Annotated in this window: 40 protein-coding genes and 2 tRNA genes; 25 read left to right on the top strand and 17 right to left on the bottom strand. The window is 31.9% G+C overall.

Annotated features, from left to right (window positions below; translation table 11 throughout):
* The coding region (locus RH81_RS03345) for a T9SS type B sorting domain-containing protein (protein WP_033957760.1) at positions 1-586 on the top strand (586 nt) is incomplete at its 5' end.
* A gap of 8 nt (positions 587-594) precedes the next feature.
* Positions 595-1,602, top strand: coding sequence for a PorP/SprF family type IX secretion system membrane protein (locus tag RH81_RS03350; RefSeq protein ID WP_033957762.1), 1,008 nt, complete (start codon positions 595-597; stop codon positions 1,600-1,602).
* Between the two features lie 152 nt (positions 1,603-1,754).
* On the opposite strand, the gene RH81_RS03355 is transcribed toward RH81_RS03350, so the two are convergent.
* Complete coding sequence (locus RH81_RS03355; RefSeq protein ID WP_033957766.1) at positions 1,755-2,909, bottom strand: vWA domain-containing protein; 1,155 nt, start codon at positions 2,907-2,909, stop codon at positions 1,755-1,757.
* Between the two features lie 209 nt (positions 2,910-3,118).
* Here RH81_RS03355 and RH81_RS03360 point away from each other — a divergent pair, with 209 nt between their 5' ends.
* Genes RH81_RS03360 through RH81_RS03370 form a run of 3 tightly spaced genes read left to right on the top strand, consistent with a single transcriptional unit; the run spans position 3,119 to position 6,512 of the window.
* A complete protein-coding gene (locus tag RH81_RS03360; RefSeq protein ID WP_033957769.1) occupies positions 3,119-5,257 on the top strand; it encodes a histidine kinase in 2,139 nt (712 codons plus the stop codon).
* On the top strand, positions 5,258-5,992 hold the full coding sequence (locus RH81_RS03365) for a LytR/AlgR family response regulator transcription factor (RefSeq protein ID WP_033957773.1): 735 nt from the start codon (positions 5,258-5,260) through the stop codon (positions 5,990-5,992).
* A 7-nt stretch (positions 5,993-5,999) separates the two neighbouring features.
* Positions 6,000-6,512 carry a gamma carbonic anhydrase family protein gene (locus RH81_RS03370; protein ID WP_033957777.1) on the top strand — a complete coding sequence of 171 codons (513 nt, stop codon included), beginning with the start codon at positions 6,000-6,002 and terminating at the stop codon, positions 6,510-6,512.
* A gap of 1 nt (position 6,513) precedes the next feature.
* Here the strand turns inward: RH81_RS03370 and murI are convergent, their stop codons facing one another.
* From murI to RH81_RS03410, 8 genes are all read right to left on the bottom strand, one after another.
* The gene (gene murI, locus RH81_RS03375; RefSeq protein WP_033957780.1) at positions 6,514-7,293 is read right to left on the bottom strand and encodes a glutamate racemase; all 780 of its coding nucleotides are present in this window, start codon (positions 7,291-7,293) and stop codon (positions 6,514-6,516) included.
* Positions 7,294-7,363: 70 nt separating this feature from the next.
* The gene (locus tag RH81_RS03380; RefSeq protein ID WP_033957784.1) at positions 7,364-7,873 is read right to left on the bottom strand and encodes an OmpH/Skp family outer membrane protein; all 510 of its coding nucleotides are present in this window, start codon (positions 7,871-7,873) and stop codon (positions 7,364-7,366) included.
* Between the two features lie 33 nt (positions 7,874-7,906).
* Positions 7,907-8,956, bottom strand: a complete 1,050-nt coding sequence (locus tag RH81_RS03385; RefSeq protein WP_033957787.1) for an OmpH/Skp family outer membrane protein — start codon at positions 8,954-8,956, stop codon at positions 7,907-7,909.
* A gap of 166 nt (positions 8,957-9,122) precedes the next feature.
* On the bottom strand, positions 9,123-11,708 hold the full coding sequence (locus RH81_RS03390) for a BamA/OMP85 family outer membrane protein (RefSeq protein ID WP_033957791.1): 2,586 nt from the start codon (positions 11,706-11,708) through the stop codon (positions 9,123-9,125).
* A complete protein-coding gene (locus tag RH81_RS03395; protein WP_033957794.1) occupies positions 11,680-12,420 on the bottom strand; it encodes an isoprenyl transferase in 741 nt (246 codons plus the stop codon). Before RH81_RS03395 ends, RH81_RS03390 begins: the two co-directional genes overlap by 29 nt.
* Positions 12,421-13,110, bottom strand: coding sequence for a type IX secretion system protein PorG (porG, locus tag RH81_RS03400; protein ID WP_033957796.1), 690 nt, complete (start codon positions 13,108-13,110; stop codon positions 12,421-12,423).
* 99 nt (positions 13,111-13,209) lie between these two features.
* Complete coding sequence (locus tag RH81_RS03405) at positions 13,210-14,094, bottom strand: NAD kinase (RefSeq protein ID WP_033957797.1); 885 nt, start codon at positions 14,092-14,094, stop codon at positions 13,210-13,212.
* On the bottom strand, positions 14,094-14,750 hold the full coding sequence (locus RH81_RS03410) for a CBS domain-containing protein (protein WP_033957798.1): 657 nt from the start codon (positions 14,748-14,750) through the stop codon (positions 14,094-14,096). Before RH81_RS03410 ends, RH81_RS03405 begins: the two co-directional genes overlap by 1 nt.
* An 89-nt stretch (positions 14,751-14,839) precedes the next feature.
* Here RH81_RS03410 and RH81_RS03415 point away from each other — a divergent pair, with 89 nt between their 5' ends.
* From RH81_RS03415 to clpX, 7 genes are all read left to right on the top strand, one after another.
* Positions 14,840-15,553, top strand: a complete 714-nt coding sequence (locus RH81_RS03415; protein ID WP_033957799.1) for a pyridoxine 5'-phosphate synthase — start codon at positions 14,840-14,842, stop codon at positions 15,551-15,553.
* On the top strand, positions 15,554-16,327 hold the full coding sequence (locus RH81_RS03420; protein WP_033957801.1) for an alpha/beta fold hydrolase: 774 nt from the start codon (positions 15,554-15,556) through the stop codon (positions 16,325-16,327).
* Positions 16,328-16,338: 11 nt separating this feature from the next.
* A complete protein-coding gene (locus tag RH81_RS03425) occupies positions 16,339-16,689 on the top strand; it encodes a phage holin family protein (protein WP_033957804.1) in 351 nt (116 codons plus the stop codon).
* A gap of 57 nt (positions 16,690-16,746) precedes the next feature.
* Entirely contained in the window at positions 16,747-17,226 is a 480-nt protein-coding gene (locus tag RH81_RS03430; RefSeq protein WP_033957807.1) for a hypothetical protein, read from the top strand.
* Positions 17,227-17,382: 156 nt separating this feature from the next.
* The gene (gene tig / locus RH81_RS03435) at positions 17,383-18,705 is read left to right on the top strand and encodes a trigger factor (RefSeq protein WP_033957808.1); all 1,323 of its coding nucleotides are present in this window, start codon (positions 17,383-17,385) and stop codon (positions 18,703-18,705) included.
* An 89-nt stretch (positions 18,706-18,794) separates the two neighbouring features.
* Entirely contained in the window at positions 18,795-19,469 is a 675-nt protein-coding gene (clpP, locus tag RH81_RS03440) for an ATP-dependent Clp endopeptidase proteolytic subunit ClpP (RefSeq protein ID WP_033957809.1), read from the top strand.
* A gap of 76 nt (positions 19,470-19,545) precedes the next feature.
* Positions 19,546-20,778 carry an ATP-dependent Clp protease ATP-binding subunit ClpX gene (gene clpX, locus RH81_RS03445; RefSeq protein ID WP_033957810.1) on the top strand — a complete coding sequence of 411 codons (1,233 nt, stop codon included), beginning with the start codon at positions 19,546-19,548 and terminating at the stop codon, positions 20,776-20,778.
* Between the two features lie 315 nt (positions 20,779-21,093).
* Here clpX and RH81_RS03450 read toward each other — a convergent pair whose 3' ends face one another.
* Entirely contained in the window at positions 21,094-22,626 is a 1,533-nt protein-coding gene (locus tag RH81_RS03450) for a GH3 auxin-responsive promoter family protein (protein ID WP_033957811.1), read from the bottom strand.
* A 43-nt stretch (positions 22,627-22,669) separates the two neighbouring features.
* Here RH81_RS03450 and RH81_RS03455 point away from each other — a divergent pair, with 43 nt between their 5' ends.
* On the top strand, positions 22,670-23,464 hold the full coding sequence (locus RH81_RS03455) for a DUF2797 domain-containing protein (protein ID WP_033957814.1): 795 nt from the start codon (positions 22,670-22,672) through the stop codon (positions 23,462-23,464).
* A 60-nt stretch (positions 23,465-23,524) separates the two neighbouring features.
* Here the strand turns inward: RH81_RS03455 and RH81_RS03460 are convergent, their stop codons facing one another.
* From RH81_RS03460 to RH81_RS03480, 5 genes are all read right to left on the bottom strand, one after another.
* A complete protein-coding gene (locus RH81_RS03460; RefSeq protein WP_033957815.1) occupies positions 23,525-24,145 on the bottom strand; it encodes a LysE family transporter in 621 nt (206 codons plus the stop codon).
* Positions 24,146-24,243: 98 nt separating this feature from the next.
* Positions 24,244-24,438 (bottom strand): 30S ribosomal protein S21, encoded by a 195-nt coding sequence (gene rpsU / locus RH81_RS03465; protein ID WP_033957818.1) that lies wholly within the window; start codon positions 24,436-24,438, stop codon positions 24,244-24,246.
* Positions 24,439-24,461: 23 nt separating this feature from the next.
* Positions 24,462-25,325 carry a sigma-70 family RNA polymerase sigma factor gene (locus tag RH81_RS03470; RefSeq protein ID WP_033957821.1) on the bottom strand — a complete coding sequence of 288 codons (864 nt, stop codon included), beginning with the start codon at positions 25,323-25,325 and terminating at the stop codon, positions 24,462-24,464.
* Positions 25,326-25,465: 140 nt separating this feature from the next.
* Entirely contained in the window at positions 25,466-28,111 is a 2,646-nt protein-coding gene (locus RH81_RS03475) for an AsmA family protein (protein WP_033957823.1), read from the bottom strand.
* A 115-nt stretch (positions 28,112-28,226) separates the two neighbouring features.
* Positions 28,227-28,931 carry a queuosine precursor transporter gene (locus tag RH81_RS03480; RefSeq protein ID WP_033957830.1) on the bottom strand — a complete coding sequence of 235 codons (705 nt, stop codon included), beginning with the start codon at positions 28,929-28,931 and terminating at the stop codon, positions 28,227-28,229.
* 70 nt (positions 28,932-29,001) lie between these two features.
* Here RH81_RS03480 and folK point away from each other — a divergent pair, with 70 nt between their 5' ends.
* Entirely contained in the window at positions 29,002-30,132 is a 1,131-nt protein-coding gene (gene folK / locus RH81_RS03485; RefSeq protein ID WP_033957832.1) for a 2-amino-4-hydroxy-6-hydroxymethyldihydropteridine diphosphokinase, read from the top strand.
* Positions 30,132-30,614: a GyrI-like domain-containing protein gene (locus RH81_RS03490; protein ID WP_033957834.1), complete on the top strand. Its 483-nt coding sequence runs from the start codon at positions 30,132-30,134 to the stop codon at positions 30,612-30,614. Before folK ends, RH81_RS03490 begins: the two co-directional genes overlap by 1 nt.
* Here the strand turns inward: RH81_RS03490 and RH81_RS03495 are convergent.
* A complete protein-coding gene (locus tag RH81_RS03495; protein WP_033957836.1) occupies positions 30,601-31,140 on the bottom strand; it encodes an RNA methyltransferase in 540 nt (179 codons plus the stop codon). The two genes, RH81_RS03490 and RH81_RS03495, sit on opposite strands and share 14 nt — an antisense overlap.
* A 110-nt stretch (positions 31,141-31,250) precedes the next feature.
* On the opposite strand from RH81_RS03495, the gene mutS reads away from it, so the two are divergent.
* From mutS to RH81_RS03525, 6 genes are all read left to right on the top strand, one after another.
* Positions 31,251-33,863, top strand: coding sequence for a DNA mismatch repair protein MutS (gene mutS / locus RH81_RS03500; RefSeq protein WP_033957862.1), 2,613 nt, complete (start codon positions 31,251-31,253; stop codon positions 33,861-33,863).
* Positions 33,864-33,966: 103 nt separating this feature from the next.
* Positions 33,967-34,038 (top strand) — tRNA-Gly (locus tag RH81_RS03505).
* Between the two features lie 43 nt (positions 34,039-34,081).
* Positions 34,082-34,165: transfer RNA gene (locus RH81_RS03510), tRNA-Leu, on the top strand.
* A gap of 1,267 nt (positions 34,166-35,432) precedes the next feature.
* Complete coding sequence (locus RH81_RS03515; RefSeq protein ID WP_033957840.1) at positions 35,433-36,227, top strand: hypothetical protein; 795 nt, start codon at positions 35,433-35,435, stop codon at positions 36,225-36,227.
* A gap of 234 nt (positions 36,228-36,461) precedes the next feature.
* Positions 36,462-37,502, top strand: a complete 1,041-nt coding sequence (locus RH81_RS16325; protein WP_161791970.1) for an adenylate/guanylate cyclase domain-containing protein — start codon at positions 36,462-36,464, stop codon at positions 37,500-37,502.
* A 57-nt stretch (positions 37,503-37,559) separates the two neighbouring features.
* The gene (locus RH81_RS03525; protein WP_033957843.1) at positions 37,560-38,447 is read left to right on the top strand and encodes a bestrophin family protein; all 888 of its coding nucleotides are present in this window, start codon (positions 37,560-37,562) and stop codon (positions 38,445-38,447) included.
* 200 nt (positions 38,448-38,647) lie between these two features.
* On the opposite strand, the gene RH81_RS03530 is transcribed toward RH81_RS03525, so the two are convergent.
* Positions 38,648-40,282: a hypothetical protein gene (locus tag RH81_RS03530; RefSeq protein ID WP_033957844.1), complete on the bottom strand. Its 1,635-nt coding sequence runs from the start codon at positions 40,280-40,282 to the stop codon at positions 38,648-38,650.
* 113 nt (positions 40,283-40,395) lie between these two features.
* Between RH81_RS03530 and RH81_RS03535 the strand changes: the two genes are divergently transcribed.
* From RH81_RS03535 to RH81_RS03550, 4 genes are all read left to right on the top strand, one after another.
* Positions 40,396-41,124, top strand: a complete 729-nt coding sequence (locus RH81_RS03535) for a DUF4397 domain-containing protein (RefSeq protein ID WP_033957845.1) — start codon at positions 40,396-40,398, stop codon at positions 41,122-41,124.
* Between the two features lie 149 nt (positions 41,125-41,273).
* Positions 41,274-41,972, top strand: coding sequence for a T9SS type A sorting domain-containing protein (locus RH81_RS03540; protein WP_033957846.1), 699 nt, complete (start codon positions 41,274-41,276; stop codon positions 41,970-41,972).
* Positions 41,973-42,058: 86 nt separating this feature from the next.
* Positions 42,059-42,964 (top strand): hypothetical protein, encoded by a 906-nt coding sequence (locus RH81_RS03545; protein WP_033957856.1) that lies wholly within the window; start codon positions 42,059-42,061, stop codon positions 42,962-42,964.
* Positions 42,965-43,448: 484 nt separating this feature from the next.
* Positions 43,449-44,369, top strand: a complete 921-nt coding sequence (locus RH81_RS03550) for an EVE domain-containing protein (protein WP_033957859.1) — start codon at positions 43,449-43,451, stop codon at positions 44,367-44,369.
* Positions 44,370-44,530 lie beyond the last annotated feature (161 nt).

Raw genomic sequence — 44,530 nt, forward strand, 5'->3', positions numbered from 1 at the left:
TTATGCGCCAAGTGAAGGTGGGATTTATAGTGTTATAGTAACGGATGCATTGACAGGTTGTACAAGTAGTGTTACAACAGAAGTTATAGAGAGTTCACCACCAACAATAGTGTTAGTAGATGTAACAACAGATGCCTTTTCAGAGTTGCATATTATAGTTGTTACAGTTACAGGATCTGGCGATTATGAGTATCGATTAGATGATGGAGCATGGCAGGATAGTAATACCTTTACAGATGTATCAGCAGGCGAGCATGATATAGATGTACGAGATAAGATAGGCTGTGGATTTGTGAGTGATAAGGTAACGGTAATGGATTACCCGAAGTTTTTCACACCAAATGGAGATAGTTATAATGACACATGGAACATTAAAGGTATTGCGGACCAACCAAGCGCAAAAATTTATATATTTGACAGGTACGGAAAACTAATAAAACAGATAAGTCCCTCGAGTGAAGGTTGGAATGGTACCTATAATGGAAACCCAATGCCAACGAGTGACTACTGGTTTGTAGTAGAGTACAATGAACCAAATACCGGAGAACGTAAAGAATTTAAAGCCCATTTCACCCTGAAAAGATAAAATTAGATATGAATTTTAAGAAATATTGTTTAATAGCAAGTTTAGCCTTATTTACCCAAATTGGTACTGCTCAAGAAGGGTTACCGATTTATTCAGATTATTTAACTGATAACTATTATTTAATCCACCCGTCTATGGCTGGTGTTGCAAATTGTGCTAAAGTAAGATTAACAGCACGTCAACAATGGTTTGGACAAGAGGAAGCGCCTAATCTACAAACGCTTAGTATCAATGGTAGAATTGGAGATTCTCAGTCTGCAGTTGGTGCAATCTTTTACAATGATAAAAACGGATACCATTCTCAAACTGGTGGATATTTGACTTATGCGCATCATTTAATGTTTTCTCGTAATGAAATTGACTTGAATATGCTGTCGTTTGGTTTAAGTGCTGGTTTAATTCAATATAAACTTGATGAAACAGAGTTTTTGGCAGATGGTTTCGATCCAATTATTGCTGGTGTAGAACAAAGTGCAACTAATTTTAATGTTGATTTTGGATTTTCATACCATTTAATAAACTTCTATGCTCATGCTACAGTTAAAAATGTACTGAACAATGAAGGAATTAATTTTAATGAACAGGGTTTGACTTATGACAACTTAAGAACATATTTGATATCTGCCGGAAATACATTTAGCAAATACAATAGTCCTTGGAGTTATGAGCCATCAGTGATGTATATGTACAGAGATGCGACTGAAGAGTCTTCAATTGACGTAAATGCAAAAGTTTATAGAGAAATGGATTTCGGAAAAATTTGGGGAGGAATATCTTATAGAAGAAGTTTTGACGGAGCTGAATTTCAAGAAGGATCGGGAGTTAGTAGTCAGAAACTACAATACTTCACACCTTTCTTTGGTGTAGATTATAATAATTTTGTATTTGCTTATACCTATTCTTATCAAGCAAATTCTGTAGTATTTAATAATGGAGGTTTTCACCAAATAACACTGGGTTATAACTTTAATTGTAGAAGAGAAAAGTATGAGTGTAATTGCCCTGCAATTAACTAATTCCAAACATATATAAATAAAAAGTCTCGAAATTTTCGAGACTTTTTGCGTTAGTGATGGAAGCTTTGTTGAAGCTCTCCAAAGTTTTATTAAATTTGGAAGCGACTGCTGAGAGCACGACCAAGGAATTACCTTGGAAACGCTCAAAACTATTACCATTTATATTTCTTTTCTTTAGCTTGTGTTTTTATTGCACGTATCATAGCGTTTTCTAACTTGTTTTCATCATCTTTTTGTTGTTCTGTTATGAACTTACGCCTTTTTTCGTTTAAGGTCTGTATGTCGCCTTGAATAGATTCTCTTGCTTCACGTTTTTTAGCTAAATACGTCTTAATTTCAGATTTGCTTTTACCTTTTAATTCTTTAGGTAAATCATCTTCCTTAAGTTCTTCATAGTTGAAATCTTTTTCCTTTTCAGCGTCGACTAAATCCCAATTTGAGTTTTGATATAAATGAGAACTTTTACTTACCGTTCTACTCACTGCATTTGCACTGCTATAACCCATTGCATTAGTGTCCTCTTGTACTTGTTGCATTATTCTTACTTCTCCAACATAACCATAGGCAACATATGTTTTGTTTAGTTTTTGATTTAGTTTTAGAATTTGATCATCATAAGGTGTTGCGACGTAAGTAGTAGCTTTATTTTGGTTAATGGCCATATAGTCACCATGCGCCAAATCTGCACCATCTTTCCAATAGGATGAAATACCCTGATTATAATCTCCGCAAAAAATGGTGTTTATTGTTACATCGTTTTTATGAGCATGCTTTGCAGCTTCTTTATAACTCACATGACCTTGAGTGAATGGTTCATTGCCTGCTATAAATATTAATTTTAAATCATCTTGGTTTTTACCCCAATTTAATTGATTTAAAGATGTTTCTATGACTTGACCGCAATACTCATTTCCTCCGTTTGTAGTTAACGAAAATAGTTGTTTTGAAATTTCATCTAAATCACCACTAAAAGCTAATACTTGACGAATATAACCTTCTCTTCCGTTTAGGTTATCATTTCCATATTCGTACAGAGCAATCTCTAAATTTGGTTTTTCATCACCACATTTTGCATAAGATAATTCATTAACAATGTCCCAAAGTTGTGATTTAGCTTGATCTATTAGTCCATCCATACTATTACTAGTATCTAACAAAAGCGCAACTTTTATAAACTGATTATTTGCTTCATGAATTACTGTTTCCACTAAAGCGACTTTGGTTTTGTCTGATTTGTTGTTGGCGTTACAGGATAGACAAGTAATCATAAAGACGCTTAATACTATCGATTTAAAAAATGTTTTCATTATGTATGTTTTAAGATTGATGGGATAAAATTATGAGCATCTTTCTTTAATAAAAAACGATAATGAGTAAAGCCAGTTCTTAAGTGAGTAAGGATGGTTTTTAAATGAGGGAAGCCTTCCTTTTTAACTGTTTTAAGTCCTATTTTGGCTTTTTTCAATTTTATTTAATGAATTAAAGTGTGTAAGTTTATTCTGTTGAAATTTATCAAATGAAAGAAATCTTAAAATACAGTCTTATTTTCTTATTGTGTATGCCTGTTTATAATTTGGCTGCGCAACAAGAAGGGCCCTTATTACATATTAGAGGATCGGTACGTGAGAGTGATACTTATGAGCCAATTTCAAAAGTTAATATTGAGATTAATGGAGGCGCTTACACAATTACCGATTGGCAAGGGCGATTTACAATAAAGGCCAAAAAAGGAGATGAACTTATTGTAAGACATAAAGATTTTGAAACCGTTTACTATACTATTACTAATGAAGATCGTATTACCATAGAAGTTGAACCTGTAGTTAGTAAAAATATAAACTCCAAATTTAGACGTGACATTAAGGGTTTTAATTCTTTAATTGATTCCGTTGCAGTACATAAGAAAAAAGATGTTGCTAAGAGTATAAAATTTGTTGGTGAAGCCTTGACTCATAGTAATTCTGTAACTCAAAATGCAGAAGCATATCAGATTTTAGCTGAAGTATATATGTTTTGGAAACAGTATGATCTTGCAGTTAATAATTATAGGATTAGTCTTCAAAATGTAGAAACTAATGATTCTAAGTTGGGATTAGCTAAAGCGTATGAGCTTAATAAAAATTATCAAGAAAGCATTGATACGTATAATGCTATTAATAAAAAGGAACTTGGGAATTACCAACTAGTGACGCTATATGAAGGTTTAGGTGATACTTATTTCAGTATTAGAAAATATGATAAATCCCTTAATGCTTATCAAAAAGGACTTACAGTAGCCAGGGATCATTTGATTTCACCCAAAGTAGTTGATCTAAATTCAAAAATAGCACAGACTTATAATGCCGACGGAAAGGTTGAGGAAGCAGAAGGGTACTTTGATAACTCGATGGATCTTGCAAAAAAGGAAACTAAAAAACGTGCTCTTGAAGAAAAGGTTACAGTGGCCGATTTTCAAAATACAAATCGCAATTACGATAAAGAAATAGAGTTAAGAAAACAAATTGTTGAAGATGTTGAAGCTGTAGAAAAAGATTCAATTATTGATAATGAAAGCGCTTTAACCCTTCAAAAACAAAACTATAAAATTGGGAATGCTTATGCATTACAAAAGGATTATATAAATGCTATTCCTTACCTGGAAAGAAGTATTGAAGAAGCTGATGTTAAGGAAGATTTGATTGTTAAAAAAGATGCCACTAAGAAGCTTTCCGATGTTTATGTAGATGCAGGAAACTATCAAAAGGCTCTTGAGACTTTTACGGCTTATACCCAAGTTGTAGACGAGTTGTATGTTAAAAGAGAGCAAGAACTTTCACAAGCTGACCGATTAAGACGAAATATTAGTGAGCAACAAAATCGAATCACCAGCCTTGAAAGTGATAGAGAGCTAAACGAAAGCCTTGTAGAATCACGTAATAAAAACCAACAAATCGTTATTTATGCTTTAATAGCTGGTATGTTGCTGCTAACCATTATGGCTTTTGTAATGTATAAGTATATAAAACAACAGCGATTAGCGAATAATTTACTGGCTTTAAAGTCGTTAAGAAGTCAGATGAATCCGCATTTTATTTTTAATGCACTTAATTCTGTCAATAGTTTTATTGCTAGTAATGACGAGCGTACTGCCAATAAATACCTTTCTGATTTTTCACATTTGATGCGATCGGTTTTAGAGAATAGTGAAGAGGATTTTATCCCTTTACAGAAAGAAATTGAATTACTCGATTTGTATACTAAATTAGAGCATTTTAGATTTAAAGACAAGTTTGATTATAGTATAATTGTTGATGATGCTGTTGATGTTTCTGAATATCAAATTCCACCAATGCTATTGCAACCTTATATTGAAAATGCGGTATGGCATGGATTGCGTTATAAAACTGAAAAAGGACATTTATATATTTCTATCGATAAAAAAAGCAGTAATGAAATAACGATAAGTGTTTCTGATGATGGGATTGGAAGAGAACGTTCTAAAACTTTAAAAACAGAGAATCAGAAAAAACAAAACTCAAAAGGAATGGGTAATATCAAAAAACGTGTGGCCATATTAAACGAAATGTATAAAGACAAGGTAGACGTATTCATTGATGATTATCAAGATGAAGAAGATGCAGGAACCAAAGTCGTAGTTACCTTAAAAAAAGATTAAATGAATTTGAAATCCATAATTGTAGAAGACGAAGAAACGAGTAGAGAGATTTTAAAAAATTATCTCAATAAGTACTGTCCAAATGTTGAAGTTTTAGGTGAAGCTGAAAATGTTGATGAAGCTTTAATTCTTATTAGAAATCATGATTTGGATTTGGTGTTTCTTGATGTAGAAATGCCCTACGGAAATGCTTTTGACTTATTGGATAAAGTAGGAGATGTAGATTTTGAAACCATTTTTGTTACGGCTTATAATCACTATGCAATTGAAGCTTTAAACGCACATGCATCGTATTATTTAATGAAGCCAATCTCAATTGATGAGTTAATAAAATCTGTTGATTATGTTTCTGAAATTAAAATGAAGGAAGACGCACTACAAAATCAAGTTTTGGTGCCTAAGACCAATAGTGTCAACGGGAAAATAACCATTCCGCAACAAAATGGATTTGAAGTTATAGAAACTGCAGATATTATGTATTGCAAAGCTGATGATAACTATACCGAAATTCACTTAAATAACAACAAGAAGAAACTTGTGAGTAAAACCTTGAAATATTTTGAGGAAGCCCTCAGTGGAAGTAATTTTGCAAGGGTTCATAAAAGTTATTTAGTAAATGTAAATGAAGTGACTAAATATCTAAAAGGAAAAGGAGGAAGCGTGGTTTTAAGTAATGGAAAACAGATTATAGTGTCTGCCTCTAAAAAAGCCGATTTATTATCTTATTTTAAATAAACATATTATGCCAATCATAAAACCAGTAAAAGGAATCCATCCTAAAATACCAGACGACTGTTACATTGCTGAAAACGCAACTATAGTTGGAGAGGTAATAATGGGAAATGAATGTAGTGTTTGGTTTAATGCTGTCATTCGCGGTGATGTGCATTTCATAAAAATGGGTAACAAAGTGAATGTTCAAGATGGCGCAATCATACATGCTACGTATCAGAAATCGCCAACTACAATAGGTAATAATGTGTCTATTGGTCACAATGCCATCGTACATGGTTGCACTATTCATGATAATGTTCTCATTGGAATGGGAAGTATTATTATGGATGATTGTGTTGTAGAAAGCAATTGTATTATTGCAGCAGGAGCTGTTGTTACTGCCAATACAAGAGTAGAATCAGGAAGTATTTATGCTGGTGTTCCTGCAAAAAAAATAAAAGATATTAGCCAAGAATTAATCTCTGGTGAAATTGATAGAATTGCAGACAATTATGTGACGTATTCGAGTTGGTTTAAGTAGATTAAAAATCTAATAATTCTACTTTAAACTTACCATCAAGAATGTCATTTAAAACAATGGTATTTGTATTTGTGTAAAACAAATTTTCAGGTGTTTTACTTATAGAATTCTCAAGCTGGTTTTGATCAAGGATCTCCTTGATTTGTTTAGCAACTGCTAATCCAGAATCGATTATTTTAACATGTTTAGGAAGGATATCTAGTAGCAAAGGCATTAGGTATGAATAGTGTGTACAACCTAGCACCAAGTAATCAATATTAGCGTTAATCATAGGTTGTAGATACTCAATCAGTAATGCTTTCATTTCATTGGATGACACTTTTCCTTCTTCAATTAAAGTAACAATACCTTCTCCAATTTGTTCTATAACTTCAATCCCATTACTATATAAATCAGTTGTTTTATGAAACAAATCACTCGCAAGCGTGCCTTTTGTAGCTAAAATTCCAATAGTTTTGGTTTGTGTGTTGAGAGCTGCAGGTTTTATTGCAGGTTCAATACCAATAAATGGTACATCGTATGTTGAGCGTAAATATGAGATAGCGTTTGTGGTCGCGGTATTACAAGCCACAACAATCAGTTTGCAATTTTTTGATAAAAGATATTCTGTATTTTTTATGCTAAGGGCAAGGATCTCTTGTTTGCTCTTATTACCATAAGGAGCATGTTTACTATCGGCAAGGTATATTGAATTTTCATTTGGTAAAAACGCATGAATTTCTTTAAAAATTGATGTGCCACCAATACCGGAGTCAAATATGCCAATAGGTTGTGTATTCATTTGTTTTACAAAAATAGAAAAGCCACTTCGTAAAGTGGCTTTTCTATTAATTTATTTTTAGTGTAGTGATTTAGAATCCTAATTCTGTCTTCACATCTGCTAATAAATCTTTACCATCAGCAACTAGAACACCACTTCCTTGAGTAGAATCTAATACATACTGGAAACCTTGAGCTTTAGAAACTTTATCAATAGCCGCTTTTGCTTTTTCAAAAATAGGCTTTAATAAATCAGCTTCTTTTTTCTGTAAGTCTTGTTGAGCTTGACCTTGATACTGACGAATACTTTGTTCCATAGTTTGAACTTCTTGAGCTCTTGCCGTGTTTTCTTCTTCAGTTTTAGTATCTACTTCAGCTTGATATTGTTTTACTTTATTTTGAAGTTCTGTAGCCATCGTTTTGATTTCAGCTTCATAGGTCTTTGTTAACCTTTCAATCTCAGCCTGTGCAGTTTTCATCTCTGGCATAGCTTCAACCAACTGCGTTGTGTTAATATGTGCAATTTTAGTTTGTGCCGTTGTAAAGCTTGTTGCTCCAACAAAAAGTAAGCTTGCAAATAAAAGGGTTCTAAATTGTTTCATTTTAAAATTTGTTACGTGTTATAATTATTGTTTTTAGTTATTGTCATTAGGGATAGAGTCATTGCTTTTTTTCTGAGCTTCTCGTTCTTCTTTTGCCTTTTTTCTGTCCTCTAATATTTTCTTTCTTTTTTCATCGAGAGCTTTTTGTCTTGCTTCTCTATCTTTTAATTTTTGCTGTTTCTTTTCTTCAGCTATTTGTGCTGGTGTTTTTTCAGCAGTATCACCAGCCTTTTTTGCTTCGGACTTAGTTTCAGTCTTTTCTACCGTAGTGGTATCTTTAGTGCCAGCTCTTTTAGCTCCATTTACACTGTCACGTTCTGCTTTCGCTTCAGCTCTATCATCAAGTATTTTTTGACGACGGTCTGCAGCTGCATTTTTTAATGAATCTCTTCTTTTTAGCTGATCTTCCTGTCGTTTTGCAATTGCTGCTTCACGTTCAGATTTTTTATCTTCTAAAACTTTTTGACGTTCATCAAGTTCTTTATTAATCACTGGAACCACATCTTCTTCACCAGCTTTTTTACGTTCAGAACGAGACTTAGCCTGTGTTCGTTTAGAAGATCTTGTGATACTTCTAATAATTAATTCGCTTATATCAAAACGCTCTGCTGAGTATAACATCACAACGTCTGCTGATTTGTCGAATATGAAATCATATTTTTTGTTACCTGCAATTTCTTGAACTGCAGCAAAAATTTGATCTTGAATAGGTTGAATCAACTGTTTCTTCTGAATCATTAAATCACCACTAGGACCAAAACGTTTTTGTTGATAATCTAAAATATCTGCTTCTTCATAAGAAATATCTTCTAAGCGCTCATCATACAATTCCTTAGTTAAAAGAACACTTTCATTTTCTAGCTGATTTTTCTTTTGTTCAACAGAGCTTAAACGTTGTTCAATTTCTGTTTTCCATTGCTGAACTTTTTGTTCTAATTGTGTTGTCGCTTGTTGATATTCAGGTATATTCTGTAAAATATATTCGGTATCAATATAACCTATTCTAACACCACGTTGTTGTGCATTGGAAACAAAGCTCGTTAGACCTATAACTGCCACTAAAAAAAGAACTTTATACTTCATCTGTTTTATTTTATGATTTACTAATATTTTCTATTAATATTAAAATGACAGATAAATATAACGATTCCATCATTGTTTTGCTTTTCAAATAAACGAAATATATTCTGAAAAATTTTAACACATTCATTAAATCGTCATATTGCTTATAGAAAATATCGTGCCAAAATTAAAATTGCTGTCCAATAATAAAGTGAGTTTCCCATCCATTTTTGACAGTTGTGCCAGGAGTGGCGTCAAATCCATGACCAAAATCAATACCTAATAATCCAAAGGCAGGCATGAATATTCTTAGTCCGAAACCTGCTGAACGATTAAGATCAAAAGGATTATAATCTCTATAATTGTCATATGAAGCACCACCTTCTGCAAACATTAAAGCATATATTTTAGCCTGTGCACCAAGTGTTATAGGATATCTTAATTCTAATGAGAATTTATTATAAATGGTTCCACCATCTTGAGAAGATAACGATTGATTTGGGTAACCACGAAGTTGAATAACTTCTCTACCGTCTAATGAATAGTTTCCTAAACCATCACCACCTAAAAAGAAGCGTTCAAAAGGAATAACACCTCTATCACCATTATAGGCACCAAGGAATCCAAATTCAAAACCAGACTTAATTATTAACTTCTTTACAATTCGTGTATACCAGTCTCCTTTAAACTTAACTTTGTAGAACTCCAACCAATTGTAACGTTCTTGGTCAATTTCTCCAAGTCTTACTAAATCATCAGGATTTGCTGGATCAAGAGCATCTCTTTCATCTTTTAAAGCCTTGTAATCTACACTATTAAATAATGAGTATGGTAAAGACATTTTTGCACTGATAGAAAAGCTTGATCCGCCTTCAGGATAAATTGGATCTGTAAACAGATTATTTCGGCTTAAACCGATTGTGTATGATAAGTTATTTGAATATCCATCACCAAATGTGAATAAACCAGTGTTGTAATTTTTTAAGTTATAATGCTGAAAACTTACGGATTGAGACAATGTGAAATAATCATCTGGAACTTTCAATCGTTTAGCTATTCCAACAGAAACACCCGTAATGTTAAAACGTTTGTCTTTATCTGCTCCTCCAGTTGAAGGATCATAAAGAAATTGTTTTGTGTGAGATATAGATGTAGATAATTGAACTGGACGTTTACCACCTAACCATGGTTCTGAAAATGAGAAACTATATGTTTGGAAAAACCTTGAGGCTTGCAAACGCAACGCTAAGGTTTGACCATCTCCCATTGGGACAGGTTTATAGGCTTCTTTTTTAAATATATCTTTAATAGAGAAGTTATTGAATGATAAACCAAGTGTACCAATGAAACCACCTCCACCATAACCACCTTGCAATTCTATTTGACTAGAACCTCTTTCAACAACAGTATACTCTAAGTCTACAGTTCCTTCATTTGGGTTCATGTTTTTGAAGTCGGGAGTTAAGAGTTGTGCATCAAAAAAGCCTAACTGACCAAGTTCTCTAATAGTTCTAATTACATTAGCCTTACTATATAACTGACCAGGTTTTGTTCTTAATTCTCTATAAATAACATGGTCATTTGTTCTGTCATTACCTGTAACCGAAACATTATTGAAATAAGCAGGTTTACCTTCAGAGATACGAATTTCCATATCTATCACGTTTCCTTCTGCACTAACTTCTACTGGATTTATACTTGAAAATAAATATCCATTGTTTTGATAAAGGTTAGTTAAGTCTAAAGCGTCTGGCTTAGTGTCGTCAGCAATACGCTTACGTAATTCTACTCCATTATAGGTTTCACCTTCTCTAATTCTCAATACAGACTGTAATTGATCGTCTGTATAAACACTATTTCCAACAAATGTAATTTTACCAAATTTATACTGCTCACCTTCTTCTAGTGTAATTTCTAAACTTATTGTTTTTTTGTCTTTAAATATAATAGAGTCTGAAATGATTCTAGCATCTCTATAACCGTTTTCTTTATACTTATCAATGATGCTAACAAGATCTTGTTTATAGTCTTCTTCAATATATTTTGAGCGCTTTAGAAAACGGATGAAGTTCTTTTTCTTAGTATTTTTCATGGTCTTTCTAAGCTTTTTATCTGAAAGCTTATCATTTCCATTAAATACGATTTTATCTATTTTAACTTTTTCTCCTTTATCAATGTAGATAAGCATATCTACACGACTTTTTGGAATAGAATCACCAGTAACTTCATTGGTGTTGACAGTTGTCTTAGTGTTTAGGAAACCGTCTTTTTTGTATTTGTTAGTAAGGTAGTTACGTGTAGTAGTAATTAAGTTTTCTGTTACTTTTACACCTTTAATAAGATTGTTATCTTTTATAACAGCTTCTTTCTTCTTCCTTTTAAGGCCTTTTACTTCAACCTTATTAAGTTCAGGTAAATCAGTAAGGTTAATTTCTAAATATGCTTTATTGTTTTCTGTTTTAACTAAATAAATATCAATACTACTAAATAGTTTACTTGCCCAAAGTTTCTTTAATGCATTACTAACTTGTTCTCCAGGTATGATAATATCTTGTCCTTTACGTAATCCCGAAAAAGTAACAATTGTTGTTTCACTAAAGTTTGTGCTTCCAGTAACTGTTACTTCTTCTAAGATGTAACTTTTCCCGTTATTAAAGCCGGTTTGTTGTGCAACAACTATGCTCGAAATAATGAAGATTAATACTGTAAATAGTTGCTTTATGTAAGTTTTCAAAAGTAAATTATTAGCTAAGTTGTTCACTAGTTTTTCCAAATCGTCGTTCTCTGTTTTGATAATTAATCAAAGCCTCATATAGGTTCTCCTTTGTGAAATCCGGCCATAAAATATCTGTAAAATATAATTCGGCATAAGCAATTTGCCATAAAAGGAAATTACTTATTCTGTGTTCACCACTGGTCCTAATTAACAAATCTACATCTGGTAAATTTTGCGTGTAAAGATGCTTATTAATAATTGATTCGTCAATACTTTCAGCAGAAATTATATTATTTTTAACGTTCGTAGCTATCTCTTTAACGGCATTAACCATTTCTTCTCTCGAACCATAGCTAAGCGCTAAAGTTAAAGTCATATGAGTATTGCTTTTAGTTTTATCAATAACTTCTAGTAATTCTGTATGTGCTTTTTTTGGCAAATCATTTAGGTTTCCAATAGCGGAAAGCTTGATGTTATTATCTTGTAATGTTTTAATTTCTTTTTTTAAGGACTTTACTAAAAGCTTCATTAAAGTCTGTACTTCTAGTTTAGGACGTTTCCAATTCTCTGTTGAAAAGGCATATAGTGTTAAGTGCTTTATACCTATATCAGCGCTTGTTTCAACTACTTCTCTAACAGATTTAGTGCCATTTTCGTGACCAATGACTCTTAGCATTCCTTTTTTCTTAGCCCAACGACCATTGCCATCCATGATTATTGCAACATGAGCTGGTAATTTATCTTTTAATATTTGGTCTTTTAGATTCATTTAAAAATTGCAATAACAAGGTCTTTGTCCAAATGTGTATGTTAAAGTAAAACCGGTAAATACGTACCAATCATTACTATTTATATTTCCAATACTAACTTGATCCTCAAAATCGCCATCAGGAACACTTCCATCTAACTCATCTGAAAAGGTATATCTCGCACCAATTTCAAACCCTAGGATAAAATGGTTGGTAATATTTGATTTAATACCTAAGGTCATAGGAATTCCAAATGCCCAACTACTTGTTTCTTCATTTATGATTTCTCCATCTTGTCCATAATAGAAATTATCATGCTTTGCTGCAGTAATTCCAGAATAGAGATAAGGCGTAACCTTCAATCCTGAGGTATGAAGATCAAAATCCCAAAAGGTAAATTCCATACCAGCCGAAATTTCTAATAAATTACTATCAAATTCGTAATTTCTAGCTATTCGTCTTGGATCATCTGACTCTCTATCTTTACCTACCAAATCAGCATATATTAGAGACACTCTCCAAGAATGTCTTGGGCTACGATTCCATTTTAAAATCAAACCTAAAGCAGCGGTATTTGGCGCAATATAATCTGTAGCTCCAACATCTCCAATAAAATTGCTTCCACCTGCATACACGCCAACTTCATAAATTTGAGAATGACTAGTTTGGGCGAAAAACACACTCAATAAAAATAAGATTAAATATCTCATAAATTTTTAAAAGTTTGCAAATATAACAATTATGATTTGCCTATAACAATTTGAGGCAAATAGTCTTACAGATTAACAGTTTTTGTTGTTTTTTATTGTTTAGTTTCTTTTGTCTTCTCCCCAAAGCATTTTTTTTCTTAACGTATCAATAAAGCTTTCTTGTAGTAACTCAACCATTTTTATTTCGAAATCTGCTTTTTTAATGGTGACTACGGTTGAATTGTGTAAAGTGGCAATTCGAGAATCTAGAGATATTAAATAGTGTTCTTCACGACCATTTACTTTAAGTTGTATTTCGGTATTGTCGGGAATTACAAGTGGTCTTGCATTAAGGTTATGTGGTGCAATAGGTGTTAAAACAAAGCTATCCGTTTCAGGTGTGATTACAGGTCCACCACAACTTAAAGAATATCCTGTAGAACCTGTAGGTGTAGAAATAATAAGTCCATCTGCCCAGTATGACGTGAGGTATTCTGAATTTAAATGCGTCTCAACAGTAATCATTGACGTTGTATTCTTTCTGCTGACCGCGATTTCATTCAACGCAAAATTGGTCTCTATTAGTTCGTCATTTTCTGGTTGTGTTTCAACACACAAAAGGGTGCGTTGCGAAATTTTATAATTACCTTTTATAATATCATCAATAGCAGATTCAATTTGATTGGTTTGAATTGTCGCCAAAAATCCAAGTCTACCAGTATTTATACCAACAATAGGAATTGATAAATCTCTCACATAAGTAATAGCTCTTAAAATGGTACCATCACCACCAATGCTAATTAGCAATGTGTAAGAATCATCTAAAGATTCAAAAGTTTCAAATCCATCTAATCTTGAAGGTTGTTTACTTTCGTGTTTAATAATATTGAAAAAATCATTTTCAATAAAAACAGAGACATTCTTTCTTGATAAAGCATTTAAAAGTACTTCAATACTTGCTTGAGTACTGTTATGATAATATTGTCCGTATATAGCAATTTTCATTATATATCTAGGTATTTTCTAAGGTACTCAGAACGGTCCTTTAAGTTTTCAACATAGGTGTCTTCCTCATGTCCAGAAACTATATTATAACTGTACCTTCTAAAGGTTTGAATAACATCATTTAGTCCTGCATTACCAATTTTTAAAGTGATTTGAACAACATCACTTTCTAATTTAGAAACAAAAGCACCCAATATTTTTGCATCATTAGATTCTACAATCTGACTGACTTCACTAAAGGAATAATCTACCAATCCCTTTTCAATAACTATTATGCCTCCAGGTTCTCTAAAGAAAGGTGTTTGATTAAATAATCCAATAATGTCATTAAGCTCATAATATCCTAAATAATTATTTTTATCACTCAAAACAGGCATAATATTGCAAGAGTTTTGAGCAAAAGTTTCTAGCACATCTAGCCAATTAGTATGCGTTCTTACAAAGAAACCTTCGATTGCGTAATTACATTCCGCAATCGTTTTTTTTCCTTCAAAACAATGTGCATCAGTCTCAGAAACACAGCCTATGTAAGTGCCATTGTTTTCAACAGGAATATGAGAATATGTTAGTTCATTAAATAGCATTTGTAGGTCACTAACCTTGTCAGTAATGCTTAACGGTTTGATATCATTAATAATGTATTCTTGTAATGGCATAATCGGATTTATATTCTACCGCAAATTAATTAAAAATAACCATAAAAAGCAGTAAGTACTTTGTATTTTTGCACCTAAAATATGAACAAATGACTAAGTTAAGTGTAAATATTAACAAGATTGCCACCTTGCGTAATTCTCGTGGTGGTAACACACCTAATGTTGTTCAATTTGCAAAAGATGTTCAGCGTTTTGGAGCTCAAGGTGTAACCGTTCATCCAAGACCAGATGAACGTCATATTAAATATCAAGATACTCGAGATTTAAAGTCAGAAGTTTATACGGAGTTCAATGTAGAAGGGAATCCTATAAAGTCTTTTATGGATTTAGTATTAGAAGTGAAACCTACACAGGTAACTCTTGTTCCTGATGCCGTTGATGCTTTAACCTCTAATGCAGGTTGGGATACCATAACACATAAAAGCTTTTTGACTGAAGTCATTTCGGAATTTAGATCAAACGGAATTCGCACATCTATATTTGTAGATCCTGTGCTTAAAATGATTGAAGGCGCAAAAACTACTGGAGCTGATAGAATTGAACTCTATACCGAAAGTTTTGCTCATCAATATGGATTAGGAAATATGGAAGCTATTGACCCTTTTACTAAAGCAGCAGAATTATCTAACACCATTGGATTAGGGATTAATGCTGGACATGATTTGTCTTTAGATAATATTAAATTTTTCAAAGATCATATTCCTGGTTTACTTGAAGTCTCTATAGGTCATGCTTTGATTTCTGAAAGTCTCTATTTAGGGATTGAAAATGTAGTGCAAATGTATCTTCACAAGTTAAAATAAATGAAATTACACTCTAAAATTTTAGGCGAAGGTCAACCTTTTGTAATTCTTCATGGGTTTCTTGGGATGAGTGATAACTGGAAAACTTTAGGTACAAAATTTAGCCAAGCTGGTTTTCAAGTGCATTTGGTAGATCAGCGTAATCATGGACGTAGTTTTTATGACAACGAATTTGATTATGAGGTATTATCTGAAGACTTAAAACACTATTGCGAAGAGCATCAGTTGGAGAATATTATTCTTTTAGGTCATTCGATGGGTGGGAAAACAGCGATGTTGTTTTCAACTCTTTACCCAGAATTGGTGTCTAAATTATTGGTTGCAGATATTAGTCCGCGTTTTTATCCTGTGCATCACGATGCAATTTTAAATGGGTTAAGTGCTTTAGATTTTTCTGAACTAAAAAGTAGAGGCGAAGCTGACAAAGTGTTATCTCAATATGTTTCAGAAATTGGAACACGTCTATTTTTATTAAAGAATTTATATTGGATTGAAAAAGGACAGTTGGCCTTACGAATCAATCTAGAAGTTTTAAAAGATAATGTTCATGAAGTAGGTGAAGCATTACCAATACATTCTAAATTTGAAAACCCAACACTGTTTCTTCGTGGTGATAAAAGTGAATATGTCATGTCTAATGATGAAGCTTTAATCAAGCAACATTTTCCATTAGCCGAAATAGAAACCATAAGTAATGCAGGACATTGGTTACATGCTGAAAATCCAACGGAATTCTATGATGCTGTCATAAAATTTGTTACATTTAGTTCATAAACTATTTTATTATGAACCTTATTCTTAGACTTTTAGTTACTGCAGGTATTGTGTTGCTATTAGCACATTTTTTACCAGGTGTTGCTGTGAGCGGATTTACAGCAGCTATTATTGTAGCAGTTGTTTTGGCATTGCTTAATGCTATTGTAAAACCAATTTTTATCATTTTAACAATCCCAATTACCATTCTGACTTTAGGTCTGTTTTTGTTAGTTATTAATGCATGCATTATTCTTCTGGCAGACAAGTTTATTGACGGTTTTGGTGTTAACGGTTTTTGGACAGCATTGCTATTTAGTATCTTATTGTCTATTTCGCAATCTATTGCCTATTCATTTTTAAAAGAGAAGAAAAAGTCTTAAAGACGGATTAAATCGATTTTGTTGACACAAGAAAATTTAATTTAAACTATTTTAGATATGAAAAGAGCATTTTTATTATTAATTCTAGCCGTCGGATTATTTGGTTTTCATAAAGTTGAAAACAATAGTCATAATGAAAAACTCAGTGAAGCTCAATTAAAGCTTGTAAAAGAAAACTACGCTTGGAGTTCTGAGGAATTTATAATTGTCAATTTCAGACAGCCAATTAACAGCTGTCATTATGATAATTATAGTAACTTGAAAAATTCTTTAAAATGGTGGACAGATTTTTATTCTAAAATTAAATTGAATAATGTTAGGAATGTTTTTGTTTACGCTGAGGAAAAAAGAGCAAAAAAGATAATAGACTCAAAAAGTCATTATTCAGACATTAATTCTTTTTTTCTGAATAATTTCTTTGTTAATGATAAGACATGTTATGGGATTTTAGTCATTGATAATGATGGAAATTATATTAAAAAAGCAGGAGAATATAATCAAGAGGATGTCATTGAATTAATAAAAAAAATCCAATAGAAATATATTAATATAACTTATAAAACTCTTGTTGTTACATAGGCATCAAACCGAAATTATATTCTGAATGTATTTAGTATTATAGATATTGAGTAACATATTGTTGGGTTGCAAAAAATATCGTATTTTTGCAGCCCAATTTTGATATGATTTAAAATGAATATTACAAGAGAAAACATCGATGCATTAAATGCAGTGGTAAAAGTAGATATCGCAAAAGAAGACTATAGCGATAAAGTTGAGCAAATATTAATCGATTACCGTAAATCGGCTAACATTCCTGGTTTTAGAAAAGGACATGTGCCAATGGGAATGGTAAAAAAGCAATATGGTAAAGCCGTATTGGTTGATGAGGTTAATAAGTTATTGCAAGACGCACTTAATAAATACTTAACTGAAGAAAAATTAGATGTACTTGGTAATCCGTTACCAAAGCCTCAAGATGATTTAGATTGGGATTCTGATGCGTTTTCATTTGAGTTTGAATTAGGTTTAGCGCCTGAGTTTGAAGTAAACTTAAAAAGCAAAAAAGCAATTACACATTACAATATTGTCGCAGATAAGAAAATGCTTGATGATCAAGTAGAGAATATCAGAAAGCAATATGGTAAAATTGTATCTAAAAAAATCGTTGCTAAAGATTCTGAAATTACTGGTGTTTTTGAAAATGAAGAAAAAGAAATCAATAACTCCGTAACTATTTCTTTAGATAAATTTAAAGGAAAGTCAACTGAGAAACAATTCATTGGTGCTAAAGTTGGTGATGTTGTTACTTTAAAAACTAAAGGATTATTTAACGATGATCATGATTTAATGACCTTTTTAAAAGTGTCTCATGATGATGCACATGGTTTGAATATTGAAGTAAATTTCACAATAAATGAAATCAATTCGAGAGAATTAGCAGACTTAGACCAAGAGTTATTTGATAAAATGTTTGGTAAAGATACTGTAGCTTCTGTAACTGAATTGAAAGATAAAATCAAGGAAGATTCAGAAAAACAATTCGCACAACAAGGTGATCAAAAATTATTGAATGATGTGACTGAGAATTTAGTTGAAAACACAAAATTTGATTTACCAGCTTCATTTTTACAAAAATGGATGCAAACAGCAGGTGAGGATGTTATGGATGCAGAACAGGCTAAAGATGAATATGAAAAGTCTGAGAAGAGTATGCGTTACCAATTAATAGAAGGAAAGTTAATTGAAAAACATAATCTTCAAGTAACATTTGATGATCTTAAAGAACATTCAAGAGAAATGATAAAAGTTCAAATGGCACAATTTGGTCAAATGAATCCTTCTGATGAGGAGTTAGATGGTATTGCAACTCGAATTTTATCAAATAAGGATGAGGTGAAACGTTTGTCTGAGCAATTGATGAGCACTAAATTGTTAGACCTTTACAAATCTGAAGCTAACTTAAAGGCAAAAGAGATAACTTATGACGATTTTGTAAAAGAGTTTTACAGCTAATAAATACATTATAAATTAGTATATTTGAGCGTAAAACTGAATGGTTTTACGCTTTTTTGTTTCACAATAAATTATTACAATAACAGTATATGGATTACGGAAAAGAATTTGAAAAATTCGCAATTAAAGATCAAGGAATAAGCAGTACGTACTACAACAAAATAATTAGTAGTATGTATCCAACAGCTTTAACGCCTAATATTATAGAAGAGCGTCAAATGAATATCGCTATTTTTGATGTGTTCTCGCGTTTGATGATGGATCGTATTATTTTTATGGGAACAGGTATTAATGATCAGGTTGCAAATATCATACAAGCACAATTATTATTTTTAGAAAGTACAGATGCTTCTAAAGATATTCAAATCTACATCAATTCTCCAGGAGGAAGCGTTTATGCAGGTTTAGGGATTTATGATACGATGCAATTAATTAAACCAGATGTAGCAACTATTTGTACAGGTATGGCAGCTTCAATGGGAGCTGTATTGTTATGTGCAGGTGCAAAAGGTAAACGTAGTGGATTAACACATTCACGTGTAATGATTCACCAACCTTTAGGTGGAGCGCAAGGTCAAGCTAGTGATATTGAAATTACAGCGCGTGAAATTGTAACCCTTAAAGAAGAATTATATAACATCATTAGTAAGCATTCGGGTCAAGATTACGACAAAATCTATGAAGATAGTGATCGTGATTACTGGATGAAAGCAGATAAAGCTAAAGAATACGGGATGATAGACGAAGTACTATCTAGAAAATAAATATATATAAATAGTAAGTTAAGTACTGGTTGAAGCTTTTAAGCCTAAACTATACTTTTTACTTTTAATTTAAAACATGGCAAAGGAAGATTTAGAATGTTCGTTTTGTGGTAGAAAGAAGCCAGAAACAAGTTTGTTAATTGCTGGATTAGATGCACATATTTGTGATCGTTGTATCGAGCAAGCACATGGTATTGTTTTAGAAGAATCTAAACAGTCAGATAATGCAGAGTTGTCGTCTGAGTTGATGCTTAGAAAACCGCGTCAAATTAAAGCCTTTCTTGACGAATATATTATTGGTCAAGAATATACCAAAAAAGTAATGTCTGTTGCTGTTTATAATCACTACAAGCGATTACTTCAACCAACTACAGATGATGATATTGAAATACAAAAGAGTAATATCATTATGGTTGGTCAAACAGGTACAGGTAAAACACTTATGGCGAAAACAATTGCCAAAATGCTTAATGTACCTTTAGCAATTGTTGATGCTACAGTTTTAACTGAAGCTGGTTATGTAGGAGAAGATGTTGAAAGTATTTTAACACGCTTATTACAAGCTGCCGATTATAGTTTAGAAAAAGCTGAGAAGGGAATCGTTTTTATTGATGAGATTGATAAAATCGCTCGTAAAAGTGATAACCCATCTATAACTAGAGATGTCTCTGGTGAAGGTGTACAACAAGCTTTACTTAAATTATTAGAAGGTACAGTAGTAAACGTTCCACCAAAAGGAGGAAGAAAGCATCCAGATCAAAAATTCATTGAAGTCAATACAGAAAACATTTTGTTTATAGCAGGTGGTGCTTTTGATGGTATTGAACGAAAAATATCTAAACGTCTTAACTTAGCTGCAATAGGCTATAAGGCTGCTCACGAAGGAGATTCATTAGATAGCAATAATTTATTGCAATATATAAACCCTAAGGATTTAAAAGATTTCGGATTGATTCCTGAAATTATTGGTCGTCTTCCTGTATTAACATACATGGATCCTTTAGATGCTAAAACACTAAGAGCTATTTTAACAGAGCCTAAGAATGCCATTATCAAACAATACAAGAAATTGTTCGAGATGGATGATATTGATTTCTCAATTACAGATGGTGCATTAGACTTTATTGTAGATAAGGCTGTCGAGTATAGATTAGGAGCTAGAGGCTTGCGTTCGTTATGTGAAGAGATTTTAACTGACGCTATGTTTGAATTGCCAAGTGGTGATGAGAAAAAGCTTAATGTTAATAAATCTTATGCAGAAGGTAAATTAGAAAAAACAACTTTAAAGAAGTTGAAGGCAGTGTCTTAAATTTCAATTTTTTTTAAAAAAAATAAAACCACTCTTTTGGAGTGGTTTTTATTTATTTGGATTTAAAAACTAACATTGCTAAAACAATATTTATAAATTTTCACAATGTATTTATAAGGGATAAATTGATAATTGCGAATATATTTCTCTTTATTACTTTGTAAATATAATGGCAATTAATTGAGATTAAAAACGACTTTTGGTTGTTTTGGACAAACCGAATTAAATACTCGTTATGTGGTGTGTCCCAATGTTCTTTGTCGGATAAATTTGAAATCCGTTTCCAGTCATCGATAAACTAAATTAATTTTTTAATCAACTTAGAGAGTTTTCACTAGCATTTAGCTCTAGTAATTCATCCATATATTCACGATTATTCGATAATCGCGGAATTTTATGTTGACCACCAAGTTTATTATGTTGCTTTAGCCAATCATAAAATAAACGTTCTCTGGCAATATGAACTATAGGCATATTGAGTGTCATGTCATTAAAACGTTTGGCTTCGTAATCGGAATTGAGTGATTGAAGAGTACTGTCAAGAAGTTGTTTAAATTCACTTACGTTGTTTGGAGGTGTTTTAAATTCTATCAACCATTCATGAGATCCTTTTTCTTTACCTTTCATAAAAACAGGTGCAGCCGTGTAATCAACAATTTCGGCATTAGTAGTTTTGCAAACCTGTCGTAAAGCATCCTCTGCATTTTCAATAATTAGTTCTTCGCCAAACACATTAATATGATGCTTTGTTCTCCCTGATACTTTTATTCTGTAAGGGTTTGTTGAAGTAAATCGAATTGTATCTCCAATCTTATAACGCCAAAGTCCAGCATTAGTAGTTATAATAACGGCATAATTAATACCAACTTCTACTTCACTCAATGGAATTACTTTTATGTTTGAAGTGCCATAAGTTGACATAGGTATAAACTCATAAAAAATACCGTAGTCTAACATGAGCAATAATTCGCTACTATTATTGTGATCTTGAATGGCGAAAAAGCCTTCCGAAGCATTATAGATTTCATAGTATTTAAAAGCGGTTTTTGGTAAAATGGCTTTGTACTGATCTACATAAGGCACAAAACTTACACCACCATGAAAATAGACTTCAAGGTTTGGCCAAATATCAAATAAACTGTCTTTACTAGTCGCATCTAAAACATTATTCAATAAGACCAACATCCACGAAGGAACTCCAGCTAAACTGGTGACATTTTCGTTTATGGTCTCTTCTACAATAGCTTGCATTTTAGTTTCCCAATCGCTCATTAATGATACACGACTACTAGGTGTACTGCTAAACTCTGCCCAAAATGGCATGTTGTCAATAAGGATAGCAGACAAATCTCCAAATACAGTACCATTTTCTTTGTAAAGTTCTTTACTACCACCTAGACGTAAACTCTTTCCCGTAAATAATTGTGAATCTTCATTATTGTTAAGATACATACAAAGCAAATCTTTACTTGCTGCATAATGACAATCTTCCAGCGATTCTTGACTTACCGGAATAAATTTACTTTTTGCATTTGTGGTTCCGCTAGATTTTGCATACCATTTTATAGAAGTAGGCCAAAATATATTGTTTTCGCCTCTACGAGATCGTTCTATTACATTTTGATAATCTTCATATGAGGAGATGGGAATGCGTTCAGAAAATGTGTTGTAATTCGTTATGGAATCAAAGTCATATTGTTTCCCAATTTCAGTCTCTTTTGCTTTAGAGATAAGCTGAAAAAGTAATTCATTTTGTACTTCATTAGGGTATTTTAAAAAAAGTTCAATCTGATGAAATCGCTTTTTTAAGAACCATGATGCAATTGAATTAACTAAGGGAATCGGCATTTTTATAGTATCTTTATTTTTTAAAAATAATACTTTTTTTTATATGTTTTATCAAGGTGTTTTAACAAAGATGAAAACAGAGTTTGCTGAACCTATTCAATATTATTTGATACTTGGGATTGATTTCTTGAATATGAATCAGTTACTAGGTAAAACCATTACAATGCAATTTGTAAAACACCAGTGTTTAAAATGTGGATTAGACAAACCAATTTACCGACAAGGCTATTGTAAACAAGATTTTTTCGATATTCCTCAAGCAGGTGATTGGATTATGAGGCCAGAATTAAGTACAGCTCATTTAGGAAAAGAAGATCGTGATTTGGACTATGAAAAGAGGGCGCAATTACAACCGCATATTGTATACTTAGCGAATTCAAGTAATGTTAAGGTTGGTGTGACTAGAAAAAGTCAAGTACCAACACGTTGGATTGATCAAGGTGCTCATGAAGCAATAGAAATAGTAGAAGTGCCTAATAGATATCTCGCTGGAATTACAGAAGTGGCGCTAAAAGATCATGTTGCCGATAAAACCAATTGGAGAAAGATGTTGAAAAATGATGTTGAAGACGAAAGCTTAGTCGAGTGGCGTGAACGACTTAAAACTTACATTCCAGAGGAAGCTCAAGACTATTATATTGCTTCTAATACTGAAACTAAATTAGATTTCCCTGTATTAAGCTATCCTGAAAAGCCGAAAAGTCTCAATATTGAAAAGGAGCAAAGTTATACAGGTAAATTAGTAGGTGTTAAAGGTCAATATCTCATTTTTGATGATGATACAGTTTTTAATATAAGGAGTAATGAAGGGTTAGTTGTAAAGTTCACAATTGCCTAATAGTATCTATATTCACCAAAACTCATTCAATCTCAAATTAGGAATTAACGGGAAACAGTTTTAGAAGCTTAGTTTTATTGCTTGTGCTATTCCAATAATTATTAATAAAATTCCAGTGATTTTATTAATGACCAGCGTAATATTTTTCACTTTATTTTTAATGGAAATGCTAAATCTACTATATAAGTATAAGGTAATTAGTTTGCCAATATAAACTCCAGCAAAAAATAAAAACAGTACTTGTAATGGAGATCCTAATGATAGCATCAAGTTGTTATTATTGATAATTCCGAAAGCAAGAATCCAATAGATTAAAACGGGTGGATTTAATATGCCTAAAAGAAAACCAGTAACATATTTAGAAGATGTGATTTTTTTCTTCTTTGAAACGTTTTGTTTGCTCTTTTTAAACAAGAGGAAACTGCCTACAGCCATTAAAATAACAACGATTACAATTTGAATCCACATATTTTGTTCGAAAAACTCACGAATGACAAGGTTACAATGTAAAGCGTAGTATGATAATACAACCTCTGCAATACCAGCAGCCACAGCAATTTTGAATGCTTGTTTTGCATTTTGCTTTATGGTCGTATTAATGACTGCAATGTTTGAAGCGCCTAATGGCAATGCTCCAATTACACTTGCTAAAATTCCGATAAGAAAATATAGAATAATCATGTAAAGTTTGTAGGGAAGGTTTTAGAAAACTTACAAACTGAACATAAAAAAAGCATACTTTATGAAAAGTATGCTTTTTTTATAGTAACAAAAAACGACTAGATATCCTCTTGATCTCTTAAGTTTTGGATATATCCAGCTTTTTGTATTTCTCTTCTTCTTTTTACTGAAGGCTTTGTGAAAAACTGATTCTCACGAATATTTTGCATCGTTTTTACGTTACGGTGTTTTCTTTTGTAACGCTTTAAAGCACGTTCGATACTTTCTCCTTCTTTTACTAATATCTTAATCATTTACTTGGTTTATTGTTTATAATTTATCCTAAATATGTCTTCAATATTTTACTTTTTGAATCTTGACGCAAACGTCTAATTCCTTTTTCACGTATTTGTCTAACACGTTCTCTTGTTAAATCAAATGTTACTCCAATTTCATCAAGAGTCATTGGTGGCTCATTACTTAAACCAAAATTTAAACGTATCACATCACTTTCTTTTTGTGATAACGTATCTAAAGCTCTGTTGATTTCCATATTTAATGATTCTTTCATTAAATTGTTATCTGGATTTGGTGACTCACCAGATTTTACAACATCATATAAGCTTGACGTTTCTCCTTCTTTTAAAGGTGCATCCATTGATAAATGACGACCTGAATTTTTTAAAGATTGTTTCACTTCTGAAACAGTCATGTCTAATTCATGAGCAATTTCTTCAGCACTAGGTGCTCTTTGATGTGATTGCTCTAGAAATGAAAACGCTTTATTGATTTTATTTATTGAACCAATTTTGTTCAAAGGTAATCTAACTATTCGAGATTGTTCTGCTAAAGCTTGTAAAATTGCTTGTCTAATCCACCAAACAGCATAAGAGATAAATTTAAATCCCCTAGTTTCATCAAAACGCTTTGCAGCTTTAACTAAACCAGCATTTCCTTCGTTAATTAAATCGGGAAGTGTAAGTCCTTGATTTTGATACTGTTTAGCAACAGATACTACGAAACGTAAGTTAGCCGTTGTAAGCTTATCTAAAGCAGCTTGATCTCCTTCTCTAATACGCTGAGCGAGTTCAACTTCTTCCTCAGCAGTAATCATAGGTAACTTGCTGATATCTTGTAAATATTTGTCTAGTGATTTAGATTCGCGGTTGGTAACTTGTTTGGTAATTTTTAATTGCCTCATATATTCTGTCTTATTTTAAAAGTTCGCAAGAGCTCAATCTAACTTTTAATTTGACAAAAGCAAATAATTGAGCAATTCTTTATAAAAAATAGTCAAAAACAGTTGATTTTAACTTTTTTTTAGGTTTTGATGTCTGAAAATCACTTGTTTTTAGTGGAATCCTTCTTTTTCTTCTTGCCTACAAGCAGGTTTCCAAGAATTCCTTTTACACCTTCTTCAATTGGGTCTTTGGTTTTTGTACTATCTGTTTTTGTAGAAGAAGAGTCTTTAGAAGTGTCATTTTTATTACCTCCTAAAAGTCCACCTAATAGATCCTTTACTTGATCAGTGCCTTTGTCTATTAGTTTTTGTTTTTCAATTTCGATAAGTTGTTTCGTAAGGTTAGAAACTCCACTTGATAAATCTGTTTTTACATTAGGGTTTGTATAACTTCCAGTAATGTTTGCCGTAACAGGGATAGTAATATTATTGGTCTCATTGTCATTTATTTTTCCAATCAAACGATTTACATCACTTCCTAAATATTTTGCTGGCACATCAAAAACAGCATTATAATCTAATGTTTTGTCAAACCCATGAGACCCTGAAACTTGAATGTCAATATCTTCATACTTAAGATTGAAGGGTTTTACTGTTACTTTTCCATCTGAAAAATCGAGATTAGCTTTCACATCTTTCAAATCTAACTTACTAAAGTCCACAAAGTTTATAGCGCCTTCTAATTTGCTCAATACTGAACCTTGTTTAGGATCAATGTTAGTACTTAATAATTCTGCAAAGGCATCACCTGTAACGGTATTCAGATTAGGAGAAAATTCGCTATCTAATGTTCCTTGAAGATTTATTGATGTGTTTAGTTTTCCTTGTATGGCCTTTGCTATTGGTGCTAAATTCTGAAGTAAATCTAAGCCTTTAAACGATTTTGAAATATCAAATCCATCTGCACCAAGATTCAGATTAAAAACAGGTGTATCTGTTTTTGTTGACACTTTTCCTGTAATCGCTAAAACACCATCAAACAAATTACTAGTCATATTTTGAAGATTCGCTTCTTGGTCTTTTATTGACAGTGTACCTTTTACATTCTTTAGATTTAGATTATCATAAACAACAGTTTTTGCATTGGCATTAATTGTACAGTCTAAGAAATCTGGAATTTTAAGCGATTGTGATTCTGATGTAGTTTTGTTTGAGGATCCTGATGTTGTTTCGTCTTCAATCATAAAATCACTAACCACAAAGTTGTTAGAATTTACATCAAAATTGCCCTGTAACTTTTTATCGCTTAATAAAAAACCGAGAAGATTTTTAATATTTCCAGTAGCTGTAAAATCACTTGTTCCGGTTCTGGCATCAAAACTATTCAGTTTTACAGAGCCAGGTTTAAAAGTCATATCAGCCTTACTAATTTGAATAGGATTTACAATGTCTTGAGATGAGAACACAAAGTCAGTGACGCTCATGCTTCCACTATTCTTAATACGATTAAATGCATTTGTTTCAATAGCATTCATATCAAACTGAGTATTGAGTTTTGTTTTTAAAATTCCGCTTAATTCCTTATCAAAATCTATTGGATACGCTTTGGTTAGGTTTCCAAGATTAAGCGTGCCATCAATATCAGCATTTACAAACATGTTTTTTGTAAGATTCTTTACTTTTGCAGATGCCTTAAACACATCATCATCAATTTTAAAATTGAGCGTTTTAATGTCTACATAAGTATCGTCTGCTTGTCCTGTTTTGTTTTTGATAGCTGTATCAATTGTAATATTACTAACGCGCTTTGGTAAATCAGGATACTTAAAAGAGGCATTGTCGGACGTGATACGAATGTCTAAAGTTGGAATGGTTTCTTCAGTTACTTTACCTTTAATAACTCCATTTACTTTGAAATCTCCTGTGGCTTCTACGTCCTCAATGTTTTTAGAATAGGCTTCTGGGATCACAGCTAAGAAATCTTTAAATGATGATTCTGGATTCTCAAATGTGATATCAATGTCTTGACCATTTTCTAAAAGCTGCACATAGCCTTTAAATTCTAGTGGCAGTTGATTAATAAATGCTTTGTTGTCTTTGAAAGTATATTTCTGATTGTTAAGGTCTAAACCAATCAATGCATCTAACTTTATACTATTATTATTAAGGTATTTAGTGCTGTCAATACTCATACTCACATTGGTCGAGGTTTCAGTATCAAGTTCTGAGTTTTCTGCACCGAACGTACCATGACCAGAATGATTCAATTCTGAGAGATACAATTCTGTTTTCGAAATAGCATCCAAATAAGTGATTGCACTATTGTTGATATTGTAATCTTCAATATCAAAAGAGAAACCACTGCTTTCTTCTGTAGATGCTGTAGCGTTTTCCTTTTCCTTTTCCTTTGTGATATCGTAATTATTATTACCTAGCACATCTGTTTTTAAGGTGACTAAAGCTTCATCAATATTAATTGAATTAACCACAATCGGTTCTTCACTTGAAGTCTTAAAAAGCTCGTTTACCGACATTGTAAAAGCTATGTTTTTGGCTGTGACTAAAGTTTCGCCTTCAAATGGTTTGAAGTTGGTAATCACTAAATCTTCTACTTTTACATGTGCCTGCGGAAAACTACGAATTAAGCTTAAACTCACATCACTAAATTCAACTTGAGCATTTAGGTTTTCATTTATAAAACGCTTAACCATATCCTTAATTTGCGATTGAAATGCAAAAGGAATGGCTAATAAAAGAAAGAATATTATGAGTATAGAGATACCTACAATTTTGAGTGCTTTTTTCATAAAATGATGTCTATTCTAATTCGTGTGTAAATATATACGAAGCTTGTTTCACTTTAGACCAATCTATAGTAAAGTTTAGTAAAATTTTAACCCTATTTATAAAGCAATGAATAGCTTAGACAAGCTCAATCTCTTCATTAACTTTTAAATTAAAACGTTTTCTAAACAAATAAACGCCCAAATACAAAAATGGAGTGTCTAGAGCTGCAACTAATACTTTGAAAAGGAAACCACTAATGAGTAAGCCCTTAAAACTACTCCATGGCAGAATTTTAAAAGTGCACAATAAAAAGACAATAGAAAAGGTGTCGATAAATTGTGAGAACCAAGTTGAAAAATTATTACGTAACCATAAATGTTTTCCTTTGGTCAGACGCTTCCAAAAGTGATAAATTTGAATGTCAATAAACTGTGCAAATAAATAAGCTGTCATACTTGCAAAAACAGCAATTGCTGAATTTCCAAACACTGTTGAAAACAGGTCATCTTGAACAGGAGAACTATTTATAGCAGGAACACTATCAGATACCAAAATAATTAATAATGAAAACACCGAAGCGAAAATGCCAGCAATCACAACTTGGTTTGCGCGTTTCTTTCCATAGATTTCACTAATCAAATCTGTGATTAAAAATGTAATTGGATAAGGTAAAATCCCAACAGATATCTCAAATAACTTCGCGCCAAAAATTTCTACATCAAACGGATACCAATAAAAAAATTTTTGAAATATAAGATTCGACACAACTAATGAGGTGATAAAAAGGGCAGCTAAGAACAAATAAATTTTTTGAGCAGCAAGTTTGTCTTTTATGGTCATAAATTGTGAATAAATACTTACCGTAAATATACGTCAAAGTGATTTTCTTTTCATTATTTTGGCATTCATTATGAATCCACCTAATCACGTTTACATAGCTCTTGGTAGTAATAAAGGCGACAGGCTAAAGAACCTGCAGGACGCCGTTGATTTAATTTTCAAAGAAATTGGGAAAATTAATATCATTGCTAAGGTTTATAATACTCCTGCATTTGGATTTAAAGGAGCTGATTTTTTAAATACATGTCTCTATGCTGAAACTGATTTTTCTTCGGAAGATGTTTTAGACAAATTATTAAAGATTGAAACAAAATTAGGACGTTCTAGAACAACTTCAGAATCTTATGAAGCCAGAACGATCGATTTAGATGTTTTGTTTTACAATGATGAGGTTATTGACACTAAAACACTTAAGGTTCCACATCCTGAATTGCAAAAACGAAAGTTTGTATTATATCCTTTGCATGATATTGCTTCAAAGTTTAAGCATCCAATTTTAGAACAGACCGTAGCTGATTTAAAAGAAGCTTGTGATGACAAAAGTGATATAGAGCCTATAAAAATTTGGCTTAAGAATCCTACCAAGAAGTTTAATTTTTCAAATCAGAATTATATTGCAATTGAAGGGAATATTGGAGCTGGGAAAACAAGTTTGGCTAACAAGATTGCTCGTGATTTTAATGCAAAACTAATTTTAGAACGCTTTGCTGATAATCCGTTTTTGCCAAAATTTTATGAAGAGCCACAGCGTTATGCCTTTACTTTAGAAATGTCATTTCTTGCTGATCGTTATCAACAAATAAGTGATGATTTATCGCAATTAGATTTGTTTAAAGACTTCATGGTAAGCGATTACGACATTTATAAGTCGCTCATTTTTTCAAAAATCACCTTGCCTGAAGATGAATTTAAACTTTACAGAAAGTTGTTTTACTTGATGTATAAAGATATTGCTAAACCAGATTTGTATGTGTATCTCTACCAAAATACAGAACGTTTACAAGAGAATATCAAAAAACGTGGTCGTGATTACGAACAGAATATTGATAGCGAATACTTAGAAAAAATCAATTCAGGGTATTTAGAATTCTTAAAAAACCAAACGGAACTCAATGTTAAAATAATTGATATTTCTGAGAGAGACTTTGTGAAAAATCGAACCGATTATTTATGGTTGCTGAAAGAAATTTGTAATGCATAATGGGGCATCGTATAGAAGTTATTGAAGATCGATATGTTGTTGGTGTGACAACTAAAACATCTGTTTTGACAATAAATGAAAAGACAAGAGAATTGGCAAAATCGTTTATGCCAAGACGACATGAGATTACTTCTAGAATAGGTAAACATGTATTTTCTATTCAAGATTATGGCAAGGATTATTTGCCGACAAATCCAAATTCAGAATTTGATAAATGGGTTGCTATTGAGGTTAAAGAACTTAATAACGTGCCAGAAGGAATGGAATCATTTATTATTAAATCTGGAATCTATGTGGTTTTTAGTTTTAAAGGTTCTGTTTTAGAGTTTCCAAGACAAAGAGCTTTTATCTTTCAAGAATGGTTACCAAATTCAGATTATCAATTAGATAAAAAAGCACATTTCGAAATTTTAAGTGAAGACTACAGTAAAGATCTTCAAAATATTGAAGAAGATATTTGGATTCCAGTTAAGAAGAAATAGAGTTCATTTTACTAAACACATCCCAAACCACAACACCACAACTCACCGAAATATTTAGAGAATGTTTGGTTCCAAATTGCGGAATTTCAATAACTAGATCACTAGCATCAACAACATCTTGAGCAACACCTTTAACTTCGTTTCCAAAGACTAAAGCATAAGTCAGATTGGTTTCAGGCTGAAAACTGTCGAGCATTGTGGCACGTTCAGCTTGTTCTATGCTTATTATTTTTAAGCCTTCAGCTTTCAGTTTTTCAACAACATCTAACGTGTGTTCGGCATATTCCCAATCCACAGTCTCAGTACTCCCTAAAGCCGTTTTTCTAATGTCATTATGAGGAGGTTTTGCAGTGATTCCACAGAGGTAAATTTTTTCAACTAAAAAAGCATCACTTGTTCTAAATACCGAGCCAATATTGTTAAGACTTCTTATGTTATCAAGAATAATAATAAGAGGTGTTTTTTCTGCAGATTTAAATTCATCTACATTTAATCGGTCAAGTTCACTGTTTTTTAGTTTTCGCATGTTAAAATCTTACACGTTTTGTAGATAACTTATGGTTTTTGAGCTTTATAAAACTTCAAATTATAAGTACATTAGCAGTCTTACAATTTTCACAAAAATACGTAAAACCATTGGCTAAAAAAGTAAAAAAAGTTACACCATTAATGAAACAGTACAATGCCATTAAGGTAAGGTATCCAGATGCATTGTTATTGTTTAGAGTAGGGGATTTTTATGAAACCTTTGGAAGTGACGCTGTAAAGGCATCTAAAATATTAGATATTATTTTAACCAAAAGAGGTGCAGGTAGTGAAACTGAAACCGAATTAGCAGGTTTTCCATATCATTCTTTAAATACCTATTTGCCTAAATTGGTAAAAGCAGGTTGTCGTGTTGCTATTTGCGATCAACTTGAAGACCCAAAGCAAACTAAGACGATTGTAAAACGAGGTGTCACTGAATTAGTCACTCCAGGTGTTGCATTAAATGATGACATTTTACATTCTAAAACGAATAATTTTTTAGCTTCTGTTTATTTTAGCTCACATTCAGTTGGTGTGTCTTTTTTAGATGTTTCTACTGGTGAATTCTTTATATCTCAAGGCGATGAAGAATACATAGATAAACTACTTCAGAATTTTAAACCAAGTGAAGTATTGGTTTCAAAACCGAGTAAGTTAAAATACAATGCTGCTTTTGGCAATGATTTTCATGCCTTTTATTTAGAAGATTGGGTGTTTCAAGATGATTATGCAAATGAGACATTGCTTAAACATTTCAAGACTAAATCATTGAAAGGTTTTGGTATTGAAGATTTGTATGAAGGTATTGTGGCTTCTGGTTCAATTTTGCATTACTTGAGCGAAACACAACACCATAAATTACAACATATAACGTCTATTCAGCGCTTAACAAAAGGAGAGCATGTTTGGATGGATCGTTTTACGATTAAAAATTTAGAGTTGTATCAATCTACCAATCAAAATGCGGTGACTTTAGTAGATGTGATTGATAAAACCATTTCACCAATGGGAGGACGTTTGCTTAAACGATGGTTGGCTTTTCCATTAGTGAATTTAGAAGCTATTAATAAGCGTCATGATGTCGTCGAGTTCCTTAAGGAAGATGTAACATTGTTAAGTAAGTTTCAAAATCAACTAAAGCAGATTGGCGATATTGAACGATTAATTTCTAAGGTTGCTACAGCTAAAATTAGTCCGAGAGAAGTTGTTCAGCTTAAAAATGCTTTAGAAGCCATTGTGCCTGTAAAAGCTTTAGCTGGTCAATCTAAAAATAAAGCATTGCAATATTTAGGAGAACAGATGGATGCTTGTGATACACTTCGTGAACGCATAAAAGCGACGTTAAATGAAGAGGCTCCAGTAAACATATTAAAAGGACATACAATATCTTCTGATTTTTCAGAAGAATTAAAAGAGCTTAGAGGGCTTTCGGCTTCTGGAAAAGAGTATCTAGATAAAATGCTAGAGCGCGAAAGTGAACGAACCGGAATTACGTCTCTTAAAATTGCGTCAAATAATGTATTTGGGTATTATATAGAAGTTCGTCATACTCATAGAGATAAAGTTCCTGAAGAATGGATAAGAAAGCAAACCTTAGTTAATGCAGAAAGATATATAACTGAAGAATTAAAGGAATACGAAACAAAAATATTAGGAGCCGAAGAGCGTATTTTAGCTATTGAGCAACAATTATTTTCAGAATTAATCAACTGGATGATTGCTTATATAAAACCAGTTCAGAAAAATTCAGCTTTAATAGCGCAATTAGATTGCCTTTGTGGTTTTTCAAAATTAGCTATAGAGCATAATTATTCAAGACCTAATCTAACCGAAACTTACGAGTTAGATATCATAAACGGGAGGCATCCAGTCATAGAAAAGCAATTACCACATGGTGAGCCTTATATTGCTAATGATGTCTATCTAGATCGTGAGAAGCAACAGATTATTATGATTACTGGTCCAAACATGTCTGGTAAATCGGCCATTTTACGTCAAACAGCATTGATTGTATTATTAGCCCAAATGGGAAGCTTTGTACCTGCTGAAAGAGCAACCATTGGATTAACCGATAAGATTTTTACCAGAGTTGGTGCTAGTGATAATATCTCTATGGGAGAATCAACATTTATGGTTGAGATGAATGAGACTGCTTCAATTTTGAATAATATTTCAGATAGAAGTTTAGTTTTACTCGATGAAATAGGACGTGGAACAAGTACTTATGATGGTATTTCTATCGCATGGGCTATTAGTGAATATTTACATGAACATCCAAGTAGAGCTAAAACATTGTTTGCGACCCATTACCATGAGTTGAATGAAATGTCTGAAACGTTTGATCGTATTAAAAACTTTAATGTTTCGGTAAAAGAATTAAAAGATAATGTGTTATTCTTAAGAAAACTTGTTGAAGGTGGAAGTGAACATAGCTTTGGTATTCATGTAGCTAAGATGGCAGGAATGCCTCAGCAAGTTATACATCGTGCCAATAAAATACTAAAGCAATTGGAGAAATCACATTCAAGTGAAGAATTAACTGATAAGGTGAAGACATTAAACAATGAAATGCAATTGAGTTTCTTTAATTTGGATGATCCTTTGTTAGAGCAGATAAAAGAAGAGATTGTTAATATAGATATTGATACTTTGACACCTGTAGAAGCGCTTATGAAACTCAATGAAATTAAGCGTATGTTATTGAAAAAGAAGCGTGCATAAAAAAAGTTATTTTTTTTTATTTAAAAGGCTTTGCTTTTCTGATAAAAGTCTTAAATTTGCCCTCGCAATTACAACAAACGTTCATTAAAATAATTGCTATAATGCGAAAGTAGCTCAGGGGTAGAGCATCACCTTGCCAAGGTGGGGGTCGCGGGTTCAAATCCCGTCTTTCGCTCTACGCTTAAAAATATACCAATTTAGTCCGTCGAGACTAAAACGCTGAAGTGGTGGAATTGGTAGACACGTTGGACTTAAAATCCAATGTCCCTTGGGACGTACGGGTTCAAGTCCCGTCTTCAGTACAGTGAAAGAAGGTTAATTACTTAATTAATAAGTAGTTAGCCTTTTTTTTAGTTTGATACTTATACGTTTTCTATAACGTTTCAATCATTTAACTACTATAATTATACTAATACTCACTTTTTAATTGCATCACCTTTAATATAGTTCCAATAAAAAACAGACGTAATTAATCACGATACTTAGGTTGTGAAAAAGTCTAACCAGTCTAATCAAAGTCTAATCAAAAGTTTAACATTGAAATTCAATGTAACTACTCATATATCAATATATTATATACGCAATTAAAGAAAAAGTCTAACAGTCTAATATAAATGTATAGTCTTAGTTATTATTGGAGCTATAAATAGTAAGCCTTTTATTATTGGAACTTGAAGATTATTCTTAATTATACTAATGTGAGTATCTCTAGTATGATTTCAATCATTAAGGAATCCCGTAACGCACAAACTTATAATTGTAATAGTTTTGAATTATGATTTATATCATAAAATACTCTCATCCAATGATTTAAATTTGTTCTTTATTAATGATCAAGTAATTAGAACTAAGTATTAACAAAACTGAACATTTCTTTAGAATTGCAGGTGTAGGTATAAGGCGGATATAGGTAATAACTATATCCAATTGTTACGTACAATTGCTCATTCTCACTCAAGTATAAAACCTTACTCATTCTCTCTTTGTGTTAGCTTCTTTAGGCGAAGCCTGCTTACTCAAAACTCATTATGTGAGCTAGTTTACGGTTTTATGTGATTACTCCTTCTCGCCTATCTCTAGCGTCCTTATGGCAATACCTGTTTACTCATATGTTTCGCAACAATACTTAACAACGTGTATAATAAATGCTTTACTCAAACTTCAATTAAAATTTATATATTTAAACATACGATTTGCTTCTACTGAAAATCCTGCGGATTATAAGTCGCACAAATCATACACGAACACGTTGTGGGTAATTGCCTGCGGCACATAGAAACCGCGTTTTGCAAACGCTCCTTTTCTACTAATTACCCACAATGCTCCCTGTTGATCGCACCTCGACTAATTAATGTATATTTATGCAGTTCCTTGTGAGCTCCTCAAGAAACTACACACAACATAATGTATAGCGAATGAGGCGCGAACATAGCTCTTCGTGAGGCGCGCCTCACTACGCTATACACAGGGAGCATTGTGTGTAATTATCACAAAAAGAATAGAATTATGACAAAAAAAACTTTTCAAAAAAATTTCCTTTTTATACTGGCGATAATTTTCTCGCTTTCAATGAACGCCCAAGATGATGTTATTCTTAAAAGTGATGGAGATGAAATGCATGGTAAAATCTTAAAAATAAATAAAGAAGACCTTCAATTTATTTACAAAAATGAGACCATAGAATATACTGTTAATAAGTCAGAAATTATAAAAATCACATTCAGCTCTGGTAGAATTGAATTCTTCAATAAAAAAGCTACTACCTCAAATTCAAATCTAAAAGAACATCACAATAAAGTAGCAATTTTACCCTTTGGATATATTAAAGACCAAGAAACTAGTAACGCAATAATGACTAAGAAAATTCAACAAGAGACATATACAATTTTCAAAAAAAAAGCGATAATTCTGCAGTTTCAAGACCCTACGACAACAAATGCTTTACTAGCAAAAGCTGGAGTCAATAATAACAATGTTGAAGGCTATACAATGGGTGAAATATGTAATATCTTAAATGTAGAATATGTTGTTCAAGGATTGGTTTCTATCGAAAAATCTACAATGACCCAATATAGCAATACCACAACGACATCTAAAAACAAAAACAAAAGAGCTTATATAGATAGCAAAGGAAATATTGTAGGTGATATTTGGAATAACACGGGTAACAACAAAAAAACCAGCAACAGTAGCAGTTATAGTACTGCCACACAAAATTATTCAACAAATATTACTATGAATGTTTTTAGTGACAAAGGTGACAACGTTTATACCAAAGAACACGCTTCTTTTTGGCAAACTCAAGATGCTTATAAAATTACATTAGCATTTCTTGCCAAACGGACACCTATATATAAACGATAAAAAGTATTTTAGTTTGAATTAATAATGAATTATGATATCAATAATAACTGTGCCCAAAAACTTTTATAGCTCACTTCTGGTTTTGTGTCTATTCGTTTTCTTTTATTAATTTAGTGATTACAAACGCTACTAAGCATAAAAGAACACGTTGTGAGCAATGAAAAGAATATGAATAAAAATATACCTTTTTTTTTAAAATTAAACAGGATTGATTGGTTTCGATTGAAAACTATAATGTTAACATCTATATTGTTTCCATTATTTTTTACAATTTCCATCTATCTATTCTTAGGATACTTTAATGCAAAAGCTTCTGAATTTTTTGATTTTACTGCGGAGTTAGAAGTTAGTTTAATAGAAGGTGTTATTTCTGGGCTTGTAGTTGTATTACTTGAAACCTATATATTTAAAAAGCACTTTAGGAAATCCAAGTCTATTATAAGAATTGGGTTAAAAACTATTATCTACGGCATTGTTATTTATTTGACCAAATTTGGTTCTTCATATTTTTATGTTTCCTCTGAATCGGCTGAATTCATAAGTACCTATAGTAAAGACTATTTGGGTATTCTTACTTCTAGAGGAATATTTTATAGTTTGGGAGTCCATATGTCAGCAGTTATCGTAGCTCTGTTTCTAATTGAAATCGATTCTTTCCTAGGGCAAGGTGCTACTATGAATTTATTGTTGGGAAAGTATAATAATGCAAAAGAAGAGAATCGTGTATTTATGTTTATGGATTTAAAATCTTCAACAACTATAGCTGAGAAATTAGGGCACCTTACCTATAGCAAATTAATTCAAGATTGTTTTATCGATGTTACTAAAGCCCTTTTAAAACACAAAGGATCAGTATATCAATACGTTGGAGATGAAATTATTATTAGTTGGAAAAATATAGATGAATCAAATATTGAGGACATTGTTAATACGTTCGAGGTGTTTAGAGATACACTCAAAAACAAATCTGAATATTATACTAAAAACTATGATGTTGTCCCTGAGTTTAAAGCTGCTGTTCATAAAGGAAAAGTTGTTATGACTGAAGTTGGAGAATTAAAAAGAGAGATTGCTTTTCATGGAGATGTATTAAATACAACTGCTAGATTGGAAGGTTTATGTAATGAAAAGGGTTATTCATTAATTGTATCAAATACTATATACAATCTTTTTGTAAATCCAGAGACCTATAAATTGATAGAATTAGGCGGATTAGACCTACGAGGAAAACATGAAAAGGTAATCGCATATGGTATGCTACCCTATGTATTATAATTGATAATAACAAATTAAACAACGTTGTGTGTAATGTAAAGCAACCAAAATAAAATTATGATTTTAGAAAAAAGAATACCTATTACATATTGGTTCAATACTATTAAATGGAACATACTAATAGTCTCGGTTTTTTCAGCGATAGTCTATTTTATATCAGAATATTTTATTGATATTAATATTCCTATTTCAGTAGGAGCATTTTTAGGAACAGCCATAGCCTTGTTACTATCTTTTAAATTAAGTCATTCTTATGATAGATGGTGGGAAGCTAGAAAAATTTGGGGATTGATTGTTAATGATTCTAGAACCTTTGTCCTTCAACTTAAAGGATTTACAAAAAGTGGAAGTAAAGAAATCACAGACAGGATGGCCTATAGACAAATTGCCTGGTGCTATTCTTTTTCACAGAATTTAAGAAATGAAAATGCTTCTATAAATATAAATGAATTTATATCTCAACAAGAATTAAAATCTATTAGAAATCAAAATAATATTCCCTTAGCTTTATTAAATTACCAGTCACAAGATTTATCTATTTTACACGAAGAAAAGCGAATCAATGACTACCAACAAATCCAAATAGATAATACTCTTGTAAAACTTTGTGCTTCTATGGGTAAAGCAGAACGAATAAAAAACACTGCTTTCCCAAAAACATATAGAATGACTTTACACCTTTTTATCTATATTTTTTTGGTCTCACTTTCATTAGCCTTAACGGAAATGCATAGTCTAGTCGAAATACCAATTATGGTTTTCATTTCTATTCCATTTTTTTTAGTCCAAAAAATCGCATACAATATTCAAAATCCATTTGAAAACAAGCCTACAGACACTCCAATGACAAGTATCTCTAGAACAATAGAAATTAATATCAAGCAGCAATTGGGTATTGAAAATGTACCTGAACCCATAACTCCAGATAAGTTTTATATTTTATAACAAAACACTACACACAACAACGTGTATAATCAATTGCTCGTTATTTGTGTACTCGGAAAATCCTGCGGATTTCCCTACTGGTTCGGTTTCTTTTGCTAACTTAGTTCTAGCCAACGCAACTAACCATACACAAACTCGTTGGCAATAATTATGATTCTTATACTCAACTAATAGTAAAAGGAAATACTTTAATCTATGGCTCAATCAATAATTAACTTTTCCTTTACATATCTTTCTGAATAACCAACTCTTTTTGAAATATCTTTAATTGAAGCCCCTTGCTTAAGCATATCACGCGCAATTTTTTTCTTAGCAATTATTAAAATTTTTAAAGCCGTAGTATTTTCTTTTTTAAGATTTCTATTAATTTGGACAACGGAGGTGTTAAGATATTCTGCCAAATTATCTACAGATTTCACTTTTGGTTTTTCCTCAATAATCTGTGTTATAATTTCAGAGCTAATTGTTTGTTTTAGGTTTTTTTCTTTTCCCCTTTTAAGAACAAACCAAAATGATAAAATAATAATAATAATGGAGAGTGAAAAAGTTATAATTGAATAAGCATATTTCGGCAAAGAGCTATCATTCTTGATATAAATCTTATCTAATAAATTTGGGATTATAACCTCTCGCATAGTTGAGGTTTCTATGATGTACAAACCATTTACAGACCCTGCGTAAATATAATTGTCATCAAAATTTAAAGCAAATTTATTAAATTCAATATTATCAATTATTGTATTAATCTGTCCATCTAAAAATATATGAAACCCTCTATTGTTTGTAAATAATAATGAGTCATCCAAAAACATTAACTGAATTACTTCCTCATTTTTGAAAACTACATCTAGGCCTAAGTTCTCATTTAATCTGACCAGATTGGTTTTAGTTCCCAGATATATTTCAGAACCATCAATATTAATATCATTAAAAGAATAATCGAAAGTGTAAACATCTATGCTACCTTTTGAATCTATAATATATAAATTACCATTTGTTGAACATGCATAGAGTTTGTTTTGATGAATTTGAATATCTGTAAAATCATCATTAATTAATATTTTGTTATTAATTGAATTATCTAAATCAATAATTCCAAGTGCTGAATTATACATCGCATAGAAAACTCCTTTGAAATCTACTAACTTTCTTGTTCTTGGGCCATTCTCGGTCGCTAAAACATTTTCAAATGTTGAATTATTGATATTTAATTTTAGTAGATCGTCTTGACATAAATAGTAATTACCATTAATTTTAGATAATTCACCATTCGAATATTCTAAATCACCCTTAATCTTGATATTAGAAAATTGAGTCCATAATGAGTCAGAAAATACGCCACTATATGTTGAGATTATTCTTCTACCAGGTTCAGAAAAAACATGTCGAATGGAACGTCCTTTATGTTCTATTTTATAATTAGTATCAATTCGATATTGCAGTATTTTCCCGTTTAAACATATAAAGAGATTATTGTTTACTCTTGCCACTGTAGCTTGTTTATTGCAAAATCCTGGGATTATATTTTCATAGTATTTACAATTTATCTGTCTATTTAACGGTATGTAATTTGAGTTCATCACTACATATTCTTGACTATCCGAATTGAATTCCAGCCAACTATATTTTAAGTTGCCTTTTGCTTGCTCAATAGGTTTATCTTTTTCTAGATTAAAATAATAGAGCTTATTATCCATTCTAAAATAAAGGTCTTTATTGTCTGTAGTAACGTTTTTTGCATTAGACACATTTAAAGATTTGACGAAAATTGTGTCCTGAGCCTCAGCTGTTATAAGAAAAAATAAAAACACTAAAAAATACAATATCTGTTTCATTTAATACAGTTATGTTAAGAATAGATCTAATATTATCAAAAATAAACAACCTAACCTACTACATTAGGGTGAATAATTTATAATTTTGAAAAAGAATACCGACAATTAAATTTATGCAAACGCTAATAATTAAACCTACACTTCTATTTTTTGTGCTATTAATTCTTTCTTCTTGTAGCGGAAGTGATAGTAATGAGGAACCTATTACACCACCTACAGAATTTCATAAAGCAAATGTATTTATGCAGAATTATTATACAGAGAACACATTGCTAAATTGGGAAATAGAGGAGATTGAATTAATTGATAATCAAAATTATGCCTTTGGAAATAAAGTTGAGTTTGAATGGGAAACGACCAAGTCTTCTGTGCTTTTTGATGTAACAGACTCTAACAATAGTCATTTAATTTCTTCTTCGCATACAGTAAGTAACGGCAAGTTATATTACGCAAGTATGATTGGAAGTTCAGCTAATAAAACAATGGTTTTTTCAGAATTAGATGAAACCATTCCAGAAACAGGTAATGTAAGAGTTAAATATTTTAACGCAAACCAGAATATAGGTGCAGTAGATATTTATATTGGAGGTGAAACCTCTGACAAGAAAGTTGTTTCTAATTTAAATTTCGGACAGTTAAGCTCGTATATTGAAGTTAATCATAATGATATTTCAAGTTTAGTTGTTGTGACTCCGATGGGTATAGCTCCACATTTAGATACCAATTTATTAAGATTAAGTGATAACACTTCTCACGGAAACAATTCGATACTAATTATTGCCTTAGCAACACTAACTAATGAAAATTCTTCAGAATTAAGTTATTTTGTAGCAGAGCAATAGTTGATCTTATAAAACAAAAATACAACCTTGGATTAAATATGTCCAAGGCCTTTTTAAAGTATAAATTTATTAATACCTACGGTAAAATTTATACTAAGTCGTATCAAAAAATTAAATTTATTTAATTTAATATCTTTAAAATATACTCTATGAAAAAAATTACCTTACTTGCTTTTTTTATTGGTTTAACTGCGTTCGCTCAGCAAATATCAGTTTCTAGTACTTCTAGTATTGTTATTGGTGCTGGGGCTTCTTTAAATGCATTTGGTTTGGAAATGAGTCCAAGTGTTGATTATGAAATTGCAGATAACGAAATTAATCTATCAAGCTCCCTGGTATATGTTTCTGGCGGAAAAGAATCGATTCTTAGAGTCTATGAAATGGCAAATCCTTTAGCAAGCTACAGTGGTTCCTTAATTTTGAATTATGAAGATGCTGAAATAAACAGTGGAACCGAAATGCTCTTAAACATAGAAATTGAAGATAATAGTACATGGACAGAATATGCTTCAACAGTGAATGACGTCCTAAATACTATTACTCTTGATGCAAATTTAAGCAGTGTTGCAATAGATAGAGTAACAGCTTCTGCTTCAGATGCAACTTTACAAATTGACGAATTTGAATTAGATAAATTTGCTATTTACCCGAATCCTGCAACTTCGGAAATTAGAATTAGTAGTGACAATGACTTACAATTTGAAATCTACAATTCGTTGGGGCAGAAAATAAAAGAATCCAATTTAAAAAACATTGATATATCTACGTTTTCAAATGGAATCTACTTGCTAAAAGTGATCGATATTGAATCGAATAAATCCAACACATATAAAATTATTAAAAAATAATCAATGACTTGACTCTCAATTTTTGAGAATATCTGTCTCAATTTAGTTTCTAAAAATTATAAATCCATTAATTTAAAAACATCATTATGAAAAAAACGTACATGCTTATTATCCTTATTACTTTTGGAAGTAGTATATATGCCCAAGATATTAAAAACACGCTTGGCACTAATGGGAATTTTGAAGTAATAACCTCCAGCAATACAGAAACTCTAACGGTTACAAATGCTAGCCAAGTCATTATTTCAGACATAGCTACTCCAACGGCTAAGACAGATGTTTTGTTAGATTTAAACTCAATCAACAAAACATTACAACTCCCTTTGTTAACTCCAGCTGTCTGGAGCACTATTAATAAAGGTCCCGGGAGAATCTTTTGGAATGTACAAGGAGGTGCTGGTACATTATATGCTTTTACGGGAACTGGGCCTTTAGATTTCATAAGTATCCTAGATACAAGAAGTTTAATAAGTTCTTTAGCGGATGTTAGGGCGAATATTTCGGGAGACGGCAGTAGTTATTATATTGGCACAGACGCTGGTCTTGCTGCTGATGAAGATGACAATAATAACGTAGCTTTTGGTGTTGAAGCGTTAAAAAATTTAAATTCTATTAATAGTGCTAGTAATGAGGCTGAAGAAAATGTAGCAATAGGTCACCAGGCAAGCTTATACACTAATTCAGGTACAGGAAATACCGCTATTGGAGCTCAAGCAGGTGTTGCCGAGTTTTCTGGAACGCTAAACTACACTACTGCAATTGGATATAATGCTACACCTGATGAGGATAATCAAATTAGATTGGGAAGAGACGTAGACCACGTGGTTGTTCCTGGAGTATTAAAAGTACAAGATATGCTGAACCTAAAACCTAGGGCTAGTGCTCCTGCAAATCCGCAATTAGGTGATATGTATTATGACAGTGGTATAAATAGAATAAGGGTTTGGGCTGGAGCGCCCACAGCTGTTTGGGAGATCATAGCATGGCAATAATAGTTTAAGACTCCATGGTTATACTTTGGGGGCTATAATTCTTAAAAATATTAAATCCTCAACCGTTTGGATGAGGATTTTTTGTTTATGGTGGTTTATTAAAATATTAGTGTTTTATTTATTTCCCTACTCAACAACTAACAAAAAAAGTCAAAACAGTCTTGCTAAAATGGAAAATTACTCTGTTGAGATTTCAGTGGATTATGCTTAATTCTTGAGTTTGTTTTATGTTGTATTTTCTGTAATTTGGAGAAAAAATAAAAAATATGGACCGTTAGAATTGGTTATTCTAAAAGTAACTGATAAAAAAACTATCGCCAACAACGTGTATAATTTATGTTGTTTAAAGATGGTTCAAGAATTTCTGCCGAAATTCCTACGCTTCCCTCCTTTTTTGCTAACTTAGTTCTCAGACAACACAAACCATACACGAACACGTTAGCGGCAAGCTGAAGAACATTGCAAGCAAATAAACTTTCATAAAATGGCAAAAACAAAAATGACAGGATATTGGATGTTGATTTGTAACCCAAAGACTTGGCAAATCGATGAATTCCTTGAAACAAAAGAAGTTTTCAAAACTTGGAAAATTACAAGTTGGCAAAAAAAACATTTTAAGCCAAAACAGTTAGGATTTATGAGAGTTGGGCTTGACAAAAGAAATTTAACAGAGTTAGATGGTAAGCCAAGATTGGAATCTGGAATTTATGCAATTGTCGAAATTCTAAGCGAAGCATCTCAAATGCCTGAAATTGATTCCGCCTTTTGGCTTAATCCGAAAAAAGTGGAAATAGAAAAACCAAGGGTTAAAATCAAAATATTAAAGAACTTTTTAGACAATCCAATTTTAATGGATACTCTAAAATCTAATGACATACTAAAAAACGAAACAAGCTTAATAAAAGGTCAAGAAGCTTCAACTTGGCCAATAAGCGAAAAAGCTTTTAATGAAATTATTAATTTATCAAATACAAATATCGAATCCATTAATGAGGCTAAATCAGAATCTTATTATTCACTTGATGACATTCGAAAATTAGAGAATAAATATAGGCAAGCACCTCCAAGAATAAAGGAAATTATTAGTAGGAAGATTGAGCGAGGTAGTATATCAAAAGAAATAAAAAGAGTCAATAATTATGAATGTCAAATATGCAAATCATTAAACCAGCCGTCAAAAGTATTTAAAAAAAGAAAAGGGGAATATTATATTGAAACACATCATGTTATTCCTGTTTCGGAATTGAAGGAAGGTTCTTTAGGTGTTATGAATTTAATTACTGTTTGTCCAAATCACCATAGACAATTACATTATGGGAATGTTCAGATTGTCGATAATAATGAATCCGTTTTTGTTTTTTTGATTGATAATAAAAAAATTACGATTGAAAAAATAAAACTATAGCCAACCGCTAACAACGTGTATAATCAATTGCTCAGTTTGTGTGTACTCGGAAAATCCTGCGGATTTCCCTCTGGTTAGTTCTCTTTTACTAATTTAGACCTAGCCAACATAACTAACCATACACAAACACGTTGGCATTAATTATGACCCGTCCTGAAATA

The sequence above is a fragment of the Psychroserpens jangbogonensis genome, assembly GCF_000797465.1.
Taxonomy (GTDB): domain Bacteria; phylum Bacteroidota; class Bacteroidia; order Flavobacteriales; family Flavobacteriaceae; genus Psychroserpens; species Psychroserpens jangbogonensis.

Excerpts from the sequence above, each read along its gene's own strand:
- RH81_RS03540 (WP_033957846.1), top strand. The coding sequence starts at position 41,274 with ATGAAAAAAATTACCTTACTTGCTTTTTTTATTGGTTTAACTGCGTTC.
- rpsU (WP_033957818.1), bottom strand. The coding sequence starts at position 24,438 with ATGATTAAGATATTAGTAAAAGAAGGAGAAAGTATCGAACGTGCTTTA.
- RH81_RS03420 (WP_033957801.1), top strand. The coding sequence starts at position 15,554 with ATGAAATTACACTCTAAAATTTTAGGCGAAGGTCAACCTTTTGTAATT.
- RH81_RS03550 (WP_033957859.1), top strand. The coding sequence starts at position 43,449 with ATGGCAAAAACAAAAATGACAGGATATTGGATGTTGATTTGTAACCCA.
- RH81_RS03405 (WP_033957797.1), bottom strand. The coding sequence starts at position 14,094 with ATGAAAATTGCTATATACGGACAATATTATCATAACAGTACTCAAGCA.
- RH81_RS03515 (WP_033957840.1), top strand. The coding sequence starts at position 35,433 with ATGAACGCCCAAGATGATGTTATTCTTAAAAGTGATGGAGATGAAATG.
- folK (WP_033957832.1), top strand. The coding sequence starts at position 29,002 with ATGAATCCACCTAATCACGTTTACATAGCTCTTGGTAGTAATAAAGGC.
- RH81_RS16325 (WP_161791970.1), top strand. The coding sequence starts at position 36,462 with ATGTTAACATCTATATTGTTTCCATTATTTTTTACAATTTCCATCTAT.
- porG (WP_033957796.1), bottom strand. The coding sequence starts at position 13,110 with ATGAGATATTTAATCTTATTTTTATTGAGTGTGTTTTTCGCCCAAACT.
- RH81_RS03450 (WP_033957811.1), bottom strand. The coding sequence starts at position 22,626 with ATGCCGATTCCCTTAGTTAATTCAATTGCATCATGGTTCTTAAAAAAG.
- RH81_RS03430 (WP_033957807.1), top strand. The coding sequence starts at position 16,747 with ATGAAAAGAGCATTTTTATTATTAATTCTAGCCGTCGGATTATTTGGT.
- tig (WP_033957808.1), top strand. The coding sequence starts at position 17,383 with ATGAATATTACAAGAGAAAACATCGATGCATTAAATGCAGTGGTAAAA.
- RH81_RS03525 (WP_033957843.1), top strand. The coding sequence starts at position 37,560 with ATGATTTTAGAAAAAAGAATACCTATTACATATTGGTTCAATACTATT.
- RH81_RS03530 (WP_033957844.1), bottom strand. The coding sequence starts at position 40,282 with ATGAAACAGATATTGTATTTTTTAGTGTTTTTATTTTTTCTTATAACA.
- RH81_RS03395 (WP_033957794.1), bottom strand. The coding sequence starts at position 12,420 with ATGAATCTAAAAGACCAAATATTAAAAGATAAATTACCAGCTCATGTT.
- RH81_RS03475 (WP_033957823.1), bottom strand. The coding sequence starts at position 28,111 with ATGAAAAAAGCACTCAAAATTGTAGGTATCTCTATACTCATAATATTC.
- RH81_RS03455 (WP_033957814.1), top strand. The coding sequence starts at position 22,670 with ATGTTTTATCAAGGTGTTTTAACAAAGATGAAAACAGAGTTTGCTGAA.
- RH81_RS03365 (WP_033957773.1), top strand. The coding sequence starts at position 5,258 with ATGAATTTGAAATCCATAATTGTAGAAGACGAAGAAACGAGTAGAGAG.
- RH81_RS03370 (WP_033957777.1), top strand. The coding sequence starts at position 6,000 with ATGCCAATCATAAAACCAGTAAAAGGAATCCATCCTAAAATACCAGAC.
- RH81_RS03545 (WP_033957856.1), top strand. The coding sequence starts at position 42,059 with ATGAAAAAAACGTACATGCTTATTATCCTTATTACTTTTGGAAGTAGT.
- RH81_RS03355 (WP_033957766.1), bottom strand. The coding sequence starts at position 2,909 with ATGAAAACATTTTTTAAATCGATAGTATTAAGCGTCTTTATGATTACT.
- RH81_RS03490 (WP_033957834.1), top strand. The coding sequence starts at position 30,132 with ATGGGGCATCGTATAGAAGTTATTGAAGATCGATATGTTGTTGGTGTG.
- clpX (WP_033957810.1), top strand. The coding sequence starts at position 19,546 with ATGGCAAAGGAAGATTTAGAATGTTCGTTTTGTGGTAGAAAGAAGCCA.
- RH81_RS03460 (WP_033957815.1), bottom strand. The coding sequence starts at position 24,145 with ATGATTATTCTATATTTTCTTATCGGAATTTTAGCAAGTGTAATTGGA.
- RH81_RS03495 (WP_033957836.1), bottom strand. The coding sequence starts at position 31,140 with ATGCGAAAACTAAAAAACAGTGAACTTGACCGATTAAATGTAGATGAA.
- RH81_RS03480 (WP_033957830.1), bottom strand. The coding sequence starts at position 28,931 with ATGACCATAAAAGACAAACTTGCTGCTCAAAAAATTTATTTGTTCTTA.
- RH81_RS03415 (WP_033957799.1), top strand. The coding sequence starts at position 14,840 with ATGACTAAGTTAAGTGTAAATATTAACAAGATTGCCACCTTGCGTAAT.
- RH81_RS03535 (WP_033957845.1), top strand. The coding sequence starts at position 40,396 with ATGCAAACGCTAATAATTAAACCTACACTTCTATTTTTTGTGCTATTA.
- RH81_RS03350 (WP_033957762.1), top strand. The coding sequence starts at position 595 with ATGAATTTTAAGAAATATTGTTTAATAGCAAGTTTAGCCTTATTTACC.
- RH81_RS03470 (WP_033957821.1), bottom strand. The coding sequence starts at position 25,325 with ATGAGGCAATTAAAAATTACCAAACAAGTTACCAACCGCGAATCTAAA.
- RH81_RS03385 (WP_033957787.1), bottom strand. The coding sequence starts at position 8,956 with ATGAAGTATAAAGTTCTTTTTTTAGTGGCAGTTATAGGTCTAACGAGC.
- RH81_RS03380 (WP_033957784.1), bottom strand. The coding sequence starts at position 7,873 with ATGAAACAATTTAGAACCCTTTTATTTGCAAGCTTACTTTTTGTTGGA.
- RH81_RS03410 (WP_033957798.1), bottom strand. The coding sequence starts at position 14,750 with ATGCCATTACAAGAATACATTATTAATGATATCAAACCGTTAAGCATT.
- clpP (WP_033957809.1), top strand. The coding sequence starts at position 18,795 with ATGGATTACGGAAAAGAATTTGAAAAATTCGCAATTAAAGATCAAGGA.
- RH81_RS03425 (WP_033957804.1), top strand. The coding sequence starts at position 16,339 with ATGAACCTTATTCTTAGACTTTTAGTTACTGCAGGTATTGTGTTGCTA.
- RH81_RS03360 (WP_033957769.1), top strand. The coding sequence starts at position 3,119 with ATGAAAGAAATCTTAAAATACAGTCTTATTTTCTTATTGTGTATGCCT.
- murI (WP_033957780.1), bottom strand. The coding sequence starts at position 7,293 with ATGAATACACAACCTATTGGCATATTTGACTCCGGTATTGGTGGCACA.